Below are 44,366 nucleotides of genomic sequence, written 5' to 3'. Positions count from 1 at the left end.
CCAGCACCCTGGCGGGCGGCGGCGCCCACGAGCCGATCACCCTGGGCATCTACCACTACATCGGCAACAACAACCAGCAGTGGAACGCCATCATGGCCACCGCCGTCGTGGCCTCCCTGCCCGCCGCCGTCATCCTCGTCCTCGCCCAGCGCTACGTCGCCGCCGGCGTGACCGCCGGCGCCGTCAAGGACTGACCTCCGCGGCGCAGCCCTTCCCCCTGACGATCCCTGCTCGAGAAACGAGTGCCCCTTCATGACCGCCGACCGTCCCGGCCCGGCCTTCTCCGTCCACGACATCCCGTTCAGCACCTACGGATCCTGGTTCGGCATCTCACCCGTGGTGGCGGAGAAGACGTACGCCGAGGACCTCCACCTCGTCTCGCACCAGAACGGCATGCACGCCGTCCTGAGCCTGGTGCCGCTCGACCCCGTGACCGGCGAGCGGGCCGAGACCCGCGTCGAGGCGACACCGGGCCTGCTCAGCTGGACCGGTACCGACGGGCGCATCGACCTCGTCTACGAGTCGCCGGACACGGTACGACTGCGCGGTGCGGGCGCGCCGCTGCGGATCTCTGCGGCGGCCCCGACGCTGACCCCGTTCAGCGGCACCTACTTCTACCGCGAACCGGCCGCCGACGCCTACGTGTTCACGTCGTACGAGACCGGACGGCGGTACCGCGTCTCGGTGCTCTCCGGCACGGTGGCCGACGTGTTCGGCAGCCAGGCCCTGGGCAGCGCCGACCGTGGTGTCACCGTCGCCGACGCGGACGGCGGATGGGAGATCGCGGTCGAGGAACTCGACACCGCCCGCCCTCCCTACGTGTCGACGGCGGCCTTCGGCAAGGTCGTCGAGGCCGCGCGGAACTCCTTCGCGGACTTCGTCGACACCGTGGCCCCGTGGCGCTCGGCCGCCACCCCGGCCGCCGAACTCGCCGCCTACGTCCTGTGGTCGGCGACCGTACGCCCGGCCGGTCTGGTCACCCGGCCCGGCGTCCTGATGTCCAAGCACTGGATGGACAAGGTGTGGAGCTGGGACCACTGCTTCAACGCCCTTGCCCTGGCCCCCGGTTGCCCCGAACTGGCCCGGGACCAGTTCCAGCTGCCCTTCGACCACCAGGACGAGACCGGGGCGCTGCCCGACTCGGTCACCCACTCCGAGGTGCTCCACAACTTCGTCAAACCGCCCATCCACGGCTGGGCGTTCGGCCATCTGCGACGCCTGCTGCCCACGCCTCCCGACCACGCGGAACTGACCGTCACGTACGACAGGCTAGAACGCTGGACGGAGTTCTGGCTCACCGCCCGCCGTGCCCCCGGCGCGGCCCTGCCGCACTACCAGCACGGCAACGACAGCGGCTGGGACAACGCCACCACCTTCGATCCCGAGCGCGTGGTCGTCACCGCGGACCTCGCCGCCTTCCTCACCCTCCAACTGCGTGAACTCGCCGACCTGGCAACGCATTTGGAGAGACCGGACGACGCCCGGCGGTGGACGCGGGCCGCCGAGGAGACGCAGCAGGCGATGCTCGACCAGCTCTGGACGGGCGACCGGTTCGTCGCCCGGGGCGTCGACAGCGGCGACACCTGGGGCACCTCCAGCCTGCTCGACCTGATGCCCATCGTGCTGGGCGAGCATCTGCCGCCCGAGATCGGCGAGGTGCTGGCCGGCCGTATCGAGGCCCACCTGACTCCGTACGGCCTGGCCACCGAACTGCCGGACTCGCCGCACTACCTCGCCGACGGCTACTGGCGTGGCCCCATCTGGGCCCCCGCCACGGTCCTCGTCGAGGACGGCCTGCGGCGCGGCGGTCACCACCGGTTGGCGGACGAGATCAGCGCCCGCTTCCGCGTTCTGTGCGAGGAGCACGGCTTCGCCGAGAACTTCGACGCCCTGACCGGCACGGGCCTGCGCGACCGCGCCTACACGTGGACGGCTGCCGCCTACCTCCTCCTCGCCGAAGCACACGCACAGCGAGAGGGCCGGTGAGACCGGTCGGGCGAGGGTCAGCTCCTCGAACATGATCCGGATCTCGGTGCGGGCGAGGAGCTTGCCCAGGCACAGGTGCGGGCTGCCCTTGCCCAAGACCTCCTCGTGTCGCTGACGGACGGCCGCCGCACCGTCGACCTCGCGCGGGTGCGGCGCACGTCCCGGCGGACCCGTGCTCAGTCGAGGACCGCGGTGGCCTCGATCTCGACCAGGTGCTCGGGGACGTCCAGTGCCGCGACGCCCAGCAGGGTGGCCGGCGGGACCGGGGTGACCCCCAGTCGCGCGGCCGCCCGGGCCATTCCCTCCAGGAGGAGGGGCATCTTGTCGGGCGTCCAGTCGACGACGTGGAGGTTCAGTTTCGCCACGTCGTCGAAGGAACCGCCGGCTTCGGCCAGGGCCGTGGCGACGTTGACGTAGCACTGCTCGACCTGCGCGGCGAGGTCGCCTTCACCGATCGTGCGGCCCTCGGCGTCCCAGGCGACCTGCCCGGCGACGAAGACCAGCTTCGTACCGGACGCGATCGACACCTGCCGGTAGACATCGATCTCCGGCAGTCCGCCGGGATTCAGCAAGGTGATGGCCATCCTCTACGCCTCCATGGTCGGGCCCCATGAGCCCGTGGTCTCCAGTAGTTACTGGGAAACCGTAGGAGAGTGTGCGCTGGCATGGAAGAACGCACTTTTCCGTGCCTCGGGAACCCGATGGTGACCAAGCAGCTCAGCGGCCTTCCCCGGGGGTGTACTCGGGTACGCGACCGTCCACTCCGTGACCCTGGAACTCGGCTGTCCGGACTGCGCCTTCCACTGGTGCGGCCGGCTCACCGACGAATCCCCGCACACGGCCGCACCGCGCGCGACGGCTGTCCGCGGGGACCGGACCGGTGAAGTGCCGGTGAAAACCCGGTGGAAGCGCTGTCAGTGGGCCCGCTTATGCTGCACCGGACGATCACGCGGGACCAGGGGAGGGCGCGGCATGTTCGGCAAGCTGTTCGGCAGGGATGCGGAGAGACCGGATGCGGATCCGCACGCCCTGCCCGTCCCGCGCAGACAGAAGAACGGGACGTATCCGCTGCGCGCCCTCGGGGACACGCGGGTGCTCGCGCTGGTGGAGGCCGCCGACGCCGGTGACTGGGAGGCGGTCAAGGAAGCCCTTGCCCCCTTCGATCTCGGCCGCGACCACGCGGTCCTGGGCCAGCTCGCCGACCTGGACGGTGTGCAGGACTGGATCGGCCGGGCCGTACAGGAGGACAAGGAGCACCGGGCGACGGCCCTGCTGATATCCGGGGCGCGCCACATCAGCTGGGGCTGGGAGGCCCGCACCTCCGCGCGTGCCGTGAACGTCACGCAGGAGCAGTGGCGCATCTTCCACGAGCGGCTCGAGATCGCCGAAGAACAGCTGCTCGAGGCCGCCGAGCTGCGGCCGGACTGGGGCACCCCGTGGCGCCGCCTCCTCACCTCCGGCCGTGGCATGTCCCTGGGCACGGCCGTGAACGAGACCCGGCGCGACGCCGCCCTGCGCCGCGACCCGCTGGACCTGGAGACCCACATCGAGTGGGTGTCCCAGCTGCAGCCCAGGTGGGGCGGCGAGCCTGGCCAGGCCATGACGTTCGCCCGAGAGGCCTTCGCCCGCGCGCCCGACGGGCACCGCCTCGGCTGCGTGGTCGCCATGGCCCACATCGAGGAGTGGGTGGAGTCCGACAACCGTGACTGCCTGCAGGACCCGCGGATCCGGACCGAGCTGAGGGAGGCCGCGGAGCGCAGCATCCTGCACCACTTGTACGAACGCCGCCTGGGCTGGCAGGGCGACTACAACATCTTCGCCATGGCCCTTTCGCTGGCGGGCAGCACCAAGGCCTCCAATGTCTTCCGCGAACTGGACGGTGTCTTCACCGAGTGGCCGTGGACCTTCATGGCGGACCCCCAGAAAGCCTACGCACGCTTCCGCAAGGCCTTCTGAGCTGAAGGTCGCACGGTCCCCGCCCGTCCCGGCCGGACCATCGCCCCCCGCCGTTCCCTTCTCCCCGGACTGCCCCATGCCTCTGCGCCACGACCCCGCCGACCACGCCACCACCGACCGTACCTTCCAGGTGGACCTGCGCGGCCTCGTCGACCTCCTCTCCCACCACCTCTACTCCAGCCCCCGCGTCTACCTGCGCGAACTCCTCCAGAACGCGGTGGACGCGCTGACCGCCCGGCAGAGCCTCGCACCGGCCGGCCCCGCCGACGCCTTCGGCATCCGCCTGTTCGCCGACGGCTCCGTGGTGCGCGTCGAGGACGACGGCGTCGGTCTCACCGAGGCCGACGTGCACACCTTCCTCGCGACGATCGGCCGCAGCAGCAAGCGCGCCGAGCGGATCGCCGAGCAACGCGCCGACTTCATCGGCCAGTTCGGCATCGGCCTGCTCTCCTGCTTCCTCGTGGCGGACGAGATCCACGTCGTGAGCCGCTCCGCCCGCACCCCCGACGCCCCCGCCGTGGAATGGCGCGGACGCGGCGACGGCAGCTACACCGTCCGTACCCTGCCCGCCTCCGCCCGCCCCCGGCCCGGCACCACCGTCACGCTGACGCCCCGCGCCGACGCGGGCGAATGGACCCGCCCGGCCCAGGTGCACGCGCTGGCCCGGCACTTCGGATCCCTGCTGCGCCACCCGGTGACCTTCGACGACGGCACCGGCGGGCCCGGCGGCCAGGCCGCACCGGTCAACCCCGATCCCGCGCCCTGGGCGCGCATCCATCCCACCCCCGGAGCCCGTTCCCGCGCCCTGGCCGCCTACGGCGAGGAGGTCTTCGGGTTCACGCCGCTGGACACCATCGAGCTGGACCTGCCGGCCGTCGGCCTGAAGGGCATCGCGTGCGTGCTGCCCGAGGCGGTGCCGGCCGGGCGCCGCCACGGCCACCGCGTGCACGTCAAAGGCATGCTGCTGTCCGAGCAGGCCGAGGAGATCCTGCCCGACTGGGCGTTCTTCGTCCGCTGTGTCGTCGACGCCGAAAGCCTGCGCCCGACGGCGTCCCGCGAGTCCCTGTACGAGGACGACACCCTGGCCGCCGTACGCGATGCGCTCGCCGAACGCCTGCGCGCATGGATCGCCCGGGCCGCCGCCAGCGACCCCGAGCTGCTCGGCCGCTTCCTCCAGGTTCACCACCTGGCCGTGAAGTCGCTCGCGGTGCACGACGACGAGATCATGCGGATGCTGCTGCCGTGGCTGCCGTTCGAGACCACCGACGGGCACGCCACCCTCGACGAGTTCGCGCGCACCCACCGCACCGTCCTCGTCACCTCGAGCGTGGAGGAGTTCCGCCAGGTCGCCGCGATCGCCTCGGCCGCCGGGCTCGGCGTCGTCAACGGCGGCTACACCTACGACCGTGAACTGGTCCACCGGCTGCCCGAGATCAGGCCCGAGGTCAGCGTCGCCGACCTCGACCCGGGGACCCTCACCGCCCACCTCGACCCCGTCGACCGGGAGACGGAACTGGCCGCCGCGGCCTATCTCGCCCAGGCCCGCGACGCCCTCGCCGTCTTCGACTGCGACGTCGCGCTGCGCACCTTCCAGCCCGCCTCCGCCCCCGCCCTCCTCCTCGACAGCCGTGAGGCCCGGCACGAACGCACCCGCTCGCAGCTGGCCCGCGAGCAGCAGGGCGGCGTGTGGGGCGACATCCTCGGTGCCCTGCGCCAGGAGGCCCCGCGGGCCCAGCTGATCCTCAACCAGCTCAACCCTCTGGTGCGCACCGCCGTCACCATCGGCGAGCCCGAGCTGGCCCGCACCAGCGCCGAAGCCCTCTACGGGCAGGCCGCGATGCTGTCCCGCCGCCCGCTCAGGCCCGCCGAGTCGAGCCTCATCAACCGCTCCTTCCTCGACCTCCTCGCCCACGCCCTCCGCAAGGACAGCTGACGATGCCCACCGCGATCCAGACCACCGACGAGCTGTACCAGGCGCTCCAGGACAACGACGAGCGTCCCTACGGCCGTACCCGCACCGTCACCGCCGAGGAACTCGTCGACGCCGCCGAGCAGTTCGAGGAGCCCGTCCCGCTCGTCCACGCCCTCCTCGAACTCCAGGAGGCGTACACCTACGGCTCCGAACCCCGGAAGTCTCCCGTCGTCTTCGCCCGTCTGCTCACCCTCTTCGACGAGCAGCCCGACGTCTTCGACGAGCGCCTGCGCCACATGGTGTTCTGGCGGTTCAAGTGGGTGGGCCACGCCCTGCGCCAGCTGCCCGAGATACCGCTGGCCAGCCTGCGCCAGTGGCTGACGGAGATGCGCGACCGCTACGAGAAGGCCGGTCTCGGCCTCCAGCCCTACTACGGACAGGCGTACCAGCTCGCCGCCCACGTCGGTGAGGACACCGCGCTCGCCTACGAACTGTGGGCGGGCCGCGCCCGCACCCGGCTCAGCGACTGCGAGGCCTGCGAGATCTGCGAGCGCGCGCTGTTCCACCTCGCCGCCGGCGACGACGAACGGGCGCTGCGCACCTGGGAGCCCGTCCTGGCGGGGAAGGAGTCCTGCCAGGAGGAGCCGGCCCGCTCCCTGTCGTACGCGCTGCTGCCCCTGCTGCGCACCGGCCACGCCGACCGGGCGCGCGAACTGCACCTCGTCGGCTACCGCGGCTGCCGCCGCAACCCCGCGATGTCCGGGGAGGTCGGCCGGCACCTGGAGTTCTGCGCGCTGACCGGCAACGAGGCCCGCGGCCTGGAGCTGCTCGCCGAGAACCGGAACCTCTTCGACGAGGTCGACTCGCCCCTGGACCAGCTCGACTTCCTCACCGGCGTCGAGGTCCTCCTCCAGCGCGTCGAACTTCTCGGCCACGGCGAACTGCCCGCCGCCGGATACGCCGGCCGTACCTGGACGGTGGCCGGGCTGCACACCGAGGTACGGGGTCGCGCGGACGACCTCGCCGCCCGCTTCGACCACCGCAACGGAACCTCGACCCACACCGACCGCCGCCGGGCGCGCCTCGACCGGGCACCCCTCCTCGACGCGCTGGAACTGACCCTGCGCACCCGCAGCCTCGACGACGTCGCCCCGGCCGCCCCGGTCGCCGCGCCCGCCTCCCGTACGGCCGCTGCCGTTCCCGACGCGCTGCCGGAACTCATCCTCCAGGCACGGAAGTTGGAGGAACCGGGACATCCGGACGCCCAGGCCTGCTTCGCGCGGCTGCGCACGCTCGTCGCCGCCCGCGACTACACCCACCCCGACGACCCCGCCGTGGGAACGCTGGTCCAGCTGCGCGCGGACCTGCTGGCCGACGAGGCGACCTCGGCGGCCAACAAGGACGACTTCGCCGAGGCCGCCGCGCTCAACGAGGAGGCCGCGGCCCTCTACGACGACGCCTCGCAGCCCGGTCACGCGGCAGTCGCCCGCGCCTGCGCCCTGCTCGCCACCGCCCAGATCCCCGCCGGGGACGCGGACGGAGCCGAGGCGACGGCGGCCGCGCTGACCGCCGCCCACACGTCCATGGTCCGCCTGCACGAGGAGACGACCGGCCTCGCTCCCTACCAGGAGGCCCGCCTGCTGCGGCTGCGGGCGACCGCGCTCGGCCTGCGCCTGCAGACGACGGGAGGCAAGGAGCACGTCGCGCCGGCGTTCGCCGAGGCGGACCTGCTGCAAGCGTTCGCCACCCGGCACGACCTCGCCGGGCAGATCTCCGGCGCCCTGATGCTGCGGGCCAGCACGCACGCCATATCCGGCGACCTGCCCGCCGCGGTCGCCGAGATCGACGCCCTCCTCGACCGGCTGAAGGCACACGGCCCGGCCTGGCACCTGCCCCGCACCCTCGGACTGCGCGGCCGGCTCCAGCTCGCCCTCAGGGACCCCGAGGCCGCGTACGCGGACCTCACGGAAGGCCTGCGACTGGCCGCCGACTGGCCGGCCGGCGCGGTCGACATCACCCGCCTGCACGGCGATGTGGCCGAGGCCTGCATGCATCTGGGTCGTCCCGACGAGGCGTTGCGGCACCTGACGCGTTCGGCGGAGGCGGACCTTCGGCACGGCAGCCGGATCGACGCGTTCTGCACCTACAGCAACGCGGCCCAGCTCAGCCTCGACCTGGGCCGCGTCGAGGACTGCATCGCCCTGCTCGACTCCCTGCTGGCCGAACCGGACGTCGCCGCCGGGGAGTTGGACGACCGCCTCGCCGCGCAGCTGCGCCTGACCCGGGCCCGCGCACTGCGCGCGGGGGAGGACCTCAAGGCCGCCACGGCGGAGTTCGCCGCGCTCGCGGCCGAGTCGGCGGGCTGGGACGACGACCCGGGCAGCCACGCCATGATCGCCGCGGAGACGGCCGTACTCCTCGGCGAGTCCGGCGAGTTCGGCCCGGCCCGTGAGGCCGCGGACCAGGCGATCGCCGCCCATGCCCGGGAGCCGCGCTACGAGCTGCTCAGCAACTCCCTGCGTGAACTCGGCCGCCTCCAGGCCCAGCAGCAGGGCGCCGAGGGCCTGGCCGACGCCCTGGCCTTCCTCGCCGACGCCGGCCGGGTCGCCGACGAGGCCCGTGCCGCCGGTTACGAGGCGCGTGGCCGCTCCCTGGACAGCGCCCTGGCCTACGAACACGGGCGGGTCAACGCCTACGCCGGCGCGTACGAGGACGCACTGACCGCCCTGGAGAAGGCCCTCGCCCTGCTCGGCGAGCCGGGGCCGGAGGACGACCGGGTCGGCGAGTGGGCCGAGTGCGTCCGCCTCGCGGGTGCCGTGGAGGGTCTCTACCTGAAACGCCCCGCTCCCGCCCTCACCCGCCTCGACGCCGCCGTCTCCCACCTGGCCGCCCTGGGCCACACCGAGGAGGCCGAGCCGCTGACCTCCCTGGCGGCCCGGCTGCGCGACGAGGAGTGAGCCCCGTCCCATAACATCGTTCCTGCAGACGTCTGTTGCCCCATGGTTCCGTGTCGAGGAGGCAGGGTGTTCGGAAAGGGCACGTGGTTGCTCGTGGGCGCCATGATCGTGGCCTGGATGGTGCTCTCCGGACCCAGTGCGCCCAGCGGTGCCCTCGACGCCAGGTCGCTGCCCGACAAACCCGTCCGGGACGTCGTACCGAACCGGGTCGTGACGTGGAACCTCTGCAACCCCTGCGAGACGGGCAACGACGACCGGGCCGCGGAGATCGCCACGTTCGCGCCCCAGGTCATCGGCCTGCAGGAAGCGTGCGTGGGTGACGTCGAGAAGATCCGGGAGTACCTGGAGAACCTCCACGGGCTCGTCTACCACGTCGAGTACGGGCCGGTTCTCCAGAGCTGGGGCCGTTGCGGGGGAGCGCCCTGGAACCCGGGCGGCTACGGCGAGGCGATCCTCTCGGCGGCCCCGATGACCGACGTCGTCACCAAGGAATATCCCGACGGCGGCTCCGAGGACCGTGGGTACATGGAGGTCACCACGACGGTGGGCGGCCGCCAGGTGCGGGTCTTCAACACCCACCTCGCCGAACGACGTCAGGAATCGTTCCGGGAGGACCAGGTCGGCGTACTCGCCAAAGAGGTCGCCCGGCACGACACCGCGATCGTCATCGGCGACTTCAACGCGGTACCGGAAGCCTCCGAACTCACCAGGATGTGGGCGCTGGCCGAGGACGCGGACCCCCAGTGCCGTCCCTCGGCAACCGGCACCTGCGAGCCGACCACCGACTGGCAGAGCAAGTTCGACTACGTGTTCCTGCGCGGCTACGTCCCGCTCGAGCAGCGTGTGCATCCGAACCCGGTCTCGGACCACCACCTGGTGTACACCGACCTGAAACCGACCCCGCGCCGCTGACCTGCGTAAAACTACGGCGAGGTGGGCACCAGCGGGGAGCGGAGCACCAGCAGGGTGATCTCACTGGGGGCGAAGACGCGGAACGGCGGGCCCCAGAAGCCGGTGCCGCGGCTGGTGTAGAGGAGGGTGCGGGCGCCGTGACGGCTGAGGCCGGCGAGGGCGGGCTGGTCGGTGCGGACCAAGTAGTGGAAGGGCCAGATTTGGCCACCGTGGGTGTGGCCGGAGAGTTGGAGGTCGATGCCCTCGGCTGCCGCCCGGTCGACGAACTTGGGCTGGTGCGCCAGGAGCAGGACGGGCAGGTCGGGGTCGGCGCCGTTCAACGCTCCGGCGAGGTGGGCGCGGTGGCCTGCCAGGCCGGAGGACTCGGCGGTGACATCGTCCACGCCGGCGACCACGAGGGTGTCGCCTCCGCGTTCGAGCAGCAGATGGCGGTTGCGCAGCGGCTCCCAGCCCAGCTCGCCCATCAGGTCGACCCAGCCCTGGGCCTCGGTGTAGTACTCGTGGTTGCCGGTGACGTACACACGGTCCCGGGTGGCCCGCACGGTACCGAGGGGGACGGCCTGGGCGCGGCGGCGTTCGGCCGTGCCGTCCGCGATGTCGCCGGTGTGGCAGACCAGGTCGGCTTCCAGAGTGTTCACCGTCTCGCACACCCGCGCCGACCAGCGGGCGCGGTCGAGCGGGCCGTAGTGGGTGTCGGTGATGAGGACGACGCGGAGGCCGTCCAACCCGGCGCCCAGCCGCGGGAGTTGCACGTCGAGTCGGCGCACGCGCGGCACACGCCGGGCCTCGGCGTACCCCCAGGCGAGCAGTACGGCGGTTGTGCCGAGGACGGCCCACGTGACGATGCGGGCCCGGTCCTGGCCCTCGCCGACGCCGGCCACGGTCAGGGCGAGCCGTAGCAGGACGCCGAGCAGAACGGACCAGGTGAACAGAACCCAGCTGGCGCCCAGCAGGGTGTCACCGACGATCGCCGCCCGGTCCTGCTGGCGCCGGCCGTGGCCGCGCCCCATCGCGAGCGGCATGCCGACGAGGCCGAGGGCGAACAGGGCGGTGCCGACCGGCGTGACGGGCAGCGGCCAGTGCTGGCCGGTGTACAGGAGCACCCAGCAGGGCACGGCCCACAGCAGGACGGGGGCGATCAGGGGGAGGTAGCGCATCAGGCGGAGCAGCCGGCTCTGCCGGGGTGCTTGCGCTGCGCTGTCGGCGGGTCGGGTGTTGCTGGTGTCGGTCACGCTTCTTCTCCCTGACCAGGCTGCCGTCTCGCGCACTGTATCCGGTAGCCCTCGGGCCTGGCTCGTCCGCCCGCCTTGTCGCGTGACCCGGGCGGGCTCGGCCTTCCGCCGCGCCCGCCACGCCGTCAGCGCTGCAGTGTCAGCAGCCCCGGACGGTAGGGCAGGAGGCCGTAGTCGCCGCCGGAGGCGGGGCTACGCCCCTGGTAGAGCAACTGCAGATTGCAGGGATCGACGGTCATGGTCTGATCGGCGCTGGTGCGGATCAGTTCGCCATGGCTGATGTCGTTGGTCCAGGTGGCGCCACTGTTGGCCTTGCCGGCGAAGGGATTGCTCTCGGTCGCGGCCTGGGGTGTCCACGAGCCGTTCAGACTGGTGGCCGTGAACGAGCGGAAGTAGCGGCCCTGCGAGCCGATCGCCTCGACGATCATGAGGTACCGGTTCTGGCCCTGGAGCTTGTAGACCTGCGGGGCTTCGAACAGGTTGTTCGTCGTATCGCTCATGACCACTGTCGAGGTCGAGCCGAAGCTGCCCGGGAAGTTGCCGATCGGCATACTGGCCCGGTAGATCTTGCCGTTGTCACCGGCGAAGAACAGGTACATGTTCGTCCCGTCACCGATGAGCGTCTGGTCGATGGGCCCTGTTCCGGAGCCGGAGATGCTTCCGGAGAAGAGCACCTGCGGGGACGACCAGCCATTCGGGTTGGTGGGGTCGCTCGACGTCCGGTAGGAGAAGGCGGTCCCGCCCCACTGGTAGGCGAGCACCCAGATGTTCTTCGGCGCGAAGTAGAAGAGCGTGGGTGCGACGGTGGAGGACGACATCGTGTTCTGGCTTGCCGAGCCCATCTCCGACCAATTGGTGAACAGGCCGAAGTTCATCGAACCCCAGCTCGTCCCCGTGTCGTGCGTCGTCGCATAGACGAGTTGCCTGCCGTTGTAGGGGACGACGGTGAAGTCCTTGAGCGAGACCCATCCCGGCTTGGGCTGCGCCAGCGCGCCCGTTGATGTCCAGCGATAGGCGGACGGAAGATCGCACGGGCTGGAGGTGTCGCCGCCGACCTTGACGAGCTGCCACTGCTGGTTGGTGCCGCCCCAGTCGTCGTACTGGACGATGTTCGCGCTGTCGGCGGTGGCGGCGCCCTGGACTTCGAGGGCCTTGTTGCTGTGGCGCGAGATGAGCCTCACGTAGCCGTCCGAGCTGTCGGCCAGCCGCCACTGCTGGTTGGTGGCGTTCAGGTCGGTCCACTGCACGATGGCGCCGCCGTTCGCGGTGGACCAGTTGTAGACGTCCAGCACCTTGCCCGAGTGGCGGGACTTGATGCGGTAGTAGCCGCCCCCGGAATCGACGAACTGCCACTGCTGCTGGGCCTGGTCGTTCCGGGACCACTGGGTGACGCGGGCGCCGTCGTCGGTCGCCAGGTTGTAGACGTCCAGGGCCTTGCCGCTGTTGCGGTTGACCAGTACGTACGAGGCGTTGGGGTCCACGGTCGCCGCGGCGGCGGGTTGGGCACCGAGGAAGGTGGCCACGAGCAGCAAGGGCGCAAGGACGGCGAGTAAGCGTCTGAGACGGACCGGGGACGCGTGGCGACACCACATCAGAGGGCCTCCTTCAGGGGCCGGGGGCGATCTCGAAAGTTTCGAAGAAATCCCGGATGCTTCGACGCCACAAGCTAGGAATGCGGGGCTCCGTGGTCAAGGTCTATCGCTGATCTGTCTATAAACAGCACCTCACCCGGCTCGCCGGGATTACGAATGTTTCGGACGATGAGCTGAAACTTTTTCTGCGGGGAGTATTGACGATCCATCATCGTCCCGGTCCCATGACCGAGGTGCCCGGTGATTCAGACTCCCGGGGTCCTGCTCGCATCCCCCTGCGCTTCAGCCCGTCCGTGATTTCTACCTTGGAGGCACAGCCATGGGCTCGTTTGCCCTTCCCAGATCCGTTGTCCGCCGGAAGATCCACGGCCTGGTGTTGGCGCTGGTCGTCGGCGTCCTCGGTGCGGTCGCCGCACTGGTCGCGCCGCCGCCCGCACACGCCGCCGAGAACACGCTCGGCGCCGCGGCGGCGCAGAGCGGCCGCTACTTCGGCACTGCCATCGCCTCGGGCAGGCTGGGCGACTCGGCGTACACGACGATCGCGGCCCGTGAGTTCAACATGGTGACGCCCGAGAACGAGATGAAGATCGACGCCACCGAACCGCAGCGGGGCCAGTTCACCTTCACCGCCGGTGACCGCGTCTACAACTGGGCGGTGCAGAACGGCAAGCAGGTGCGCGGCCACACCCTGGCCTGGCACTCCCAGCAGCCCGGCTGGATGCAGAGCCTCAGCGGCAGCACGCTGCGCCAGGCCATGATCGACCACATCAACGGCGTGATGGCCCACTACAAGGGCAAGATCGCCCAGTGGGACGTCGTGAACGAGGCCTTCGCCGACGGCGGTTCGGGAGCCCGGCGCGACTCCAACCTGCAGCGCACAGGCAACGACTGGATCGAGGTCGCCTTCCGCACCGCGCGCGCCGCCGACCCGGCCGCCAAGCTCTGCTACAACGACTACAACGTCGAGGACTGGACCTGGGCCAAAACCCAGGCCATGTACGCCATGGTCCGAGACTTCAAGCAGCGCGGCGTGCCGATCGACTGCGTCGGCTTCCAGTCGCACTTCAACAGCGGCAGCCCCTACAACAGCAATTTCCGCACCACCCTGCAGAACTTCGCCGCCCTCGGCGTCGACGTGGCCGTCACCGAACTCGACATCGCGGGCGCCTCGGCCACGACCTACGCCAACGTGACCAACGACTGCCTGGCCGTCCCGCGCTGCCTCGGCATCACCGTCTGGGGTGTGCGCGACACCGACTCCTGGCGATCGCAGGACACGCCGCTGCTGTTCAACGGCGACGGCAGCAAGAAGCCCGCCTACACCGCCGTCCTCAACGCACTCAACGGCGGCACCTCCACGCCCCCGTCGGGTGCCGGAACGATCAAGGGCGTCGGGTCGGGCCGCTGCCTGGACGTTCCCAGCAGCAGCACCACCGACGGCACCCAGCTCCAGCTGTGGGACTGCAACAACGGCACCAACCAGCAGTGGACGTACACCGCCGCCGGTGAGCTCAGGGTCTACGGCAACAAGTGCCTGGACGCCGGCGGCACCGGCAACGGCACCAAAGTCCAGATCTACAGCTGCTGGGGCGCCGACAACCAGAAATGGCGCCTCAACTCGGACGGATCCATCGTCGGCGTCCAGTCCGGCCTCTGCCTCGACGCCGTCGCGGGCGGCACCGGCAACGGCACCCTGATCCAGCTCTACTCCTGCTCGAACGGCAGCAACCAACACTGGACCCGCACCTGAGGGAGACCGTGCGGCGCCGCCGGGTGGTGGGTTGCCTGGAGTCCGACGAAGCCTCCAGGCAACCGCGGGGCCGTTGGTCGGGATGCGAGGCGGCCCTCTCCGTTGGATGGTGGAGCCATGAACAAGGACTACCGCCAGTCTCAGCGGATGATCGAGATCGACACCCGGCTCATCAGGACCGGCGCCGTGCTCACCGCGGCCGGTGCCGCGGTCGCGTGCGCCGGCATGGGCGTCGCGGCCTTCGCCGTGTTCTCGGCAGGCCGGCGCATGATCCGCGACATGGACGTGCCCCCCTCCCAGCAGGCGGCCATGAAGTGGCGGCAGGCCAAGGAGGCGTCCCTGGCGGGCGCGCGGGCGTGGCAGGCCGCGTCCGACGCGCAGAACGGGTCGCTCGCCCGCTAGATCCGGCGCAGCGGCCATTCGATGACCTCAAGTGCCGAATGGGCCTTTGTGATGTCTCCGTGGACGGCCGCCGCGGTTCTGGCCATGAACAGCCCTGGTAGGCCGACGGTGTGACATGCCCCGCCGAAATCGGTGGCACCGTGTGCCGGTCGGTGCGGCCCGCGGCGCGGGGTGCTTTCGTCTGTGGCCGGGTGTGCGACGGTCGGCCCCTGTGTCTGTCCTGGGGGGCCGGCCGAGGCCCGGCGTCCCTCATGCCTCGCCCGATTCCTGAGGGCGTGCCGTCCGAACGTCCGAGGAGACATCGCGATGACCACGAAAGCCGAGAACCGCGGGACGACGTCCGCGCAGCTCCTCAGGGGCCAGAAGGCGCTGGTGACCGGGGCCAACTCGGGCATCGGCCTGGCGACCGCCGTTGCCCTGGGCCGGGCCGGAGCGGACGTCGTGGTGAACTACGTCGTCGGTGCGCACGAGGCAGAGAACGTCGTGAAGGAGATCGAGAGCTTCGGGGTCCGCGCCTACGCCCACGAGGCCGACGTGTCCGACGAGGACCAGGTGACCGCCATGGTCGCCCGGATGGTCGAGGAGTTCGGCACCATCGACATCATGGTGGCCAACGCGGGCCTTCAGCGGGACGCGGCCGTGACGGAGATGACGCTCGCCCAGTGGCAGAAGGTCATCGACGTCAACCTGACCGGCCAGTTCCTGTGCGCGCGGGAGGCGGCCAAGGAGTTCATCCGGCGCGGCGTGGTGGAGGAGGTCTCCCGTTCGGCGGGAAAGATCATCTGCATGAGCTCGGTCCACCAGATCGTCCCGTGGGCGGGCCACGTGAACTACGCCTCCTCCAAGGGCGGGGTGGGCATGCTGATGCAGACCCTCGCCCAGGAGCTGGCGCCCAAGCGGATCAGGGTCAACGCCGTCGCACCCGGCGCCATCCGCACACCGATCAACCGCGACGCCTGGGACACCCCCGAGGCCGAGGCCGAGCTGCTGCGCCTGATCCCGTACCGCCGTGTGGGCGATCCGGACGACATCGCCAACGCCGTCGTCGCCATGGCCTCCGACCTGCTCGACTACGTCGTCGGCAGCACCCTCTACGTCGACGGCGGAATGACGCTCTTCCCCGGCTTCGCCACCGGGGGCTGATCTGCGATGCAGGATCACATCACGCCCCGCCGGGTGGTGATCCTCGGCGGGGGGTTCGCCGGCCTGTTCGCCGCCCGTGCGCTGCGGAAATCACCGGTCGCGGTGACCGTGGTCGACCGCCGCGCCCACCACCTCTTCCAGCCGCTGCTGTACCAGTGCGCCTCCGGGATCCTGTCCGAGGGCCAGATCGCCCAGCCACTCCGAGGAGTCCTGCGGCGCCACCACAACGTGAGCTGCGTGCTCGCCGAGGCCACCGACGTGGATGTAGAAGCCCGACTGGTTCACGCCCGACGCCCCGGGGGTGGAGTCGTCCAGCTGCCCTACGACGACCTGATCCTCGCGGTGGGCATGCGCCAGTCCTATTTCGGGCACAACGAGTTCGCCGCGCACGCCCCCGGTATGAAGACCCTGGACGACGCGCTCGAGATCCGCCGACGGATCTACCGGGCGTTCGAGATGGCCGAAACGGCGGCGAACGGCCGGGAACGGCAGCAGTGGCTCACCTTCGCGCTCGTCGGTGGCGGGCCGACCGGTGTGGAACTCGCGGGACAGATCCGGGAGATCGCCGGTCACACCCTCGACCGGGAGTTCCAGAAGATCGATTCGGCCAAGGCACGGGTGCTGCTCTTCGAGGGGTCCGACGCCGTGCTGGGCGCGTTCGGCCCGGCACTGGCCCACCGTGCGGTCCGAACCCTGCAGGGGCTCGGTGTGGAGCTCCACCTGGGCACGAGGGTCACCGACATCGACGCGCGCGGCCTGACGGTACGAGACCACGACGGCAAGGCGACCTGGTTCGGCGCGCGCACCGTGCTGTGGACGGCGGGCGTCGAGGCGCCGCCGATCGCGGCCGCCCTGGCCCGCGCGACCGGTGCCAAACAGGACCGGGCCGGACGAATTCTGGTCGAACCCGACCTCACCGTCCCCGGCCATCCGGAGATCCGCGTCACGGGCGACGTGATGAGCCTGAACCGCCTGCCGGGTCTGGCCGAGGTCGCCATGCAGTCGGGCGCCTACGCGGGCCGGACGGTGCGACACCAGGTCGAAGGCAGGACGAAGGAGCCGAAGCCCTTCAAGTACGTGGATCTCGGCAGCGCCGCCTACATCGCCCGCGGCCGGGCCGTCGTGAAGGCCGGCCCCCTGCATCTCTCGGGATTCACCGGCTGGCTCGCCTGGCTCTTCATCCATCTGGCCTTCCTCACCGGCTTCCGCAGCAGGCTGGGAGCGGTGCTCAGCTGGTCCGTCGCCTTCGCCAGCGGCTCGCGCCGCGAACGCGCCTTCACCATGACCGACACCGATGCTCCGGCCGCCGGGCCGCCCTCTCAACGAACCTGACCTTCCCCAGCCCCACCTGCTCATGCGGGGCAGACCTCCGAGGCGCACATGTTCAGCACAGCGGTCCTTCTCGCGAACACGCCGGACCAACTCCTGCCGGCTCGTGAGCTGATGGCCTTCACCCTGGCCTCACACATCCTGCTGGTCCCCTTCGGTGTGGCACTGCCGTTCATCACCCTGCTGATGCACCACCGGGGGCTGCGACGCAACGATCCCGTCGCCCTCCTGCTCGCCCGGCGCTGGTCGGCGGTGATGGCCGTTCAGTTCGCCATCGGCATCATCACCGGCACCGTGCTGTCCTTCGAGTTCGGTCTGCTGTGGCCCGGCATGATGGGCCGCTGGGGCGACGTCTTCGGCCTCGGGTTCGGCGTCGAGGCATGGGCGTTCTTCCTGGAGGCCGTGCTGATCGCGATCTACCTCTACGGCTGGCGCCGGCTCAAGCCCTGGACGCACTTCTGGCTGGCCGTACCGCTGCCGCTGGCCGCCCTGATGGGGGCGTTCGGCATCATCGCGGCCAACTCCTGGATGAACACCCCCCAGGGCTTCAGCCTCGACGCCCAGGGCAAGCCGATCAACGTCGACGTGCGGCAGGCGATCTTCACACCGATCTTCGGCCCGGAGTACTGGCACTTCGTCGTCGCGATGCTCCTGACCGCCGCCTACGTGGTCGCCGGCGTGTACGCGGTCGGCTGGCTGCGCGGGCGCCGAGACCGATACCACCGGCTCGGATTCACGCTGCCGTTCACGGTGGCCGCGATCCTCACGCCGGTCCAGTTCATGCTCGGCGACTCCGCCGCTCGCGCCGTCTTCCACAAGCAGCCGGTCAAGTTCGCCGCCACGGAACTCGTCTGGAAGACCGACACCCACGTGCCCGAGTACATGTTCGGGACGCTGAACAGTGACGGGACGATCTCCGGCGGACTCAAGATCCCCCAGCTGGACTCGATCCTCGCCGGCTTCAAGCCCAGCACGAAGGTGACGGGACTGACATCGGTGCCGGCCTCCGACCGTCCCACCATCGTCCAGGCCACCATCGCCCACTGGGCCTTCGACATCATGGTCACCGTCGGCAGCCTGCTCATCCTGCTCGCGCTCTGGTACGCCTGGTCCTGGTGGCGACACCGGGACAACCCCGGTGGCCGCTGGTTCTACCGCTGCGCCGCCATCGCGGGCGTCGCCTGCCTGGTCACCGTGGAGTGCGGCTGGATCACCACCGAGGTCGGCCGCCAGCCCTGGATCGTCTACAACCACATGCGGGTCTCGGCGGCGGTGACAGACACCGCCGCCGGATCGCTGTGGGCGATGCTCGGCATCGTCATCGCCGTGTACGTGGCCGTCTTCGGTTCGTTCCTCGCCGTCGTCCTGAAGATGCGCACCCGATGGCGCATCGCCGACGAGGGTTCGGCCGCCGCGCGCCCCGGACTGCACCCGGAGGCCGACACCCCGTACGGGCCCCGAAGCGAGCCTGAACCCGCAGCCGCCGGGGCCGCCCCCGACGGCGGGTCCGGCCACACCTCTGGCGGTGCGTCGTAATGGCCGAATTCATCGCATGGGTACTGGTGCTCGCGATCGCCGCCTACGCCTGTGCCGGAGGCACCGACTACGGCGCGGGCTTCTGGGACCTCCTGGCCGGGGGCGCGGAGCGCGGCAAGCGGCCCCGCTGGCTCATCGACCACGCCATGGCACCGGTCTGGGAGGCCAACAACGTCTGGTTGATCTTCGTCCTGGTCATCATGTGGACCGGCTTCCCGACGGTGTTCCAGGCCGTCTTCTCCGCTTTGTGGCTGCCGCTCGCCCTCGCCGCCGTCGGCCTGGTGCTCCGCGGCGCCGGGTTCGCCCTGCGCAAGCCGACCCGACGACTGGCCCAACGACGGATCTACGGGGCGATGTTCGCCATCTCGTCACTGGTGACGCCGTTCTTCCTGGGGGCGGTGCTCGGCGGCATCGCCTCGGGCCGGGTCAAGGTCGGCACGACCGCCTCCGCGGACGCCTGGGCCAATGGAACCTCCGTCCTCGTCGGCCTGCTGGCCATCGCGGCCACCGCGTTCCTCGGGGCGGTCTTCCTCTGCTCCGACGCCCTGCGGTTCGGCGCGCACGATCTCGTCGACTACTTCCGCGTACGGGCGCTGATCGCCTTCGGCGCCGTGGTGGTCCTCGCGCTCATCGCCCTGCCCGTCACCCACGACGACGCCCGGTACGTCTGGGACGGCCTCACCGGGGGCCTGGGCCTGCTGCTGATCATCCTGGCCGGGGTCTGCGGACTGGTGACGGTGCTGCTTCTGCTGCGCCGGTCCCACGGCTGGACCCGCTACACCTCGGTGGCGAGTGTCGCCCTGACCGTCGGTGCCTGGGGTTGCGCGCAGCGGCCCTATGCGCTGCCCACCTCGCTGACGGTGGCCGACGCGGCCGGCGCCGCCCACACCCTGCGTTGGCTGGTGATCGTCACCGCGATCGCGCTCGTCCTGGTCGGGCCGGCGCTGGTACTGCTCTACCGGCTCGACACGATGGGCGAGCTGGAGGAGCTCACCGACAGCGACACCGGGGCCGTCGGAACAGCGGCGGACAACCTGTAGCGACCTCAGCCTGTTGCTGCCTGGCCGTCACCGCAGGACACCACTGCGCAGAACCGTGCGAACCGAGGAGGTGACGCATGCAGGAGAGCCGCACCGGACGGCAACTGACCCTCCGTCACGGCACGCACCGTGCCGTCATCGTCGAGTTGGGCGCGGCCCTTCGGTCGTACGCGGTCGGTGAACGAACAGTGGTCGACGGATTCGCCGAGCAGGACCGGATCACCGGCGGGCGCGGCCAGATCCTGGTGCCGTGGCCCAACCGGATTCGCGACGGCCGATACGCCTGGGACGGGCAGGATCTGCAACTGCCGCTCACCGAGCCGGCCGGCGGCAACGCCATTCACGGGCTGCTGCGGTGGATCGCGTGGCGGATCGTGGAGGCGAGCGACAGCCGCGCCGTCCTGGAGGTTCCGCTGTGGCCGCAACCGGGTTACCCGTTCCACCTCCACGTCCGCGCCGAGTACGCCCTGGGCGAGCGCGGCCTCGAAGTCGCCGTCACCGCGCGCAACCTTGACGCGAACGCGGCACCCTACGGCTTCGGCCAGCACCCGTACGTCACCGCGGGCACCGCCGTCGTCGACCAGACGGTTCTGACCGTCCCCGCACGGACTTGGCTGCGCACCGATGAGCGCGGCCTGCCGCTCGCCGCCGAGCCGGTCGCCGGGACCGAGTACGACCTGCGAACGCCACAAGTTGTCGGCGCGCGCCGGCTGGACACACCTTTCGGCGACCTCGACCGGGGCGCGGACGGCCGGGCCGTGGTGCGCCTGGCCCACCCGTCGGGGGCGTTCGGTACGGACGTGTGGCTCGGTGAAGGCGCCGACTACGTACAGCTCTACACCGGCGACACCCTCCCCCAGGGGGCGCGTCGCCGCGCGGTCGCCGTCGAACCGATGACCTGTCCTCCTGACGCCTTCCGCAGCGGTACCGGGCTTGTCCGCCTCGGCCCCGGCGAGCAGCACACCGTGCGCTGGGGGATCGCGCCGTGGGGAGAGTGAGGGCGCCGTCACGGCCTCCGACCTGATCCACGGCGAGACCACCGGCTCGTCCCACCACGCAGCGAAAGGCCCAGTTGTGACGACGGACCAGGTGCTCATCGGCGTGGGCCTGATCCTCGTCCTGGCCGTCGGATCGCAGGTCCTGGCCGGCCGGCTGCGCATCCCTGCCCTCATTCTGCTGCTGCCGGTCGGCTTCGCCGCGGGCGCGTTGATCGACGACGTCGATCCCGAGCAGCTGCTGGGGGCGGCGTTCTCACCGCTGGTGTCGCTGGCCGTCGCCGTGATCCTCTACGACGCGGGCCTCGGGCTGGACCTGGCGAGGCTGAAGGGCCACACCCGCCGTGTCGTCGTCCGGCTGATCTGGATCGGTGTCCTGATCACCTGGTTGCTCGGCGCGCTCCTCGCCGCGCCGCTGCTGGGGATGTCCCGACGTGCGGCCATCATGATCGGCGCGATCCTCGTGGTGTCGGGGCCGACGGTGGTAGGTCCGCTGCTCAGCTTCGTGCGACCGAAGGACCGTCTCCAGCACGTCCTGATCTGGGAGGGCTCCCTCATCGACCCGGTCGGTGGCGTCCTGGGAGCACTGGTCTTCCACGCGGTCGTGGCGAGCTCGGGCCACCACCTCGGCAGCGGGACGGCACAATTCCTGGCCAGTGTGGGCGTCGGAGCGGCCGGAGGAGCCGTCGGGGCGGCTTTGCTGTGGCTGCTGTTCCGGGTACTGCGGCTCGGCGAGGTCCTCGGCACCACAGCGCAGCTCGCCGCGGTGATCGGTGTGGCGGCGCTGTGCGATGTGCTGCGTGACGACACGGGACTCATCGCCGCCGTGGTGATGGGTCTGGCCGTCGCCAACCTGCCCGGCATGAGCGCGCCCGCACGTCGACCGTTCTTCGAGACGCTGGTCAGCCTGATCCTCGGCCTGCTCTTCGTCTCCATCTCAGCCACCGTCACTCCGCACTCGCTGCGCCATGTGTGGCTGCCCGCGCTCGGGCTCGCCGCCTTTCTGGTGCTGGTCGTCAGGCCGCTGGTAGCGGCCGTGTCCAGCCTCGGCACCGACCTGACGCGCGGCGAACGGGGCTTCATCGGCTGGATGGCGCCGCGCGGCATCGTCGCGGCCGCCACGGCCTCGACGTTCTCGTCCGGCCTGGTCGCCAAGGGGATCGGCGGCGCGTCGAAGATCCTTCCGACCACCTTCGTGGTCATCGTCGCGACCGTGACGCTCTACGGCCTGACCGCCTCACCCGTCGCCCGGCGCCTGGGCGTCGTGCGCCCGTCCCGCTCGCGGCCCTTGCTCGTCGGGGGCGACCCCTGGGTGGTCGACCTGGGCGTGGCCCTGAAATCGGCAGGGTTGGAGGTCCTGATGTGGGCAGGCGAGGAGGAACAACGCGACCGTATCCGCCGGGCGGGGATCGAACTCGCGCCCGGTGAGCTGCTGGGTGCCGCCATGGGTGGGGCCGCTGAGCTGGAGGGCATCACGGCGGTGTACTTCCTCACCGCCGAGGACGACTTCAACGCATTGGCGGCGGTGCTTCTGCGAGGCAGCGTGGAGGGTGCGGTCCACCGCCTCAACGCACCGGCCGACAGTCAGGGCGCGGTGGCACCGTTCATCGGCGGCGAGGTTCTGTTCGGTACGGGTCTGACCTGGCCGACGCTCTCCCGTAGATACGAGGAAGGGGCAACCGTGCTCGGACAACCCGCAGGCGACGCCGTGCGGCCCGGCAGCGATCCGCTGTTCCTCGTGCGGCGCGACGGCCGCCTCGATCCGGTCACGGCAGGCAGCACGCCGCTGCCCCGGCCAGGGGACACGGTCGTCCTGCTGACTCCGGGCGGACGGGCCGGCGAGAACCCGCCAGGGTAGGCCGGGCGGTGGCGGTTTTCCTTTCGCGCGCCGGGTGCGGGAAATAAACAACCGACTTCCGGCCGGGTGCAATTCCCGGTGTGCCGGTCTCTCCTATCGGAACACCGCATGCACCCACTCATGTTCTGCCGGTCGGGGATTCTCGTGGCAAGCTGAAATATGCGCCACCGATCGGCTGCAGGTCAGTGGCGAGGTCTACGCTGGAGGATCCAGGAAATGACTACAGCGGGAATGCACCAACGCCGAACCGGGGGAGTGTGGGCGTCCGGTTGGACCGCTTTCGCCGGGGTCATGATGATCTTCGGCGGAGCGATGGCGATATTCGAAGGCATCGCCGCCATCGCCGAGGACGACGTCTTCGTCACCACTCGCAACTACACCTACGACTTCTCTCTGACGAGTTGGGGCTGGATCCACCTCGCCCTCGGCGTCCTCGTCGTGGCCGCCGGCATCGCCCTCTTCGGTGGAGCGGTCTGGGCGCGTGTGGTCGGCATCGCGCTCGCGGGCCTGTCGATGATCGCCAACTTCATGTGGCTGCCGTACTACCCCGTCTGGGCCGTCGTGCTGATCGCCGTGGATGCCTTCGTCATTTGGGCGCTGTGCGTCGGAAGGAGCCGGGAGGCTCGCACCGGCTGACCCCGCTGAAGTGGGCAGAAGGCGATGTCGTGATGAATTACGCGGTGGTCCTGGGAGTCTCGGGTTCCGGGAAGACCACCGTCGGCAAGGCGGTCGCCGAGCAGCTCGGAGTGCCGTTTCTCGAGGGCGACGACTTCCATCCGGCAGCGAACATCGCGAAGATGAGCGCCGGTCATCCCTTGGACGACGCCGACCGCGAGCCCTGGTTGCGTGCCCTTGCCGAGCGCATCCGCCAGTCCGCCGAGGCCCACGAGGGGCTGGTCATCGCCTGTTCGGCCCTCAAGCGTGCCTACCGCGACGAACTTCGGTCGGCCGGCGGTGCCGGACTGTGGTGTCTGTATCTCGCCCTGGACCGGGCCACCGCATGGGACAGGGTGCCCCGGCGTACCGGTCACTTCATGCCCGCCGGGCTGGTCGAGTCGCAGTTCGCGACCTTGGAGCCGCTGCAACCGGACGAGCCGGGCACGACCCTGGACGCCACAGCCGATCTGCCGGAGCTTCTCAGCCGGGTGCGGGCCGCTGTCACCCACTGCGACGGGCGCGCCGGCAGCTGAGCGAGCGCAACAACTGGTCACCGCTCCTACGCCGTCGGCCTGACCGCCCGCTCGCGGCGGCGTGCGCTCACCCGGCGCCAGATCGCCCGCTGACACTTGAGTGTGCCGGTCCCGACCACGATCAGTACGACGATGTTGAGCAGCAGTTGCAGCAGTGAGCCCCAGGCGTCGTCCCAGCTGGCGAACGCCGACGAGACACCGATGTCCGCCGCCGCCGGAATCGTGGTCACCGAGATGAAGACACCGAGCAGCGCGCTCGTGCGGGCCTCGGACAGGGAGACGATGCCGACGATCCCGGCCAGCACCGCCACCGCGGCGGAGAAGAAGTTGGGGGTGTCGATCAGACTCGAGACGGGCCTGACTCCCAGCTCGAAGGCCCTCGGCTGCAGTCCGAAGCCCCGGACCAGCAGGGCGAAGAGGAAGGTCGCGGCAATGGCCAGCAGGAAGCCCACGAGCAGCGCCATCAGGCCCTGCTCGATCCGCGGCCGGGCGCGGTGGTCGATCCCGAGCGCGATGCTGGTGATGGCCCCGTACTCGGGTCCGACCACCATGGCCGCGACGATGAGGATCTGGGAGTTGGTGATGATGCCCACCGCGCCGATGAGCCCGGCGATGACCAGGAACAGGTAGAAGCTCGGGGGGTACCTGCCCTCGGCCCGGATCCGGGCCTCCACCTGCTCCCACACCGGCGCACGCAGCCGGGCCCCGAGTTCCTCGGCCCCGGTCTTGGCCGCGAGGTCCGAGAACACCGTGTCCACCGGATCGAGGACAAGGGTGCCCCGGTGTTCAAGGCCGAGGTCCCGCAGGCCGCGCAGCACCTCGTTCGCGGCTCCGGTCAGCACGTCGCACTCGATGGCGTCGCCCTCGGGCTTGCGTACCCGGCCCTTCTGCAGATGCAGGTTCAGCACGCATGTCTGGGCGCTCAGCAGGGCCATGGTGCGTTCGGTGAGGTCCGGCGGACACACCGCTCGGACATGGATCATGTCCATCCGGACCTCCGCGGATCAATTCGGTGCGGCGGCCTACGGCCCCGGACGGGGCGCCCATCCATTAACGCGGCGGTCCCCGGTCCCGGCAACTCGGCGTGCCGGTGTCCGGCGCCTGTCGGAGGGTGGGGGTATGCGAATGCCCGACGAGCTGAGCGAGGCCGATTTCCGGTCGTTGTATCGCCGCCTGCGCGCCACGGCCCCCGGCGGTGGCACACCCAGGGGTGCCCTGGACACGATCACCCGGGAACAGGTACTGGCGGCCGTCCGCGAGGTGCGGTCGGGACGTACGGTGTCGCTCGCGGCCCCGGTGAACACCCGTCCCGGACCTGACGACGCCGATCCGGCCGAGCACCGGCTCACGGCTCCGGCAGACGCCGAACCGGCGGCGCGGGGCCTGGAATTCGCGCGGGACCGCTTCGCCATGAACATCCACGGTGACGTGGACAGTCATCTGGATGCGCTGTGCCACGTCATCTACGACGGCACCCTGCACGGCGGTGCACCGGCGGCGGGCGCCCTGTCCCCGGCCGGAGCGAGCGCGCTCTCCGTCGATCTGGCCCGCGACGGCATCGTCGGACGCGGAGTCCTGCTCGACGTTCCCCGGCTGCACGGTGTCCCCTGGCTCGAACCCGGAACGAGCGTGACAGCCGAGGACCTCGCCGCGGCCGAGGCGATGCAGGAGGTCCGGGTCGGCCGCGGCGACATCGTCCTCGTACGGGTCGGACACCGCCGACGCCGTGAGGAGCTCGGCCCCTGGGACGTGGCCGACGCCCGTGCCGGACTCCACCCGACCGCCATGGAGTTCCTGGCCGAGCGAGAGGCGGCCGTACTCGGCAGTGACGGCAACAGTGACACGGCCCCCAGTCCGGTGGAGGGGGTCGCGTTCCCGGTGCATGTGCTCGCCGTCCACGGGATGGGACTGCATCTGCTCGACTACCTGCGGTTCGAGGACCTCGCGCCGATCTGCGCGCGGGAGGGCCGCTGGACGTTCCTCTGCGTGATCGCCCCCCTCCGGCTGCCGGCGGCCACCGGCTCTCCGGTGAACCCCCTCGCGATCCTGTGACGGCAGAAGGCAGAAGGCAGAAGGCAGAAGGCAGACGGCAGACGGCAGACGAGCGATCGTCCGGCGGCCCATGGCTCAGGCGGTCAGCCGGTAGACCGCTCTCCTCACCCGTACGGCACAGTCGTGCACGCGCCGCGGGCATCGTCTGCCGCCCGGGGCGGCACTCTGGTGAGGCGGTCACGCCCCGGGCTTGACCGCCGGACCGGACAGCGGGAGCAGCATGCGCGCAGACAGAGAATCCGGCTCGCCCGCAGACGGCGGGAAGAGCGGTTGGCGCGGACGGGCGGCGGATCTGAAGGCCCGGCTGCTGAGACTGCGCAGCACCGCCGAGGAGCGGTTCCCGGTGATCACCCGCCTCACCGCCCACCTGATCGCGGTGAACCTGCTGGACTCCGCGACGCGGCTGGCGGCCCAGGCCTTCCTGACCGCGGTACCCCTGCTCTTCCTGGTCGCCTCCATCGCCCCGCAGAGCATGCGCAACCAGATCATCGACTCTGTGCACGACCTGTTCGGCATCCATGGCGCCGCCGACCACGAGCTGAAGAAGGTCTACCAGGCCAACCCCGCCAGTCTGCAGCAGAGCACCGGGGCGGTCAGCGCACTGATGGTGCTGCTCTCCGCGACCGCCTGCAGCCGCGCGATGCAGCGGTTGTGCCAACGGGCCTGGCACATGCCGAGTGCGGGCGCCCGGGTCGCCGCGTGGCGATGGCCGGTGTGGCTCGCGGTCTGGCTCGTCGTCGTCGTTCTGCAGGGACCGTTGCGGGAGGGATTCGGCGCCGGACTGTGGCTGGGCGTGCCGCTCCTGCTGATCCTGGAGGTGGCCGTGTGGTGGTGGACCCAGCACCTGCTGCTGGCCGCGCGCCTCCCCTGGATGCCTCTGCTGCCCGGGGCGGTCCTCACCGGGGTCGCCATGACAGCCCTGTCGGTGATCGCGAAGTTCTACGTGCCGGCCGCGCTCAACCGCAGCCTGGACCGGTACGGGTCGCTCGGTGCGGTCTTCACCGTGCTGTCGTGGCTGATCGGGCTCTGTGTCGTGGTAGCCCTCTGCATCACCGTTGGTGCGGTCTTCGCCCGAGAACCCGCCGTGGCCCGGCGTCTTGGATCACCCGCCTGGCCCAACTCGCCGGAAAAGTGACCCAGGGATACGTTGGTAATGGATCAGGAGTCCCCTGCACCCGGCGGGACCGGAGCATGCTCCGAGGACGGTGGCCGGCATGACCGACGAATTGCACTACGACGTCATCATCATCGGTACCGGTGCGGGCGGCGGCACCATCGCCCACCGCCTGGCCCCCACCGGAAAACGGATCCTCCTCCTCGAACGCGGCGACTATCTGCCCCGAGAACGCGACAACTGGGAATCCACCGCGGTCTTCGTCAAAGGCAAATACCGCGCTCCGGAGTTCTGGTACGACAAAGACGGAAACCAGTTCCCGCCCGAAGTCAATTACTACGTGGGCGGAAACACCAAGTTCTACGGCGCCGCGCTTTTCCGTATGCGCCCCGAGGACTTCGGCGAACTCCGGCACCACGACGGCATCTCCCCGGCCTGGCCACTGAGCTACGAGGAGCTCGAGCCGTACTACACCCAGGCCGAGCACCTCTACCTCGTCCACGGCCGGCACGGCGAGGACCCGTCCGAGGGCCCCACCAGCGCCCAGTACGCCTACCCACCGGTCCAGCACGAGCCGCGCATCCAGCAGCTCAGCCACGACCTGGAGAAGCAGGGGCTGCACCCCTTCCACCTCCCGATCGGGGTGAACCTGACCCAGGACGACCGGGGCCGGGCCACACACACCAGCGCCTGCATCCGATGCGACCGGGTCGACGGCTTCCCGTGCCTGGTCGGCGCCAAGTCCGACGCACAGGTCATCTGCGTCGACCCCGCCCTCGCACACGCCAACGTCGAGATGGTCACCCATGCGGACGTGCGGCGCCTCGACACGGACGGGACCGGTCGCAGTGTCACCTCGGTCGTCGCGACGGTGGGGGACGGGGACCCCGCCACCGTGGAGTTCAGTGCCGACGTCGTGGTCGTCGCCTGTGGTGCGGTCAACTCGGCCGCCCTGCTGCTGCGTTCGGCCAACGACCGGCATCCGCAGGGCCTGGGCAACAGCTCGGACGTGGTGGGCCGGCACTACATGCGGCACAACAACCTCGCCCTGATGGCTGTGTCCAAGGAACCCAATGACACCAAGTTCCAGAAGACCCTGGCGCTGCACGACTGGTATCTGGGATCCGACGACTGGGACTACCCCCTCGGCGGCATCCAGATGCTGGGCAAGTCCGACTCCGAGCAGATCCACGGCGAAGCGCCCCGCTGGGCCGGGGCCGTCGCCCCCGACATGCCCTTCGAGGTGCTCGCCCACCACGCGGTCGACTTCTGGCTGTGCGGAGAGGACCTGCCCCTCGCCGAGAACCGCGTCACCCTGGACCGGGACGGCGGCATCCACCTGGCCCTCGACGAGAAGAACAACATCGCCGGGCTGAAGCGCCTGCGGCACAAACTGCAAGGCATGCTCAGCCACTTGGGCATGCACGAACACCATCTGCTGTCGCACAGCATCTACCTGCACAAGGGCATGCCCATCGGCGCCACCGCGCATCAGGCGGGCACGGTCCGCTTCGGCCACGACCCCGAAAGCTCCGCCCTCGACGTCAACTGCAAGGCCCACGACCTCGACAACCTCTATGTCGTCGACACGAGCTTCTTCCCGAGCATCGGAGCGGTCAACCCTTCGTTGACCGCCATCGCCAACGCCCTGCGTGTCGGCGACCACATCGCGGAGCGACTTCAATGACGTCGAACCACCCGGACAACAGCCAAATCCGGCACCGCACACCTCAGGAGCGAGCCGAACGCGGCAAGGCCGCCCGGTCGTCCGTGCCCCGCTCCAGCCACGTGGAGTTCGCGCCCACGGTGAAACGGCCCGACCCGGTGGACATCATCGACGCACAGTCGGCGACGCGGGTTCCCGAGCTCGTACCGATCCGCTACGGGCGGATGACCGAGTCGCCGTTCCGCTTCTACCGCGGTGCCGCGGCCATCATGGCCGGAGACCTCGCCGACACCCCCGTGTCCGGGATCAGGGCGCAGTTGTGCGGGGACGCACACCTGCTGAACTTCCGGCTGCTGGCCTCGCCCGAGCGCCGCATGATGTTCGACATCAACGACTTCGACGAGACGCTGCCCGGCCCATGGGAGTGGGACGTCAAGCGCCTGTCCGCGAGTTTCGTCATCGCGGGCCGGGCGAACGACTTCAGCACCAAGGAGCGGGCCGGCATCGTCCGGGCGACGGTGCGCTCCTACCGCGAGTGGATGCGCCGCTTCGCCAAGATGGGCAACCTCGCGGTGTGGTACGCCCAGTTCGACGAGGCGTGGGTGCGGGAGCACTTCGGCGCGGAACTGAGCGCACGGGGCCGCGACCGCTGGTCGCAGGCGGTGACCAAGGCACGCAGCCGGGACAGTCTCCAGGCCTTCGGCAAGCTCACCCACATCGTCGACGGGCAGGTCCGCATCGCTGCGGTGCCGCCGCTGATCACCCCGCTCCAGGACTTGCTTCAGGGCGTCGAACGGGACGCGCTGGAGAAGGAGATCCACCGGCTGATCGAACGGTACGGCCGCACCCTGCAGTCGGACCGGCGGTCCCTTCTGGAGCAGTACCGGGTGGCCGACATGGCCCGCAAGGTGGTCGGGGTCGGCAGCGTGGGCACCCGCTGCTGGATCGTGCTCCTGCTCGGCCGGGACGACCAGGATCCGCTGCTCATGCAGGCCAAGGAGGCCGACCAGTCGGTGCTGGCGCCCTTCGCGGGCGCCAGCTCCTACGGAACGCAGGGCGAGCGCGTGGTGGCCGGCCAGCGGCTCATGCAGGCCACCAGTGACATCTTCCTCGGCTGGGAGCGGGTCGAGGGCATCGACGGTCGCCGACGTGACTTCTATGTACGGCAGTTGCGGGACTGGAAGGGCATCGCCGAACCCGAGGCGATGGTGCCGGCCGGAATGCGGACCTTCGGCGAGCTGTGCGGTGCCACGCTGGCCCGCGCACACGCGCGGTCGGGCGACCGGATCGCCATCGCCGCGTACCTGGGCGGGGGCGACTCCTTCGACCGAGCGCTCGTGACCTTCGCCGAGCGCTACGCCGACCAGAACGAGAAGGACCACCAGGCACTCGTCGACGCCGTCCGCACCGGACGGGTAACGGCTCAGGCTGCCTGACGAGGCGATCAGCAGGGAGAACGCCATGGAACGCTACCCGCCCATCGCCGATCACGGACTCGTCGGGGATCTGCAGACCGCGGCCCTGGTGTCGTCCCAGGGCGTGATCGACTGGTTCGCGGCGCCGCGCTTCGACTCGCCGAGTGTCTTCGCCGCCCTGCTCCACCACGACGGGGGCGGCTATTTCCGCCTAGCGCCCGACCATCCCGAGGGCACCTGGAAGCAGCTCTACTACCCGGACAGCGCCGTCGTGGTGACCCGGTTCATGTCACCCGACGGAGTCGGCGAGATCGTCGATCACATGCCGGTCCTGCCGGGCCCGACTCCGACGGACCGGCATCAACTGGTGCGCATCGTCCGCGCGGTGCGCGGCACCGTGCACTTCGCTCTCGAATGCCGGCCGCGGTTCGACTATGCGCGGGCCACCCACGACCTCGACCTGACGGACGGCACGGCCACGTTCCGGGCCCCGGGCACGACCGCGTACCTCCAGGGCAGCATCCCGCTGGAACGGGACGGCCAGGACGTCCGGGGCGGCATCACCCTCAGCGACGGAGACCAGGCAGCCGTGGTGTTCACGGTGTGCGCGCAGGACGGGGAGGCGCCACCGTCACCCACCACGGAACAGATCACCGAAGAGCTCTGGAAGAACGTCGACTTCTGGCACGAGTGGGTGCGCACCTCGAACTACCACGGCCGCTGGATGGAGATGGTGCACCGCTCGGCGATCACCCTCAAGCTCCTCACCTACGCCCCCAGCGGCGCGCCGGTCGCCGCCGCCACCATGGGACTGCCCGAGCAGGTCGGCGGCGAGCGCAACTGGGACTACCGCTACACGTGGGTCCGGGACGGCTCCCTCTCGGTGCGGGCGCTGCTCGACCTCGGCTTCGTGGAGGAGGCCACCCGCTTCACCCACTGGCTCGGCGACCGTCTGCGGGCACGCGAAGGACCGGACGACGAACCCCTCCAGATCATGTACCGGGTCGACGGCGACCCGCATCTGACCGAGGAGATCCTGGAGCACTTCGAGGGCTACCGCGGCTCCTACCCGGTCCGGGCCGGCAACGCCGCCTCCGACCAACTCCAGCTCGACATCTACGGCGAGGCCCTCTACGCCCTGGCCGAGGGCCGCCACGTCGGCGAACAGGCGGGCTACCACGGGTGGAAGGGCCTGACCCGCACCCTCGACTGGCTCGCCGACTCCTGGGACCGTCCCGACGAGGGCATCTGGGAGACCCGGGGCGGACGCAAGGACTTCACCTACAGCCGGGTGATGTGCTGGGCGGCCTTCGACCGCGGCCTGAAGATGGCAGCGGAGTTCAGCAGGCCGGCCGACACCGCGCGCTGGACACGGGCCCGCGACGAGATCCTCGAACAGGTCATGGAGCGCGGCTGGAACGAGAAGGAGCAGGCCATGGTCCAGCACTACGGCGGCGACGTCCTGGACGCCTCCCTGCTGCTGGCCCCCCGGGTGGGTTTCGTGTCCCCCCGCAGCCCCGGCTGGCTCAACACCCTCGACGCCATGGAGCGGGTCCTCGTCTCCGACAGCCTCGTCTACCGCTACGACCCCCAGGCCTCCCCCGACGGACTGCGCGGCTCCGAAGGAACCTTCAGCCTGTGCACGTTCCTGTACGTCGACGCCCTGGCCCGCGCGGGTCGGCTCCCGCAGGCCCGCTACACCTTCGAGAAGATGCAGACGTACGCGAACCACGTCGGCCTGTTCGCCGAGGAGATCGGCCCGAGCGGCGAGCAACTCGGCAACTTCCCCCAGGCCTTCACCCACCTCTCCCTCATCATGGCCGCGACGACGCTGGACGAGGCGCTCGACCGGGCTCCGCGCTGAACGGGGGGATTCCCGGACCCTGCGGCAGCAAATCCGTCGTCACGAACGCCACGACAGCGGCGAGCACGATCACAGGGACGGGCCCGCCGCCATGCCCGGTACGACGCCGAGCTGAGGTGCCCGGAGAGGGACACCTCGGACGGCGAACGGCCGGTGATGCCGGCGTAGAGCGCCGCGATCCGTCCACCCCCGGCGCCAGGCCGCCGCCCACGGCGATCAGGGGCGCCTCGGGCCTGCCCACCAGGTCACACAGCGGCGCTCCCGACCCACGCGGCATCGAACGGAAACCCTCCGTGTGGACGTGCCGAATTCCTCTCCCCTGGGACGCTGGCCTGCTGTGACTTCTCCCACCTGCTCTTGCCGGGGCGAGAAGCGCTTGCCTACGTTCGGTCCCATGTCCTCCCATGGCCGCGCCCTTCCAGGCGAACCGGACCGACCCGACCCGACCCCGACGGTCGACCTGGACGTCGACCTGAGCTCACATGAACTGCTCCGGCGCGCTCATGTCCTGGACGCTCTCGGCCCCGACTGGGACCCCGTCGCCGCGCTGCGCGGCGAGGAAGCGGCGTATGAGCTGCTGTATTCCGGCCTCAGCGCGGAACAACAGCGCGTGTACGACGAGCTGGTCTCGGCCGGTGTGCTGCCGCGGAGAGGCGGCAGCGATGCTGCCGCTTGACCCGCAGGCGGACATCGGCCGGCGCGCCTGGGTGGCCTGCCCGAACTGCGACGACCGTCGCGGGTGCGCCATCTGCGAGCAGGGGCGCACCTGTTCCGAGCACTGGCGCTACCTGCTGTCCCACGCCGGCAGCCTGCTCCACCTGCAGTGCCGGTCGTGCACCCACGTCTGGGCCCACGAGACCCACTTCGGTGTGAGGCCGGACGGCGGATCGGCGTCCGCTTTCGGATGATCTCACCGCCTGTCGTCGGGGACGGCAGGTCGCCTTGTCCGAGGATCGCGTTCGGCGGCCATCCCTGCCTGCCGTTCGTCCGTCCCGGAGGCAGCCGTGAACATCCTGCTCCTAGCCAGTGCGTTCAACAGCCTCACCCAGCGTGTCCACGCCGAGCTGCGCGACCGTGGCCACACCGTGGCGGTGGAACTCGCCCTGCCCGACAGCCCGTTGCCCGAAACCGTGCGGCGCCATGCACCGCAGCTCGTCGTGGCGCCGATGCTGAAGACGGCGATTCCCGAGGAAGTATGGACAGCGCACACCTGCCTCGTCGTCCATCCGGGGCCCGTGGGTGACCGCGGCCCCTCCTCCCTGGACTGGGCGATTCACGAGGGCGTCGACCAGTGGGGCGTCACCGTCCTGCAGGCCGACGGGGAGATGGATGCCGGTGACGTGTGGGCCTGTGTACCGTGCCGGGTCCCTCCGGTTCCCAAGAGCGAGCTGTACCGGGGCGAGATCGCCGACGCCGCGCTCGAGGCCGTCCTGCTGGCGGTGGAGCGCTTCGCCGGGGGCACCTACGTACCGCGCGAGCAGGACGTGGCGCGCACGGCCGACGCCCGTCTGCGCCCTCGCCCCTACCTCGACCAGAGCGTCCGGCGGATCGACTGGGCCGAGGACTCCACGCACGACGTCCTGCGCAAGCTGAGAGCGGCGGACTCGCAGCCCGGCGTGCTCGACGTCCTGCTCGGCCGTGAGTGGTTCCTGCATGGCGGTCACCCCGAGACCGAGTTGCGCGGCCGCCCGGGCGAGCTGCTGGCCACCAGGGCGGGGGCGGTGTGCCGGGCCACCAAGGACGGCGCCGTGTGGATCCCCGAGCTGCGGCCCCGGCGCCTGCCCGGCCAGCCGCCCACGTACAAGCTGCCTGCCGTGCGGGCACTGGGCGACCGGCTGCCGCCCCTGCCCGATCACGCCCTGCCCCTGCTGCCCGAGGTGCGGCACGGCACCTGGACGGACATCCGCTACCGGGAGGACGGGAACGTCGGGTTCCTCTCGTTCTCCTTCCCCGGCGGCGCCATGAGCACGGAGCAGTGCCGACGTCTGCTGGACGCCTACCGGGAAGCGTGCGAGCGGCCCACGTCCGTACTGGTATTGGGCGGCGAACGGGACTTCTTCTCCAACGGGATCCACCTGGGCGTCATCGAGGCCGCGGACGACCCCGCTGCCGAGTCCTGGGCGAACATCAACGCCATCGACGATCTGGTCGAGGCGGTCCTGACGACGACGGACCGGCTGGTGGTCGCGGCGGTCGCGGGCAATGCCGCGGCGGGCGGGGTGATGCTCGCCCTGGCGGCCGACGAGGTGTGGTGCCGCTCGGGCGCCGTACTGAACCCTCACTACCGCCTGATGGGCCTGTACGGCTCGGAGTACTGGACGCACACCCTGCCCCGCAAGGTGGGTCCCGCGACGGCCGACCGGCTCATGCGTGAGGCTCTGCCGGTGAGCTCGGCGGGCGCACTGCGCCTCGGGCTCGTCGACCGGGTGGTCGACTGCTCTCCTGAGGAGTTCGCGCGGGAGGTCGGCGGCCTGGCGGCCCGTCTGGCATCACTGCCGGCGACGGCGTCACGGATCACCGCGAAGAAGACGGAGCTGGACCGGCTGGAGAGCGTGACCCCGCTGGCCGGCTTCCGTGAGCAGGAGCTGGCCCGGATGCGCCGGACCTTCGATGACCCGGACGCCCCGTACCACTCGCTGCGTCGTTCCTTCGTCCACAAGGAGCGGCCGGCCTGCACCCCGCCGCACCTCGGTCCGGCCCGGGTTGCGCAAACCGGTCAGACCCCCTCCGCGGCGGATGTCACCGGAACGGCCCCCCATGGCGTCTCATCACGGCCGAACGGCTGATACGAAGAGAAGCGATGGTCGAAATCTGGGCCTTCATCCCTTACCTCCCCAGGAGGGTCCCATGACTGAGGCGACGCCGGACACGGTCGGCGCTGCGGACGCGAGCGGCGCGCCCGCCGACGAGACACCCACGATCCACATTCTCTGGATCAACGCGGGCCTGAGCTGCGACGGTGACTCGGTCGCGTTGACGGCGGCCATGCAGCCCAGCATCGAGGAGATCGTGCTCGGTGTGCTGCCAGGCCTTCCGAAGATCGCCGTCCACTGGCCGCTCATCGACTTCGAGTGCGGTCCGGTCGGCGGGTCGGACACGTTCATCGAGTGGTTCTTCAAGGGGGAGCGGGGCGAGATCGACCCGTTCGTCCTGGTCGTCGAGGGCTCCATCCCGAATGAGGCGATCAAGCCCGAGGGCTATTGGTGCGGCTTCGGCGACAACCCGGAGACCGGCCAGCCGATCACCACCAGCGAGTGGATCGACCGGCTCGCCCCGAAGGCACTGGCGGTCGTCGCCATCGGCACCTGCGCCACCTACGGCGGCATCCACGCCATGGCGGGCAACCCGACCGGCGCGATGGGCGTGCCGGACTACCTCGGCTGGGACTGGAAGTCCCACGCCGGCATCCCCATCGTGTGCGTCCCCGGCTGTCCGATCCAGCCCGACAACTTCTCCGAGACGCTCACCTACCTGCTCTACCAGGCGGCCGGCGCCGCCCCGATGATCCCGCTGGACGACAAACTGCGCCCCACCTGGCTGTTCGGGGCCACCGTGCACGAGGGCTGCGACCGTGCGGGCTACTACGAGCAGGGCCAGTTCGCCCTGTCGTACGACTCGCCGACGTGCCTGGTCAAGCTCGGCTGCTGGGGCCCGGTCGTCAAGTGCAACGTCCCCAAGCGCGGCTGGATGAACGGGATCGGCGGCTGCCCCAACGTCGGCGGCATCTGCATCGCCTGCACCATGCCCGGCTTCCCCGACAAGTTCATGCCGTTCATGGACGAGCCCCCCGGCGCCAAGGTGTCGAGCAACGCCAGCGGCGCGTACGGCGCCGTGGTCCGCAAGCTGCGGTCGATCACGGCCAAGACGGTGGACAAGGAGCCCAAGTGGCGCAGCACCGGAGACAAGATCACCACCGGATACCGACCCCCGTGGTGAGTATCCGCCGCAAGTAATCCGCTCCCCGCTTCGTGCACCCCCCACACGAACCTCCCGCGCAACGAAGGGCACGGCACACAGATGGCACCGACGACGAAGGCGGCCGGCGACGGCAGCGGCCTGGTGGAGATGGCCTGGGACCCGATCACCCGGATCGTGGGCAGCCTGGGCATCCACACGAAGATCGACTTCAAGCAGAAGCGGGTCGCGGAGTGCTACAGCACGTCGTCGGTCTTCCGCGGTTACAGCGTCTTCATGCGCGGCAAGGACCCCCGCGACGCCCACTTCATCACCAGCCGCATCTGCGGCATCTGCGGCGACAACCACGCCACCTGCTCGGTGTACGCGCAGAACATGGCGTACGGCGTGAAGCCCCCGCACCTCGGCGAGTGGATCATCAACCTCGGCGAGTCCGCGGAGTACATGTTCGACCACAACATCTTCCAGGAGAACCTGGTCGGGGTCGACTACTGCGAGAAGATGGTCAAGGAGACCAACCCCGGCGTCCTCGAACTCGCCGAGCGCACCGAGGCCCCGCACGCCGCGGAGCACGGCTACCGCACGATCGCCGACATCATGCGCTCGCTCAACCCCCTCGAGGGCGAGTTCTACCGCGAGGCCCTCCAGGTCAGCCGCTACACGCGCGAGATGTTCTGCCTGATGGAGGGCCGCCATGTGCACCCCTCCACGCTCTACCCGGGCGGCGTCGGCACCATCGCCTCCGTGCAGCTCTTCACGGACTACCTCAGCCGGCTGATGCGCTACGTGGAGTTCATGAAGCGCGTCGTGCCCCTCCACGACGACCTGTTCGACTTCTTCTACGAGGCGCTGCCCGGGTACGAGGAAGTGGGCCGCCGACGTGTCCTGCTCGGCTGCTGGGGCGCGCTCAACGACCCCGAGTACTGCGACTTCACCTACGCCAACATGACCGACTGGGGCCGGCGCATGTTCGTCACGCCCGGCATCATCGTCGACGGCAAGCTCGTCACCAACGACCTCACCGAGATCAACCTCGGCATCCGCATCCTGCTGGGCAGCTCCTACTACGAGGACTGGCAGGGCCAGGAGCAGTTCGTCACCCATGACCCGCTCGGCAACCCGGTGGACCCGCGCCACCCGTGGAACCAGCACACCATCCCCACCCCGCAGAAGCGGAACTTCGACGACAAGTACAGCTGGGTCATGTCCCCGCGCTGGTTCGACGGCAAGGACCACCTCGCCCTGGACACCGGTGGCGGCCCCATCGCGCGCCTGTGGTCGACCGCCCTGTCCGGTCTCGTCGACATCGGGTACGTCAAGGCCACCGGCCAGAGCGTGGTCATCAACCTGCCCCGCACCATGACCAAGCCGGAGACCACCTTCGAGTGGAAGATCCCGAAGTGGTCCAACGCGCTGGAGCGCAACCGCGCCCGCACGTACTTCCAGGCGTACTCCGCCGCCGTCGCCCTGCACTTCGCGGAGAAGGGACTGGCGGAGGTCCGCGCCGGACGCACCCAGACCTGGGAGAAGTTCGAGGTACCGGACGAGAGCATCGGCGTCGGCTTCACCGAGGCGGTCCGCGGTGTCCTCTCCCACCACATGGTGATCCGGGACGGCAAGATCGCCAACTACCACCCGTACCCGCCGACCCCCTGGAACGCCAGCGTCCGGGACACCTACGGCACGCCCGGCCCGTACGAGGACGCCGTGCAGAACACGCCCATCTTCGAGGAGAACACCCCGGAGAACTTCAAGGGCATCGACATCATGCGCGCCGTCCGCAGCTTCGACCCCTGTCTGCCCTGTGGCGTCCACATGTACGTCGGGGGCGGCAAGACGGTGAAGTCGATGCACGTGCCCACCGGACTGAGCGGACTGGGCGGATGAGCGCGGTCAGCTCCGCGGAGCAGACCGGGCGCCGTGTCGAGGAGGTCCTCGACAGGCTGGCCGAGAGCGGCGACACGGCCGCCGCCACGGCCGCGGAGGAACTCGTCCGCTCTCTCATGGACTTCTACGGTGCCGGCCTCGCCCGCATCCTCCACCTGCTGTCCGGCGCTCCAGGCGAAGCAGCGGCACGCCTCCTGGACGACGACCTGGTCGCGAGCCTGCTCGTCCTGCACGACCTGCACCCCGAGGACCGCGACACCCGCATCGCCCGCGCCCTCGACGGGATCCGGGAGCACACCCTGGAGGTGGTCGGCTTCGACGACGAGAGCGGCACCCTGACGCTGCGGGCCCGGGAGGCCGACGGCTGCGGTTGTGGCTCAGGCACCGGTGCCCGGGAGGCCGCGGAGGCAGCGCTCGCCTGCTTCGCGCCGGAGGTAAGGGCGGTCGACGTACAGACCGCTCCCGCGGGGCCGACGCTCCTCCAGATCGGCACGGCACCGACGGGGGCCCGATGACGGCGTCCCCGGCGACGCGCACGCCCGGCCTGCGGAGGTTCCTCACCGAGAGGCTTCCGCAGCCCGAACGGTGTGAGCTGTGCGCCGTGGCCGTGGAGGCGGGCCACCGTCATCTCGTCGACACCGAGAAACGCGCCCTCGTCTGCGCCTGCGCCCCGTGCGCACTGCTGATGGAGCAGCCGGGCGCCGCCGCGGGCCGCTTCCGTACGGTCCCGGCCCGCTACCTCACCGACCCCGGACACCGTCTCGACGAGAGCGCGTGGGAGGCGCTGCAGATCCCGGTCGGCGTCGCCTTCCTCTTCCGCAACGCGGCGCTCGACCGGCTGGTCGCCCTCTACCCGAGCCCGGCCGGAGCCACCGAGAGCGAACTCGAACCGGCCACGTGGACGGATGTCCTCGGTGGCAGCCGCCTCGCCGAACTGCTCGAACCCGACGTGGAGGCGCTGCTGCTGCGCCGCACCGACGGCCGCTTCGAGTGCCACCTCGTACCGATCGACATCTGCTACGAACTCGTCGGCCGTATGCGCCTGTTGTGGCAGGGCTTCGACGGCGGAGCCGAGGCCCGCGCCGCGCTGGACGCGTTCTTCGCGGACGTCGCGCGACGCGTCCGGCCCCTGGGCGAGGTGGGTCACCCGTGACCGAGTTCTCCTTCGCCTGCACCGGCGTCCGTGCCGACCGGTACGCCGCCGGACCCACCCTCGTCTTCCGGCTTCGTGTCACCGCCGCCGACAACGCGCGCGTGCACGCCCTCGCGTTGCGCTGCCAGATCCGCATCGAACCCGCCCGCCGGGGTTACGCGCCCGCCGAGGCCGACGGCCTCGCGGACCTCTTCGGCGAGCGCTCACGCTGGGGCAGCACGCTCCAGCCGGTGCAGTTCGCCCAGGTCTCGGTCATGGTCCCGAGCTTCACCGGAGAGATCGAGACCGACCTCGTCGTGCCCTGCACCTACGACTTGGAGATCGCCGCCACCCGCTACCTCACCGCCCTCACCGACGGCGAGGTCCCTCTGCTGATGCTCTTCTCCGGTACGGCGTTCACCGGAACCGGCGGCTTCCAGGTGGAGCCCGTCCCGTGGGACCGCGAGGCGACCTTCCGGATGCCCGTCACCGCCTGGCGGGAGATGGTCGAGCAGCACTTCCCCGGCTGCGGCTGGATCCGGCTGCCCCGCGAGACCATGGACGCCCTCCTCGCCTACCGCTCCCGGCACGCCCTGCCCTCCTGGGAGGCGACCCTCGCGGCGCTGCTGGAGGGTGCCGACCCGCCCGCGCCCGACCCGCTGCGCGCCCTCACCGCCACCACCGGAAGGACCGATCCGTGACCGTGACCGCGTTCGCCCCCGAGACCGAGGAGCGCTTCGTTCTCGCCCGGCAGGTGGCCGACGCCGTCCTCTTCGAGGGCTATGTGCTCTACCCGTACCGCGCCTCGGCGGCCAAGAACCGGCTGCGCTGGCAGTTCGGTGTGCTCGTGCCGCCCGGCTGGGGCACCGAGTGCGAGGAGCACGACTTCCAGCACACCGAATGCCTGATGGAACCGAAGGCGGGGGCGACCCTCGCGGTCGAGGTGCGCTTCCTGCACGCCCGACGGCGCACGGTGCAGCGGGTCCGTCCGGACGGCGGCTTCGACACGGTGCCCGAACTCCGCCTCGAGGACCGGGTGTTGGTGCCCTGGGACGAGGGAAGCGAGGAGCGCGTCGAGGTGGTCGCGCCGGTGGACGAGCTCCTCGGCGAGGGCGTCACCCATCCCTTCCGGCTTCCCGCCCGCGAGGACACCGAGCCGGTCGTGGACGAGGCCGGCCGCGCCGTCGGCCGACTGGTCCGGCGCTGCGAGGAGATCAGCGGGGCCGTACGGCTCTCCGCCCGCGAACTCGACGGCCCCTACCGGACCATGCGGCTGACCGCCGTCGTCGAGAACACCAGCGACTGGACACCGCCCGAGGGCCGCGGCTCGGACCGGGAGGCGGCGCTGCCGCACTCCCTGGTGGCCACCCACCTGCTCATGGCCCTCAGCGCCGGATCGTTCCTGTCGATGACCGATCCCCCCGAGTGGGCGAAGGGCGCGGTCGCCGCCTGCCGCAACCTGCACACCTGGCCCGTACTCGCCGGCGAACCCGGCCGCGCCGACCTCGTGCTGTCCTCGCCGATCATCCTGCAGGACCATCCGGCCATCGCGCCGGAAAGTCCCGGCGCGCTCTACGACGCCACCGAGATCGACGAGATCCTCGCGCTGCGCACCGCGGCCCTCACCGACGAGGAGAAACGCGAGGCCCGGGGTACGGACGAGCGGGCGGCCGCCGTGATCGAGCTGGCGGACTCGATGCCGCCCGAGGTTCTGGAGCGTCTGCACGGGGCGGTGCGGAGCCTGCGCGAGGTGACCTGTCCCGGCCCCGGCGCCCCGGACGGCTTCCCCGACGAATTCGGGGTGACGCGACCGGACACCCCCTGGTGGGACCCCGCGAGCGAGGCGGGCTTCGACCCGGCGCAGGACCGGGTCGTCGTGGACGGCCGGTCGGTGGGCCAGGGCAGCCGCGTCGAGCTGCACCCGGGCCTGCGGCGCACCGACGCGCAGGACATCTTCCTGCGGGGCCGCACCGCGAAGGTCGAGGCGGTGCTGCACGACGTGGACGGAGGGGTGCACCTGGCGGTCACCGTGGAGGGCGACCCGGGCGCCGACGTCCGCCGCGAGCAGGGACGGTTCCTGTACTTCCAGCCCGACGAGGTCACACCGCTGGAGGACGACGTATGAACCTCCTCCCACAGCCAGGTCCAAGGACGCTCGTGGCGGGCATCGGCAACGTCTTCCTCGGAGACGACGGCTTCGGCGTGGAGACCGCACGCCGGCTCGCCGAGCACGACCTGCCCGGACACATCGAGGTCGTGGACATCGGAGTGCGCGGGGTGCACCTCGCCTATCAGCTGCTGGACGGCTACGACACCCTCGTCCTCGTGGACGCCACGGCACGCGGCGAAGCCCCCGGCACGCTGTACGTGATCGAGCACGACGTCGGCGGAGGAAGCCCTTCACCCGCCGCCCCCGCGCTGGACGGCCACCGGATGACCCCCGACACCGTCCTGGCACTGCTGGGCACCCTGTGCGCCGGGACCGGCGGCGAGCCACCACGCCGCGTCCTGGTCGTGGGATGCGAACCAGCCTCGGTGGACGAGGGCATCGGCCTCAGCCCGCCGGTGTCCGACGCCGTACCAAAGGCCGTCCGGCTGATCGAAAAGCTGCTGCGGGACGGCGAGCCGTCCGTGGCGCAGGCCTCAACCGCTGAGGCTCCGACATGAGGAGAGACGGGATGAAGAAGATCGTCATCGGCGGAGCGGCCGTCGCCGCCCTGGTCGCTGTCGTCGTCGAGGTACTTCCCGACCTGAGGCGCTACCTGCGCATCAGACGGATGTGAATCGTGGCCGCCGCCGCTGTGCCGCGCGGTTGCGTCGAACGGCGTACCCGCCGGCCGGCCACGGCGTGCCGGGCCGTGCGACCCGGCCGCGCGCGCCTCTAATGAAGGCCGACCGGAGGCAGCCGCGGACGGAAGGACGGAAACCATGCACGAGATGTCCGTCGCACTGGCCGTCGTCGAACAGGTGGAAGAGGCCGCCGCGCGGGCGGGTGACGTCACGGCGGTGCGATCGGTACGGCTCCAGGTGGGCGAACTGGCCGGCGTCGTACCCGATGCGCTCGCCTTCTCCTTCGAACTGGCCTGCGCCGGAACCCTGCTGGAAGGCGCCGAACTGATCACCGAGGCGGTACCGGGGCGGGCCTGCTGCCAACCCTGTGCGCTCGACTGGGCCGTCGGCATGCCACCCCGGCTGACCTGCCCCGAGTGCGGTAAGGCGTGTACCGACCTGCTCGCCGGCCGGGAACTGCAGATCCTCGACGTGTACTGGGAAGACGGCGGCCCCACACACACGCCCACCCGCGAACCGATCTCCGAGGAGCGCTGAACCATGTGTCGTGTCGTCGACCTGCGGCAGGCCGTACTCGCGAAGAACGACGCGAGCGCCCACGAACTGCGCACGAATCTTGCGGCTCGAGGCATCGCGGTCGTCAACCTGCTGTCCAGTCCGGGCAGCGGCAAGACGGCGCTGCTGGAGCGCGAACTGCTGCGGGCACGGGAGCGGGCCGTTCCCGTCGCGGCGCTGACCGCCGATCTGGCCACCGAGAACGACGCGGCCCGGCTGGCGCGTTCGGGGGTCCCCGTCAAGCAGGTACTCACCGACGGACTGTGCCATCTGGAGGCGGGCATGCTCGCCGGGCACCTGGACGGGTGGCTGCCCGACGACACCCGGCTGCTGTTCGTGGAGAACGTCGGCAACCTGGTCTGCCCGGCCTCCTACGACCTGGGGGAGACACTGAGAGTCACCCTCGCCTCCGTGACGGAGGGCGAGGACAAGCCGCTCAAGTACCCCACCGCCTTCGGCCTCGCCCACCTCGTGGTGGTCACCAAGACCGACATCGCGGAGGCCGTCGAGTTCGACGAGGCGGCCTTCCGCGCGAATGTGGAGCAGGTCAACCCCGGAGTCGAGGTGATCCTGACGTCGGCACGCCGGGGGCAGGGAGTAGGCGCGCTGCTCGACCGGGCGCTGGCCGCCGTGGACGGCACACCCGTCCACTCACCGGTCATGGCCCGGCAGCCTCATCACCACGGTCATACGCACGCGCACCCGGAGGCCACCGGCACCATGGCCCACACCCACTCGTGAGCGGTCCGCAGGCTCCGACCGCCCTCGCCGAGAGCGCGCCACGACGCCGCCGGGTCACCGTCCGGGGAGTGGTGCAGGGCGTGGGCTTCAGGCCCTACCTCTACGGCCTCGCCACCGAACTCGCCCTGGCCGGACACGTGACCAACACCCCGGAGGGCGTTGTCGCGGAGGTCGAGGGCAGCGCCTCGGCCGTGGCCCGGTTCTGCGACCTGATCGCCACCCAGGCGCCGCCGCTGGCCCACGTGGAGTCCGTCCACCACCGGGAGATGCCTCCCGTCGGCGGCTCCGCGTTCACCATCCTCACCTCGCGCACCGGCGGACCGCCCCGCACTCTGGTCTCCCCAGACTCCGCCACCTGTGCCGACTGCCTCACCGAGTTGGCCTCCCCGGCGGACCGGCGCCACCGGCACCCGTTCGTCAACTGCACCCACTGCGGCCCGCGCTTCACGATCGTCACCGGCGTGCCGTACGACCGGGCGAACACCACCATGGCCGGCTTCGCGATGTGCCCCGACTGCGCCCGGGAGTACGCGGATCCGGCCGACCGCCGCTTCCACGCGCAGCCGGTCGCCTGCCCGGCCTGCGGGCCCCGTCTGCGGCTGGTTCTCGCCCAGGAGGCACGGCTCGGGAACGTCGAGGGGGCGGACCCGGTCGCCGAGGCCCGCGCACTGCTGACGCGGGGCGCGATCCTCGCCGTGAAGGGCCTGGGCGGCTACCACCTGGCCTGCGATGCCTCGAACCAGAACGCGGTGGCCCTCCTGCGCCGGCGAAAGGCGCGCGGGGACAAGCCGTTCGCCGTCATGGCCAGGACCGCGGACGACGTCCGTCACCTCGTCCGGCTGAGTCCGGCGGAGCGGATCCTGCTCGAAGGCCGTGCCAGGCCGGTCGTCCTGCTCAGGCGGCGTCCGCATGCCGGCGGGGAGCCCCGGCCCGCCGAGGCCGTGGCACCCGGCAGTCCCGACCTCGGCGTGATGCTGCCGTACACGCCCGTGCACCATCTGCTGCTCGGCCTGCCCGGCGACCCGGACGGCCCCCGGCTGCTCGTCATGACCAGCGGCAACCTGTCCGGTGAGCCCATCGTCACCGACGACCACGAGGCGCTGGAGCGACTCGCGCACCTGGCCGACGCCTGGCTCACGCACGACCGGCCGATCCACGTCCCATGCGACGACTCCGTGGTCCGCGTCTGCGACGAGGAGCCACTGGTGATCCGCCGCTCGCGTGGCTACGCCCCGTTGCCGGTCTCCCTCCCGCTGCCCGTGCGGCCGGCCCTCGCCGTCGGCGGAGATCTGAAGAACGTCTTCTGTCTCGGGGCGGACCGGCAGGCCTGGTTGTCGGCGCACATCGGCGACATGGACGACGTAGGCACTCAGAGGGTCTTCGAGCGCGCGGTGGCGCAGTTGGAGTCCATTACCGGGGTGCGGCCCGAGGCCCTGGTCTCCGAC

Annotated in this window: 38 protein-coding genes and 1 pseudogene (1 of these 39 cut by a window edge); 35 read left to right on the top strand and 4 right to left on the bottom strand. The window is 70.6% G+C overall.

All coding sequences use genetic code 11. The features are described 5' to 3' along the window. Positions 1-194 (top strand): annotated as a pseudogene (locus RNB18_RS30240) (carbohydrate ABC transporter permease); the annotation flags it as partial. A gap of 58 nt (positions 195-252) precedes the next feature. Then, a complete protein-coding gene (locus RNB18_RS30235) occupies positions 253-1,986 on the top strand; it encodes an amylo-alpha-1,6-glucosidase (RefSeq protein WP_311717289.1) in 1,734 nt (577 codons plus the stop codon). A gap of 176 nt (positions 1,987-2,162) precedes the next feature. Here RNB18_RS30235 and RNB18_RS30230 read toward each other — a convergent pair whose 3' ends face one another. Next, the gene (locus RNB18_RS30230; RefSeq protein ID WP_311717288.1) at positions 2,163-2,570 is read right to left on the bottom strand and encodes a RidA family protein; all 408 of its coding nucleotides are present in this window, start codon (positions 2,568-2,570) and stop codon (positions 2,163-2,165) included. Positions 2,571-2,958: 388 nt separating this feature from the next. Between RNB18_RS30230 and RNB18_RS30225 the strand changes: the two genes are divergently transcribed. From RNB18_RS30225 to RNB18_RS30210, 4 genes are all read left to right on the top strand, one after another. Next, complete coding sequence (locus RNB18_RS30225; protein ID WP_311717287.1) at positions 2,959-3,942, top strand: hypothetical protein; 984 nt, start codon at positions 2,959-2,961, stop codon at positions 3,940-3,942. Positions 3,943-4,018: 76 nt separating this feature from the next. Further along, positions 4,019-5,875, top strand: coding sequence for an HSP90 family protein (locus RNB18_RS30220; protein WP_311717286.1), 1,857 nt, complete (start codon positions 4,019-4,021; stop codon positions 5,873-5,875). 2 nt (positions 5,876-5,877) lie between these two features. After that, the gene (locus tag RNB18_RS30215) at positions 5,878-8,811 is read left to right on the top strand and encodes a hypothetical protein (protein WP_311717285.1); all 2,934 of its coding nucleotides are present in this window, start codon (positions 5,878-5,880) and stop codon (positions 8,809-8,811) included. 42 nt (positions 8,812-8,853) lie between these two features. Further along, complete coding sequence (locus tag RNB18_RS30210) at positions 8,854-9,723, top strand: endonuclease/exonuclease/phosphatase family protein (RefSeq protein ID WP_394817695.1); 870 nt, start codon at positions 8,854-8,856, stop codon at positions 9,721-9,723. An 11-nt stretch (positions 9,724-9,734) separates the two neighbouring features. Here the strand turns inward: RNB18_RS30210 and RNB18_RS30205 are convergent, their stop codons facing one another. Together RNB18_RS30205 and RNB18_RS30200 are read right to left on the bottom strand one after the other, a co-directional pair. After that, positions 9,735-10,955 (bottom strand): metallophosphoesterase, encoded by a 1,221-nt coding sequence (locus RNB18_RS30205; RefSeq protein ID WP_311717284.1) that lies wholly within the window; start codon positions 10,953-10,955, stop codon positions 9,735-9,737. 125 nt (positions 10,956-11,080) lie between these two features. Continuing rightward, complete coding sequence (locus tag RNB18_RS30200; RefSeq protein WP_311717283.1) at positions 11,081-12,547, bottom strand: non-reducing end alpha-L-arabinofuranosidase family hydrolase; 1,467 nt, start codon at positions 12,545-12,547, stop codon at positions 11,081-11,083. A gap of 319 nt (positions 12,548-12,866) precedes the next feature. On the opposite strand from RNB18_RS30200, the gene RNB18_RS30195 reads away from it, so the two are divergent. The 10 genes from RNB18_RS30195 (at position 12,867) to RNB18_RS30150 (ending at position 23,790) form a co-directional block, all read left to right on the top strand. Then, a complete protein-coding gene (locus RNB18_RS30195) occupies positions 12,867-14,297 on the top strand; it encodes an endo-1,4-beta-xylanase (RefSeq protein WP_311717282.1) in 1,431 nt (476 codons plus the stop codon). Between the two features lie 117 nt (positions 14,298-14,414). Continuing rightward, complete coding sequence (locus RNB18_RS30190) at positions 14,415-14,699, top strand: hypothetical protein (RefSeq protein WP_311717281.1); 285 nt, start codon at positions 14,415-14,417, stop codon at positions 14,697-14,699. A 306-nt stretch (positions 14,700-15,005) separates the two neighbouring features. After that, entirely contained in the window at positions 15,006-15,842 is an 837-nt protein-coding gene (locus RNB18_RS30185) for an SDR family oxidoreductase (protein WP_311717280.1), read from the top strand. Between the two features lie 6 nt (positions 15,843-15,848). Further along, positions 15,849-17,174 carry an NAD(P)/FAD-dependent oxidoreductase gene (locus RNB18_RS30180; protein ID WP_311717279.1) on the top strand — a complete coding sequence of 442 codons (1,326 nt, stop codon included), beginning with the start codon at positions 15,849-15,851 and terminating at the stop codon, positions 17,172-17,174. A 48-nt stretch (positions 17,175-17,222) separates the two neighbouring features. Next, on the top strand, positions 17,223-18,707 hold the full coding sequence (locus tag RNB18_RS30175; protein WP_311717278.1) for a cytochrome ubiquinol oxidase subunit I: 1,485 nt from the start codon (positions 17,223-17,225) through the stop codon (positions 18,705-18,707). Beyond that, positions 18,707-19,747, top strand: a complete 1,041-nt coding sequence (locus tag RNB18_RS30170; RefSeq protein WP_311717277.1) for a cytochrome d ubiquinol oxidase subunit II — start codon at positions 18,707-18,709, stop codon at positions 19,745-19,747. The genes RNB18_RS30175 and RNB18_RS30170 overlap by 1 nt, the downstream gene beginning before the upstream one ends. Before the next feature lie 77 nt (positions 19,748-19,824). Continuing rightward, complete coding sequence (locus RNB18_RS30165) at positions 19,825-20,745, top strand: aldose 1-epimerase family protein (RefSeq protein WP_311717276.1); 921 nt, start codon at positions 19,825-19,827, stop codon at positions 20,743-20,745. A 76-nt stretch (positions 20,746-20,821) separates the two neighbouring features. Next, positions 20,822-22,600, top strand: coding sequence for a cation:proton antiporter (locus RNB18_RS30160; RefSeq protein ID WP_311717275.1), 1,779 nt, complete (start codon positions 20,822-20,824; stop codon positions 22,598-22,600). 216 nt (positions 22,601-22,816) lie between these two features. Continuing rightward, complete coding sequence (locus RNB18_RS30155; RefSeq protein WP_311717274.1) at positions 22,817-23,236, top strand: DUF7144 family membrane protein; 420 nt, start codon at positions 22,817-22,819, stop codon at positions 23,234-23,236. Between the two features lie 32 nt (positions 23,237-23,268). Beyond that, complete coding sequence (locus RNB18_RS30150; protein ID WP_311717273.1) at positions 23,269-23,790, top strand: gluconokinase; 522 nt, start codon at positions 23,269-23,271, stop codon at positions 23,788-23,790. 26 nt (positions 23,791-23,816) lie between these two features. Here RNB18_RS30150 and RNB18_RS30145 read toward each other — a convergent pair whose 3' ends face one another. Then, positions 23,817-24,779 carry a DUF389 domain-containing protein gene (locus tag RNB18_RS30145; protein ID WP_311717272.1) on the bottom strand — a complete coding sequence of 321 codons (963 nt, stop codon included), beginning with the start codon at positions 24,777-24,779 and terminating at the stop codon, positions 23,817-23,819. Between the two features lie 130 nt (positions 24,780-24,909). On the opposite strand from RNB18_RS30145, the gene RNB18_RS30140 reads away from it, so the two are divergent. The 19 genes from RNB18_RS30140 to hypF all read left to right on the top strand — a co-directional run. Then, positions 24,910-25,842 carry a cyclase family protein gene (locus tag RNB18_RS30140; RefSeq protein WP_311717271.1) on the top strand — a complete coding sequence of 311 codons (933 nt, stop codon included), beginning with the start codon at positions 24,910-24,912 and terminating at the stop codon, positions 25,840-25,842. A 220-nt stretch (positions 25,843-26,062) separates the two neighbouring features. Continuing rightward, on the top strand, positions 26,063-26,977 hold the full coding sequence (locus RNB18_RS30135; protein ID WP_311717270.1) for a YhjD/YihY/BrkB family envelope integrity protein: 915 nt from the start codon (positions 26,063-26,065) through the stop codon (positions 26,975-26,977). Positions 26,978-27,056: 79 nt separating this feature from the next. Further along, positions 27,057-28,643, top strand: coding sequence for a GMC family oxidoreductase (locus RNB18_RS30130; RefSeq protein WP_311717269.1), 1,587 nt, complete (start codon positions 27,057-27,059; stop codon positions 28,641-28,643). Continuing rightward, positions 28,640-30,058 carry a DUF2252 domain-containing protein gene (locus tag RNB18_RS30125; RefSeq protein ID WP_311717268.1) on the top strand — a complete coding sequence of 473 codons (1,419 nt, stop codon included), beginning with the start codon at positions 28,640-28,642 and terminating at the stop codon, positions 30,056-30,058. Before RNB18_RS30130 ends, RNB18_RS30125 begins: the two co-directional genes overlap by 4 nt. Positions 30,059-30,083: 25 nt before the next feature. Then, positions 30,084-31,901 (top strand): glycoside hydrolase family 15 protein, encoded by a 1,818-nt coding sequence (locus RNB18_RS30120; RefSeq protein WP_311717267.1) that lies wholly within the window; start codon positions 30,084-30,086, stop codon positions 31,899-31,901. A gap of 394 nt (positions 31,902-32,295) precedes the next feature. Continuing rightward, positions 32,296-32,577, top strand: a complete 282-nt coding sequence (locus RNB18_RS30115) for a DUF6400 family protein (RefSeq protein WP_311717266.1) — start codon at positions 32,296-32,298, stop codon at positions 32,575-32,577. After that, the gene (locus RNB18_RS30110) at positions 32,564-32,809 is read left to right on the top strand and encodes a hypothetical protein (protein WP_311717265.1); all 246 of its coding nucleotides are present in this window, start codon (positions 32,564-32,566) and stop codon (positions 32,807-32,809) included. The genes RNB18_RS30115 and RNB18_RS30110 overlap by 14 nt, the downstream gene beginning before the upstream one ends. 96 nt (positions 32,810-32,905) lie before the next feature. Then, entirely contained in the window at positions 32,906-34,687 is a 1,782-nt protein-coding gene (locus RNB18_RS30105) for an enoyl-CoA hydratase-related protein (protein WP_311717264.1), read from the top strand. A gap of 61 nt (positions 34,688-34,748) precedes the next feature. Beyond that, positions 34,749-35,837 (top strand): NADH-quinone oxidoreductase subunit B family protein, encoded by a 1,089-nt coding sequence (locus RNB18_RS30100; RefSeq protein WP_311717263.1) that lies wholly within the window; start codon positions 34,749-34,751, stop codon positions 35,835-35,837. Between the two features lie 81 nt (positions 35,838-35,918). Further along, positions 35,919-37,703: a nickel-dependent hydrogenase large subunit gene (locus RNB18_RS30095; protein WP_057610712.1), complete on the top strand. Its 1,785-nt coding sequence runs from the start codon at positions 35,919-35,921 to the stop codon at positions 37,701-37,703. Further along, positions 37,700-38,218: a hypothetical protein gene (locus tag RNB18_RS30090; RefSeq protein ID WP_311717262.1), complete on the top strand. Its 519-nt coding sequence runs from the start codon at positions 37,700-37,702 to the stop codon at positions 38,216-38,218. The genes RNB18_RS30095 and RNB18_RS30090 overlap by 4 nt, the downstream gene beginning before the upstream one ends. Continuing rightward, positions 38,215-38,856 carry a DUF5947 family protein gene (locus tag RNB18_RS30085; RefSeq protein WP_311717261.1) on the top strand — a complete coding sequence of 214 codons (642 nt, stop codon included), beginning with the start codon at positions 38,215-38,217 and terminating at the stop codon, positions 38,854-38,856. The genes RNB18_RS30090 and RNB18_RS30085 overlap by 4 nt, the downstream gene beginning before the upstream one ends. Further along, positions 38,853-39,536 carry a DUF6084 family protein gene (locus RNB18_RS30080; RefSeq protein ID WP_311717260.1) on the top strand — a complete coding sequence of 228 codons (684 nt, stop codon included), beginning with the start codon at positions 38,853-38,855 and terminating at the stop codon, positions 39,534-39,536. Before RNB18_RS30085 ends, RNB18_RS30080 begins: the two co-directional genes overlap by 4 nt. Continuing rightward, positions 39,533-40,960: a hypothetical protein gene (locus RNB18_RS30075; RefSeq protein ID WP_311717259.1), complete on the top strand. Its 1,428-nt coding sequence runs from the start codon at positions 39,533-39,535 to the stop codon at positions 40,958-40,960. Before RNB18_RS30080 ends, RNB18_RS30075 begins: the two co-directional genes overlap by 4 nt. Further along, positions 40,957-41,502, top strand: a complete 546-nt coding sequence (locus tag RNB18_RS30070) for a hydrogenase maturation protease (RefSeq protein WP_311717258.1) — start codon at positions 40,957-40,959, stop codon at positions 41,500-41,502. The genes RNB18_RS30075 and RNB18_RS30070 overlap by 4 nt, the downstream gene beginning before the upstream one ends. An 11-nt stretch (positions 41,503-41,513) precedes the next feature. Next, positions 41,514-41,618, top strand: coding sequence for a DUF6893 family small protein (locus RNB18_RS53805; protein WP_394817694.1), 105 nt, complete (start codon positions 41,514-41,516; stop codon positions 41,616-41,618). 145 nt (positions 41,619-41,763) lie between these two features. Next, a complete protein-coding gene (locus RNB18_RS30065) occupies positions 41,764-42,162 on the top strand; it encodes a hydrogenase maturation nickel metallochaperone HypA/HybF (RefSeq protein WP_311717257.1) in 399 nt (132 codons plus the stop codon). Between the two features lie 3 nt (positions 42,163-42,165). Then, on the top strand, positions 42,166-42,921 hold the full coding sequence (hypB, locus tag RNB18_RS30060) for a hydrogenase nickel incorporation protein HypB (protein WP_311717256.1): 756 nt from the start codon (positions 42,166-42,168) through the stop codon (positions 42,919-42,921). Beyond that, positions 42,918-44,366 carry the 5' portion of a carbamoyltransferase HypF gene (gene hypF, locus RNB18_RS30055; RefSeq protein WP_311717255.1) on the top strand. 939 nt of this gene lie beyond the right edge of the window, so 1,449 of the gene's 2,388 nt are visible here — the first part of the coding sequence; it begins with the start codon at positions 42,918-42,920; its stop codon lies off the right edge, out of view. The genes hypB and hypF overlap by 4 nt, the downstream gene beginning before the upstream one ends.

It is taken from the genome of Streptomyces doebereineriae (assembly GCF_031845645.1).
GTDB lineage: Bacteria > Actinomycetota > Actinomycetes > Streptomycetales > Streptomycetaceae > Streptomyces > Streptomyces canus.
Note: the sequence above shows the minus strand (reverse complement) of the source record. Positions and strands in the feature narration are given on the sequence as shown.

What these genes read in the sequence shown, in the direction of transcription:
- RNB18_RS30225 (WP_311717287.1), top strand. Translation starts at nt 2,959, where the DNA reads ATGTTCGGCAAGCTGTTCGGCAGGGATGCGGAGAGACCGGATGCGGAT.
- RNB18_RS30090 (WP_311717262.1), top strand. Translation starts at nt 37,700, where the DNA reads ATGAGCGCGGTCAGCTCCGCGGAGCAGACCGGGCGCCGTGTCGAGGAG.
- RNB18_RS30070 (WP_311717258.1), top strand. Translation starts at nt 40,957, where the DNA reads ATGAACCTCCTCCCACAGCCAGGTCCAAGGACGCTCGTGGCGGGCATC.
- RNB18_RS30120 (WP_311717267.1), top strand. Translation starts at nt 30,084, where the DNA reads ATGGAACGCTACCCGCCCATCGCCGATCACGGACTCGTCGGGGATCTG.
- RNB18_RS30110 (WP_311717265.1), top strand. Translation starts at nt 32,564, where the DNA reads ATGCTGCCGCTTGACCCGCAGGCGGACATCGGCCGGCGCGCCTGGGTG.
- RNB18_RS30230 (WP_311717288.1), bottom strand. Translation starts at nt 2,570, where the DNA reads ATGGCCATCACCTTGCTGAATCCCGGCGGACTGCCGGAGATCGATGTC.
- RNB18_RS30115 (WP_311717266.1), top strand. Translation starts at nt 32,296, where the DNA reads ATGTCCTCCCATGGCCGCGCCCTTCCAGGCGAACCGGACCGACCCGAC.
- RNB18_RS30065 (WP_311717257.1), top strand. Translation starts at nt 41,764, where the DNA reads ATGCACGAGATGTCCGTCGCACTGGCCGTCGTCGAACAGGTGGAAGAG.
- RNB18_RS30170 (WP_311717277.1), top strand. Translation starts at nt 18,707, where the DNA reads ATGGCCGAATTCATCGCATGGGTACTGGTGCTCGCGATCGCCGCCTAC.
- RNB18_RS30185 (WP_311717280.1), top strand. Translation starts at nt 15,006, where the DNA reads ATGACCACGAAAGCCGAGAACCGCGGGACGACGTCCGCGCAGCTCCTC.
- RNB18_RS30190 (WP_311717281.1), top strand. Translation starts at nt 14,415, where the DNA reads ATGAACAAGGACTACCGCCAGTCTCAGCGGATGATCGAGATCGACACC.
- RNB18_RS30220 (WP_311717286.1), top strand. Translation starts at nt 4,019, where the DNA reads ATGCCTCTGCGCCACGACCCCGCCGACCACGCCACCACCGACCGTACC.
- RNB18_RS30175 (WP_311717278.1), top strand. Translation starts at nt 17,223, where the DNA reads ATGTTCAGCACAGCGGTCCTTCTCGCGAACACGCCGGACCAACTCCTG.
- RNB18_RS30215 (WP_311717285.1), top strand. Translation starts at nt 5,878, where the DNA reads ATGCCCACCGCGATCCAGACCACCGACGAGCTGTACCAGGCGCTCCAG.
- RNB18_RS30200 (WP_311717283.1), bottom strand. Translation starts at nt 12,547, where the DNA reads ATGTGGTGTCGCCACGCGTCCCCGGTCCGTCTCAGACGCTTACTCGCC.
- RNB18_RS30140 (WP_311717271.1), top strand. Translation starts at nt 24,910, where the DNA reads ATGCGAATGCCCGACGAGCTGAGCGAGGCCGATTTCCGGTCGTTGTAT.
- RNB18_RS30165 (WP_311717276.1), top strand. Translation starts at nt 19,825, where the DNA reads ATGCAGGAGAGCCGCACCGGACGGCAACTGACCCTCCGTCACGGCACG.
- RNB18_RS30145 (WP_311717272.1), bottom strand. Translation starts at nt 24,779, where the DNA reads ATGGACATGATCCATGTCCGAGCGGTGTGTCCGCCGGACCTCACCGAA.
- hypB (WP_311717256.1), top strand. Translation starts at nt 42,166, where the DNA reads ATGTGTCGTGTCGTCGACCTGCGGCAGGCCGTACTCGCGAAGAACGAC.
- RNB18_RS30095 (WP_057610712.1), top strand. Translation starts at nt 35,919, where the DNA reads ATGGCACCGACGACGAAGGCGGCCGGCGACGGCAGCGGCCTGGTGGAG.
- RNB18_RS30155 (WP_311717274.1), top strand. Translation starts at nt 22,817, where the DNA reads ATGACTACAGCGGGAATGCACCAACGCCGAACCGGGGGAGTGTGGGCG.
- RNB18_RS30125 (WP_311717268.1), top strand. Translation starts at nt 28,640, where the DNA reads ATGACGTCGAACCACCCGGACAACAGCCAAATCCGGCACCGCACACCT.
- RNB18_RS30195 (WP_311717282.1), top strand. Translation starts at nt 12,867, where the DNA reads ATGGGCTCGTTTGCCCTTCCCAGATCCGTTGTCCGCCGGAAGATCCAC.
- RNB18_RS53805 (WP_394817694.1), top strand. Translation starts at nt 41,514, where the DNA reads ATGAAGAAGATCGTCATCGGCGGAGCGGCCGTCGCCGCCCTGGTCGCT.
- RNB18_RS30100 (WP_311717263.1), top strand. Translation starts at nt 34,749, where the DNA reads ATGACTGAGGCGACGCCGGACACGGTCGGCGCTGCGGACGCGAGCGGC.
- RNB18_RS30085 (WP_311717261.1), top strand. Translation starts at nt 38,215, where the DNA reads ATGACGGCGTCCCCGGCGACGCGCACGCCCGGCCTGCGGAGGTTCCTC.
- RNB18_RS30180 (WP_311717279.1), top strand. Translation starts at nt 15,849, where the DNA reads ATGCAGGATCACATCACGCCCCGCCGGGTGGTGATCCTCGGCGGGGGG.
- RNB18_RS30130 (WP_311717269.1), top strand. Translation starts at nt 27,057, where the DNA reads ATGACCGACGAATTGCACTACGACGTCATCATCATCGGTACCGGTGCG.
- RNB18_RS30150 (WP_311717273.1), top strand. Translation starts at nt 23,269, where the DNA reads ATGAATTACGCGGTGGTCCTGGGAGTCTCGGGTTCCGGGAAGACCACC.
- RNB18_RS30210 (WP_394817695.1), top strand. Translation starts at nt 8,854, where the DNA reads ATGGTTCCGTGTCGAGGAGGCAGGGTGTTCGGAAAGGGCACGTGGTTG.
- RNB18_RS30235 (WP_311717289.1), top strand. Translation starts at nt 253, where the DNA reads ATGACCGCCGACCGTCCCGGCCCGGCCTTCTCCGTCCACGACATCCCG.
- RNB18_RS30135 (WP_311717270.1), top strand. Translation starts at nt 26,063, where the DNA reads ATGCGCGCAGACAGAGAATCCGGCTCGCCCGCAGACGGCGGGAAGAGC.